Raw genomic sequence first — 57,671 nt, 5'->3', positions numbered from 1 at the left:
AGAGGAGGGCCACGAACGTACGTCAGCGAGGACCAACTGCTTCGCACGGACGACCCGTCTCATGCTCCGGCACCGCCCACTCGGACGGCACTACTCCGAACGAGTCCTTCACCTCGCGACCTGCATCGACCCGCACACGGGATGCCAACAGTGCGCGGGAAATAGCTCCATGTTATTGACACCGGCGACGTAGAAGTTCGACCGCTTCTGGAGCCGGAAGCCGTCGGATGCTGATATCTCCGGCCTCACATAGTGCCGGGAAGCGTTTGACCGCCCCCTTCAAGCGGCGGACGGGCCTATGAGCCGACACCTAGGCGCACGGCAGAAGCCGTTCGACGCACTCGACACGTCCAGGGACCTGCGGGTGAGGTAGATGGTCGCGCTGTTCTGGTTGCTCCTTCTAGGAGCCTGGGTGGTAACGGGCCAGCCAGGGGCGATATTGATCCTGGTGGTTCTCCTAATATGCCTTGTTCTGGCCAACACTCACGTCCCAGTTGATTCGCAGGGCAGGCCAATCAGGAAGCCAAGGCCGGCCAAGGCGGTCCGACCTCCAAAACCCCGCGCAGCCAAAACTCGGCGGGCCTTGGTCCCTCCCAAACCGCCCCCGCCAGCTCCCATCGTCCGCGATCCATGGGACGAAATGCGGCGTGTGCAGCAACTGCAGTGAAAGTGGCGGGAAGAAGAACACCAGCCGTGGGACGATGAGTTCAACAGGCTCGCCAAGGAGCTTGAACCCGGCCCCTAAGGTGGAAGCTCGCTTGGGCTGGCGGGAGGCGGTAGATGGTCATGGACGATTTAGCTGGACGATGTCCGCAACGAGGGTTCGGGAGGCCATGGACTCAAAATACTCCTGATCCAATCGAGGGTCCGGACGCTAAAATAGACCATGTTGGTCTTCCCAGCCATCGGACTCTTGCTCTGGATTGCCTTCCTTCTTGTCGTGCTGGTCCTGGCCAGCATTCTCTGGGCCCTGTCCAGACTGGCGTTCTGGATTTTGGGCCTGAAGCCCCGGCCCAGTCAGAAGAAAGTTACCAGCGCCAGACGGGACCCACCCCGGGTCCAACGCCCCGTCCCGGACCCGGCTCCGACCCGGGCAGCACCCCCGGTTCGAGACCGGGCACCGCGGCCCGCACCATCCCCGGCCTCGTCCGATATCTGGCCCAAATGGACTCCGGCCCACAGGCGCTACGTCGATGAGGAGTTGGCCCTCTGGCAGGAGCAGTTCGACGCCCTGAGCTCCCGCAAGTAGAAATCGACAGTTCTTGTCACGCAGTTAACCACGCATTCACGCCGCCCTTACAAACTGTCCAACCGGCCTCAATACGGTCGAAGCCATGGACAACATTTCACGCAGATCCCTCCTTTCCGCCGGCCTCGGGGCCGGGCTCGTGGCCGCCTGGCCGGGTGCCGCCGTCGCCGTTTCCACAGCGGACGACGCCGGTCTCCGCACCGATCCGTTCCTGCTGGGCATCGCCTCCGGCGAGCCGTGGCCGGACGGCTTTGTGATCTGGACCCGGCTGGCGCTGGACCCGATCGCTGAGGACGGCCTGGGCGGCATGCCCTCCCGCAACGTCGCGGTGGCATGGGAAGTGGCTGAAGACGCCGGCATGCGCACCGTAGTAGCCCGCGGCGTCGAGCAGGCCCGGATCGAAACCGCGCACTCGGTGCACGTCGAACTCAAGGGCCTCCGCCCGGGTCGCGAATACTTCTACCGGTTCCGCACCGGCCGGCACGTCAGCGTGGTGGGCCGCACCCTCACCAGCCCGGCGCCGCACGAGACGCCGGCGGCGCTGGCCATGGCGTTCGCCAGCTGCTCGCAGTACGAGCACGGCTACTTCACCGCCTACTCGCGGCTGGCCCAGGACCACCCGGATCTGGTGCTGCATCTGGGTGACTACATCTACGAGTACAAGAAGGACAGCTACGTGATCGGCGGCGGCAACCCGCGCGACCACCAGGGCCCCGAGACTTCCAGCCTGGCCGGGTACCGGCAGCGGCACGCGCAGTACAAGTCCGACGCCGATCTGCAGGCCGCGCATGCGGTCGCGCCGTGGCTGGTGGTGTGGGATGACCACGAGGTGGACAACAACTGGGCGGACGAGATCCCGGAGAACACGGACGCCAGCCAGCTGAACGACACCACCGAGCGTTTCCGGCAGCGCCGCACCGCCGCGTTCCAGGCGTACTACGAGAACATGCCGCTGCGGGCCTCGTCCGTGCCGGCCGGGTTCGACATGAAGATCTACCGCACCATCCAGTGGGGCCAGCTGGCCAACTTCCACATGATGGACACCCGGCAGTACCGCGACGACCAGCTCGCCGGCGACGGGTGGAAGAAGAACGTCACCGAACGCCTGGCCGAGGACCGCACCATCACCGGCGCCGAGCAGGAGAAGTGGCTGCTGGACGGCTTCAAGAACTCCACCCAGCGCTGGGACATCCTGGGCCAGCAGGTATTCTTCGCCGAAAAGGACCGGAACCAGGCGCCCGAGATCGACGACGTCTCCATGGACGGGTGGGACGGCTACGCCGCCTCCCGCCGCCGCATCACCGAGGGCTGGGTGGACGCGAACGTCCGCAACGCCGTGGTCCTCACCGGCGACGTGCACCGCAACTGGGCCAACGACCTCAAGGTCGACTACAGGGACCCGGCCTCCCCCGTGGTCGGCTCCGAACTGGTGTGCACGTCCATCAGCTCCACCGGCAACGGCACCGGCTCAACGGTGGATCCCGTCATGGCCTGGAACCCGCACCTGAAGTTCTACAACGACAACCGCGGCTACGTGAACACCCACATCACGAAAGATGCGATGACTGCTGACTTCCGCGTGTTGGACTACGTCACGACGCCGGGATCCCCCGTCAGCACGAAGGCATCCTTCGCGATCCAAGACGGAGTCCCGGGGCTGGTGGCGCGGGCGTAGGGCCCGCTGTTGGAAGGCTAGGGCTGGACAACATTCACGAGTTCTGACCGTTTTCCGGTTTGCAGGTCCTCGGTCAGGACCAGCCCACCGACCTCGGGGCAGTGATACTTGTGCTCCCGGGAATTCTTTTCAAGCGGCGTCCAGTCATAAACCTTGACGCAGCCGGTGTAGGTGCGGGATTTCGTGGCCACGGTCTCGCCGGTAGCCACGGTGTCCCGCATGTCTTCTGCATGGCCAACGTAGAATTCCTGCCTATAGGAATCGCCGGTCCGCTGCTCGGCCTTCATCCAGATGCCGGCTTTGGCGCCATCTTTTCCGTGCAGAAAGCTGCCGGAGTGGTCCAGCAACATCCCGTACCAATAGTTGTTCACGTCCTCGCCGAAGTACCACACGTCACCGTTCTTGTGTTGTGCCAGGTAATCCCTGGTTTCCTCTACGAGCTGCCCGTTCTTGTATTCCTTGTCCAGGTAGATGGCCGTCTCAACGCCCTCTATGGTCTTGGTCTCCTGCAGGATTTCGATTTCAATCCTCTCGGTGACGCGTCCTTGCTCGGTCGTTTCGTAAGTCATTTTTTTGCCGACGGGGAGGGCGAAATATTGATTAGTAATTTTGGTGGTGAAATCGGCCGGGTTGATCTGCGGATCGTACTCCGCGGCCCTGCTCCTTTTTGTGTTGTCGAAGACAAAAAGTGCCGCCCCGCCAACAACAAGCAACAGGACGACGAGAGCAAAGAATATTTTGGATCGTTGATTCATGACCTATCCCACTCCTTCTGAGTAGAAATTCCTGTAGGGGGTCAGAGCACCTTTGCTTGCCCATGGCCATAGGAGAAAGGTAGTGCAGTCCGTCGTGAACCTGAACCCCCACAGCACGCTCGTCCGGCTTAGGAAGAGGGGTCACCGTGGGGCGGTAGGATGTGCCGCATGACTCAGGACGAGGTACGCGGCAGGATCGGGGCCTTCGTAACCGATTTCCACACGAGGTGGCAGCGGTCAGGCAAGTCGCCGGGCATGTTCGCTTTCGACCATGGGGTGGTCACCGAGTACCTCGGGTACCGACACATCTGAAGGTTATCGATGAAGTCAGCGCCGACTCGTTTCATATCCTTCCGGAGCGTGGCCGCAACCGCGGCAGCCCTTCTGGCGGCCTCTGTCGCGGGTTGCACCAGCGCTCCGGAGCCGCCTGGTGTTCGGATCGCTGCTGTCGGTGACATGAACGGCGTCAAGAACTATGCGCCTGATAGCCCGTCCGGTCGGAACGGTGCGGCGATCACGCGGCTTGTGCAGAACAACGACATTGACGCGTTCCTAGGGCTCGGGGACTTCCAGTACGACACGGCGTACTGCGATGACTACGTGAACTACTGGACGCCGTTGTGGGGTGGCACGATGCCCAAGTTGTACTGGGTGTCCGCCCCCAGCCACGACTGGGAACCCGGCCACAACGAAGACCTCGACAACTTCATGAATGGCCAATGCCCGGGGTCTCGGGATAAGGCTGCGGTCAACCAGGAGCGTGGGTTCATCGGGAACGGGGAACCGTACTCGAAGGACTTCGGGAACTGGCACTTCGCGTTCCTGTCGTCCGCGCTCTGGCGGTACAACCCCACGCAGGCTCGGGCGTTGACCACGTGGCTGGACAATGACCTCGCTGCTGCTAAGGCGGCGGGTAAGCACCTGGCGGTCGTTCATCACGAACCGTACTTCACGTCGAACACGAACGAACATGAGCGGGCCGCTGACCACAAGCCATGGATTGACGTGATGTGGAAGCACCGGGTCCGTCTGACCCTGTCAGGGTCACAACACAACTACGAACGGTCATGTCCGGTGAACAACGCTGACCAGTGCGTCGATGACGGGATGTCAGCGTTCCAGGTTTCCACGGGAGGTATCGGTCTCCGTCCTTTCACTAGCCGTCCGCCGTACATTGTGAAGCGGTTCAGCGACACCCACGGGTTCCTTCGGATGACACTCCGAGACGACGGGTCTTTCGACTGGAACTTCGTTCCAACGTCGGGGTCGGACACAGACGCAGGTACGCGTTCCGCACCGCAGTAAAAGCCGGGTAGTCCGGGCTGAAAGACGGGTAGCGCATGCGAGAAATACGAGTACACGGCAGCCCCTCACCACGCTGGTTGGCCTCCTGACCCGGGCATACACTGACCAGACGCCTGCCGCGACGCCTGACAAAAATCGAAGGGAGAAGAGTCGTGAAGAAACCTTCGCCTCGGGCCTGATGCCCGTCGCCGGTGACAGCGGCGGCAACCGAAGAATCCATTATCCGCCGGGAAAGCACTGCACCGGCGCGGCTTGGTCTCACCGTTGCCACACAACAAACTACCGGCGTCCCCATCGGCTCTTGATTGGAAGAGACCATGAGAAAGACCCTGCCCGCGTTCATCACGGCATTCGCCCTGTGGATCGTCGTTCAACTCCGCGGAGTAACGCTGCTGGACGATGCATTTGCCCACATGGGCGGGCGTGGTAGGGGTCGCAGGACTTCCTGGCATGGCGTAAAGCAGGGAGGTGGTCGCTCGCTTGGTCTTCGCCTACGCGGGTCGCGGAATCTGCGGCTCCCTGCACTGCTGACAGCGCTGCTGCTTGCGCTGGGTGGTGTTCTGGTGGTGCCGGTTGCGGCGTCGGCTGGTGAGGGTGATGTTGGGGTTGAGGGTCCGTCGCATTCGGGGACGGGAACGCCGACGGGTACGAAGCGGGCGACGAGTTCGTTGTGGTTCAACGACGGGCTCTGGTGGGGGAACCTGTGGGACACTGCCAGCTCGGATTTTCATATCTTCCGGTTCAATGCCGCGACGAGTTCGTGGGTCGATACGGGCGTGGCGACGGAAAAGCGGGCGAGCACCCATCATGACGTGTTGTGGGACGGGACGACGTTGTATGTGGCGAGCTATCGGTTCGTCGCCGACACCCTGCCGGCTGAGCCGAACTACCCGACGACGATGCGGCGTTACAGCTACAACTTGAGTACTAAGACGTACTCGCTGCTGTCGTCTACGAACATCAACAACTACAAGATTGAGACCCTGACCATCGATAAGGACTCGACGGGTCGGGTGTGGGCCACGTGGCAGCAGGGGAACAAGATTTATCTGAACGTCACTGGCACGGACGGCACAACATGGGGCACGCCGTTCCCGCATCCTGCGTCGTTGAGCAATGTGTCTGTGGACGACACGTCGGCTGTGATCGCATTCGGACCCGGCAAGATGGGTCTGATGTGGAGCCGGGAGGTCGGTGACGCCACGGACGGCATGTACTGGAGCTACCACGTCGATGGAGCGTCGAACACCGACTGGAGCGAACCTGTGGCGGCGGTGTCGGGGCAGGGCAGCAGCGATGACCATATGAACTTGAAGTGGCTGGACTCCTCGGGTGACCGGGTTTTCGCCGCCGTCAAGACGTCGTTCACGTCCGCGCCTCAGCCGCTGATCCAGCTGTTGGCATTGAATGCCACGACCTGGTCGGCGCACCCGATCGCGACTGTGTCGGAGTGCCCGAACCGGGTGATCGTCTTGATTGATGAGAGCACGCAGAGGCTGCGTACCTTCGCTTCCTATCCGAAGCCGAATGGCACGACGAACGCCGGTGTCTGCAGTAACTCCGGGGGCGCGATCTACGAGAAGTCCTCGCCGCTGGACAACATCAGCTTCACCACCGCGAAGACGGCTCGCATCGTGGACGCCGACCAGTATGTCCACAACGTGACGTCAACGAAGCAGAACCTCAACAGCGCGGCGCGGGGCACGGCCAACAGCGGTCTGCTGGTGCTCGCCGATGTGAACGCCACCGACCGGTACTGGCACTTTTACGACCGGGCGCCCGTTGCCTCCTTCACGGCCACCCCCACTTCCGGCACCGCGCCCCTGGACGTGGCCTTCACCGATACCTCCACCGACTCGCCGACGTCGTGGTCCTGGGCCTTCGGCGACGGCGACACGTCCACCGCGCAGAACCCCGCCCACACCTACACCGCCGCCGGAACCTACACCGCCGACTCGCCGACGTCGTGGTCCTGGGCCTTCGGCGACGGCGACACGTCCACCGCGCAGAACCCCGCCCACACCTACACCGCCGCCGGAACCTACACCGCSACCCTGACCGCCACCAACGACACCGGCTCAAGTTCAACCAGCTCGACCATCACGGTCAGCCCGGCACCGCCCCCCGTTGCCTCCTTCACGGCCACCCCCACTTCCGGCACCGCGCCCCTGGACGTGGCCTTCACCGATACCTCCACCGACTCGCCGACGTCGTGGTCCTGGGCCGCATACCTCCACCGACTCGCCGACGTCGTGGTCCTGGGCCTTCGGCGACGGCGACACGTCCACCGCGCAGAACCCCGCCCACACCTACACCGCCGCCGGAACCTACACCGCCACCCTGACCGCCACCAACGACACCGGCTCAAGTTCAACCACCTCGACCATCACGGTCAGCCCGGCACCGCCCCCCGTTGCGCCCACGTTGGACGCACCCTCCGTCGTCAACATTGCCAACGTCGATGCCGTGCCCGTCTCCGGCACCGCCAGGGCCAGGCCCGCGGACACCGTGAGTGTCACAGCGTCCGACGGCGCGGGCAATGCCGTGAGCGGAACGGCCACGGCCAGCTCGACCGGAGCCTGGTCCCTTCCGACACTCAACCTGACGAGCCTCAACGACGGCACCGTGACCCTGCCACCGTGAGTGTCACAGCGTCCGACGGCGCGGGCAATGCCGTGAGCGGAACGGCCACGGCCAGCTCGACCGGAGCCTGGTCCCTTCCGACACTCAACCTGACGAGCCTCAACGACGGCACCGTGACCCTGACCGCCACCGCCACCGATAYGGCGGGCAACGTCAGCCCRGCGACGACGGCAACGGTCCCCAAGGACACYGTGCCCCCCGCCGCGCCCACGCTGGACGCACCCTCCGTCGTCAACGTGGCCAACGTCGATGCCGTGCCCGTCTCCGGCATCGCCGGGGACGCGGGCACCGTGAGTGTCACAGCGTCCGACGGCGCGGGCAATGCCGTGAGCGGAACGGCCACGGCCAGCTCGACCGGAGCCTGGTCCCTTCCGACACTCAACCCTGGACGCACCCTCCGTCGTCAACGTGGCCAACGTCGATGCCGTGCCCGTCTCCGGCATCGCCGGGGACGCGGGCACCGTGAGTGTCACAGCGTCCGACAGCGCGGGCAATGCCGTGAGCGGAACGGCCACGGCCAGCTCGACGGGAGCCTGGTCCCTTCCGACACTCAACCTCTCGAGCCTCAACGACGGCACCGTGACCCTGGCCGCAACCGCAACCGCAACCGATACGGCGGGCAACGTCAGCCCAGCGACGACGGCAACGGTCCCCAAGGACACCGYGCCCCCCGCCGCGCCCACGCTGACGGCCCCCGCCACAGTCACCGCCGCGACCGTCACGTCCGTGACGGTCAGCGGCAGCGCCGAGGCCGGCACGACCGTCACACTCAACGTCACGGACGCCAATGCCGTTCACACCGTCACAGCGACCGCGACCGCGGACGGAACCGGGTATTGGTCCATAACGCCACTGAACCTGACGAGCCTGAGCGACGGCCAGCTCACATACACCGCCACCGCGACCGACACGGCCGGTAACACCGGCCCCGCGACGACAGCAACGGCCCCCAAGGACACCGCACCCCCCGCCGCGCCGACACTGACGGCCCCGGCCACCGTCACCGCCGCGACCGCCACGACCGTGACCATCAGCGGCAGCGCCGAGGCAGACGCCACCGTCACGCTCAACATCACTGACGCCGACACCGTTCACACCCTCACCGCAACCGCCACCGCGGACGGAACCGGGAACTGGTCCATAACGCCACTGAACCTGACGAGCCTCAACGACGGCCAGCTCACATACACCGCAACCGCGACCGACACGGCCGGCAACACCGGCGCGTCCGCAGCGCAGACCGGAATGAAGAAGACCACCGCAACGGCACCGCAGTTCACGAGCATGCCGTCCCAGATCACGGGCGACACGGTGACCGCCGTGCCATTCGCGGGGACCTCCGATCCGGGGGCAGCCGTGGCGCTCACGGCCACCGATTCGGGGAATTACAGCCTGTCGGCCACGGCAACGGCGAACGGCGCTGGAAACTGGTCCGCGACGATGAACTTGAGCCAACTCAACTCGGGCCTGGTCACGTTCTCGGCCCAGGCCACGGACTCCTACGGCAACATCAGCACGGTGATGACGGCGACGAGCCGCATCGGCCCGAGGGTCGTGTCCGTCACGCTACAGAACGGCGGAATCGCCGGCAAAGCGGACACCAACGACAAGGTCGTGGTCGTGTTCAACGAGCCGATGAGCCCGAGCTCGTTCTGCAGCACCTGGACCAGCCCCACAGGGCCGTGGACCCATATAAGCAGCAGCGTCAGCGTACTCATCAGCCGCAACACCTCCGCACCCAACGACACCCTGACCCTCTCGACGGGTTGCACGACCAACAACTTCGGCACCGTCAACCTCGGCGCCCGCTACACCACCAGCACCGGCGGAAACCTCACCTTCAAGGGCAGCAGCACCGTCCAACGGTCCTCCGTCTCGCTGAGCGCGGACGGCAAGACCCTCACGATCACCCTCGGAGCCCTCAAGAGCGGCACCCGGGCCACGGGCGTCATCGCCGGCACCCCCACGTACCAGGGGACCGCGAACGGCCAACCCGGCATCGCAACCGACATGAACGGAGTCCCGCTCGGAACCAATCCCTCCGACTCCGGGACGGCGTCGCGCTTCTGATCCTCGAATCGCGCGGTTCGATGGTGCGGATGCAGAGGCGGCCAGCCTGCCCGCCCCTGCGCACCTGCAGATCACCCTGCGTGCGACGGCGGCGGGGTTACTTCCGGTTCGCCGGGAGCTTCGGAAGCACACAGAAAGTGAAGCGGGGCATAACTTCCTGCAGAAACGAGACCTCAGCCGTTCCGTGTCTGACCGTTACAAATCAAACAGAAGGTGAGGTCATACTGTCAGCCGCCGTCGGTGATTCAGCCTCCTGATTGCATATGCAGCAGCCATGCCACCAAGGACCAGTCCGATCGTGATTACCCAGAATGAGTTGTTCGCTGCGGCGGTCACGGTATCCGCCGCAGCGTCGTCGAATGTATCCGCTGCAGGGGCAATGGTGGCACCGCCATTGGGTAATGGGGCAGGGTTGGAGTTCGCTGCCACTGTTGCCGGTGTTTCCGAAGATGTGGTTTCTGGTCGTGGAGTGGCTTCGTCCACCACCGGCTCAGGTGAGATCACTCCAGGTTCAGCAATTGCCACTGCCTGCGCCGCATTCGCAGCGGCAGGGATATTTAGGGGCGATGCGGCTGCAGCCTGCCGCGAGGGAGCATCAGCAGGTTCGGGAGCCGGTTGCGCGGGAGCGGGTTGTGCGGGCCCTGGAGCTGGGGCAGTTGCAGCAGGTGCCGGGGCGGCATTGGTCGTAGCAAGGGGAGCGGGAGCTTCATCAGCGGTTACGGGGGGAGCTTCAGCGGTAGACGGGGTAGAAGCTGCTGATCCCTGCAACCCGCAATGCGTGCCTACCCCCGCCCATGCATCACCAGGCTGGAGATTGGAGCAGGAGGGAGCAGGTGGATTAGGCGCGGGGATAAATAGCAACCTGTTAGGGGTTGCGCCCTTATTGGCACTGATGACACCCGTCACCGCGTTGTTGGTCATCGACTGGTGAACCTGTGCCGGGGATAACAAAGGGTCACGGGAAAGCAGGATTGCAGCCGCACCGGAAACGTGTGGAGCGGCCATTGAGGTACCGTCCAGAGTGTTGTAGCCGGTAGCAGCGTTGTTCCAAGCAGACCTGATGGATATTCCCGGCGCTTGAATATCAACGCAAGAGCCGTAGTTGGACCATGACGCCTGAGCGTCGTTAATATCCGTAGCTGCAACGGTGATGGCAGACCGAACTCGAGCAGGAGAAGCAGCACAGGCATCAGCGCCGGCGTTGCCTGCTGATGCGACTACCGTCATCCCGTCGTTAACAGCACTTTGAACGGCTTCGTCAAATGAAGAATTAGTGAAACCGCCAATGCTGAGGTTCAGTACTGCTGGCTGACCGGCAACGTGGTGCTGAACTGACCAGTCAATCCCTGCCATGATTGTTGACGCCCAGCCGCTTCCATCACACTCAAGCGCCCGGATGGGGATGATGCTGGCTTTCTTGGCAACGCCGTATGTTGTTCCGGCGGCGGTTCCAGCGACGTGCGTCCCATGACCATTACAGTCATTGATTCCATTGCCATCATGAACTCCCCACCAGGTTGCAGGAATCCTCCCGAAAAATTCTGTATGGGAAACATGCAGCCCAGTGTCAACAACGTAGATGTTCACGCCAGCACCTTCATTGCCGATGCTGTACTGCCCATCTCGCCCTGATCGCTGATCTACCCGGTCAAGCCCCCAAATAGACGTGGCACCAGAGATTGAAACGGGAGTGTCAAGTTCAACTGAGGCCACGTCTTCTGATCTTTTCAGGGACTCCATTTCCTTCGGTGTCGCTACAACTACCGAAGCTTTCATTGCATGGGAAAGAGTCGCCTTAACTTCAATCCCCTGTTGCCGCAGGGACATGGACTCCGCTTCTGCATTCACATCATTGCCATATTTCACGATGTACCTTTGCTCTCCTGCGGGTGGAGCATAGGGCGAAGGAGAAGGAACAGTGGCAGTTGGCGGATCAGTTGCAAAATCAGCATGAGCAACAGCAGGGGCCAGAGATAGAACCATTGAGGCAAGGAATACGGATGTCGCGGCTTTAAGGAAATACGGCGGTGTGGACATCTGCACTGTTCTTTCGTACGAAGGATGCCTCTTACCGCGGGAGCAGCCATAAGTGATTACCGAGCATTAATAGAAGCTGCACTACCGTGTGCCATACAAATGATAACGGCGAGGCTCCAGATATTAGACCTCAGCGGACTGATTGTCGAACATTATGGTCTGGCACGAACATCTTGCCTAAGAGCACCTCGCCGAGGACCGCACCATCACCCGCGAGGCGGTGACCGCGGAGTTCCGGGTCCTGAACTACGTCACGAGTTCCTTGGCTGGTCGCAAAGCAAGACCCGTCGAAACCCTCGAAACCCCCATCCAAGTCCGCTCGGCTGGGGGTTTCGCCGTTGTTTGAGCGGTACGCTCCTTGAAGCTGAAGAAGGATGGGGGAAGCGTCATGGTGGAACTGAAACGCATTTATTGGAGCCGGCAGGCGCTGCGGTTGGCATACTCAGCCGTGCTGGTGTGGTTGAGCATCTCGGTGATCCTGGCGCTCCTGCCAAAGTCGAAAGTGGTGTCAGCGTCAGGGGCTGGTATCTCCGCCGCAACCGAAGTCCTGCGCGGGATGGTGGACAGCGTTCTGGCCGCGGTCGCCCTGCCCGGCGCATTTCTGGTGGGCCTGGTCATCGTTGCTGCCGTCGTCCACAGCCAAGACGTCCGACGCCGGGACCCGGTAAGACGTTTCACGCGCCAGCAGCGCCGCGAAGGCATGACACGAGCTGCCAATCTGTGTGAAATGGAGGCAGGATTCCGGCGCCGTTGCTCCCGTCCCGCCGAGCACGGCGACCATTTCTACCCCTGGTCCAAGGGCGGATCCAGCAGCCTGCAGAACTTCGTCGCCGCCTGCGCCAGGTGCAACCGGTCAAAGGGCGCCAGGATTCCTTCCCCGGGCCAACAGGAACGGATAGAACGACGACGGCGGGACTACGTTGCGCCCGACGGTCCCGTTAGTGTCGGCGAGCGGCAGCCGCTTCGCTGACCGCCCCGCCGTTATTGCCGTTGCTTAGGCCCAGCTCAGCGCCCTAGGCCCAGAAAGACGGCAAGGGACTGTTCGACCGCAGTCATCGTCTTGGCGTCTATTTGCCCTAATCGCTGCCCAAGATTGGCGCGCCGAACGGTGGTCAGCTTGTCCACCATGATCTGGCTTTCGCGCTCCAAACCAGTGACCTGGTCCGGCTCAACAGTCAGCCTCAGCAGTGGCGCGTCTGTCAATTGGGTCGTCAGCGGCAGAAGAGTGACCGACTCCGACGCCTCAAACAGGTCATCCTGAATTATCAGCGCTGGTCTGGGCTTTTGCGCATATGTTCCGCCTGAGACTGTCCACAACTCGCCTCGATTCACTCCGGCCAGTCTTCCGAAATCTCTTCGATGAAATCCTGGTCGTCCCCGGCCCTGTCTGCGGCGGCAACAGCCAGCGACTGCCGCCGCGCCTCACGCTTGAACTCGTCTGTACGGGTGTCCGGCACCCACATCTGAATCTGCCGAAGGCCGCGCTCACGCATGGCAATCCTGTGCCGCGCAACTCGATCCCTAACACTCATAATCAATTGTTACATGTAACGGAGGGCATCGCACCGCGTAGTTGCTTGGCGTACACAGCGACCGTCCTCGCCGCGCGTACCGGCCCGGTCCGCTGAAACGCTATCCGCACGAGACCTTCATGGGGTAACCCCATTCAGGGTAGACAGCGCAGAGAACGGGCCTAACGACAGCGGGGCGGTCCCGGATTCCATAAGGGCTAGTAATGTGCCCATCAGCAGACTTTGTGGTTACTCTGATGACCATTAAATCCCGGGGAACACCTTCCCGGAGGTGACAAGGTATTCGTCGCAGCCAAGTAACACTCATAGGAAGTTCGCGAAGCCCCCGGCTGATCGGCTGGGGGCTTCGCTGTGCCGCGCTCCGGAACTATGGCGGTGCAGTTCCTCCGGGTTACCTCAAGCACCCTACGGATGCACCAGCACCTTCACCGCCGTCTCCTTGTGGTTGATCAGGGTGTCGAAGCCCTGCTCCACGAGATCCTCCAGCGCAATCCGGCCGGTGATGAACGGCTTGAGGTCCACCTTGCCCTCCTGCACCAGCTTGATCACGGCGGCGTGGTCCCGGACGTAGGCGATGGTCCCGCGCAGGTCGATCTCCTTCAGCACCAGCTTCTGCATGTCCACCGTGGCCGGCGCACCCCAGATGGACACGTTGACCACCACGCCCGCTGGCCGGACGGCGTCGAGCATGGTGTCCAGCACCGCGTTCACGCCTGCGCATTCGAAAGCGACGTCCGCCCCGGTACCGCCGGTAAGTTCCAGCACCCGCGCCGGCACGTCCTCCTTGCTGGGGTCCAGCACATGGTCCGCCACGCCGCTGGAAACCGCCTTCTCCTTGCGGGCCAGCGTCAACTCGCTGACGATCGTGGTCACCCCCATGCCTTTGAGGACCGCGGCGGTGAGCAGCCCGATCGGACCCGACCCGCCCACCAGCGCCACATCGCCCGCCTTCACACCGCTGCGCGCCACCGCATGGTGCGCCACGGACAGCGGCTCGATCAGGGCCGCCTCATCCAGCGGGATATCCCCGATGGGATGCACCCACCGGGCGTCCACCACGATCTTCTCGCTCAGGCCTCCCCCGCCGCCGGAGAGCCCGATGAACCCCATCTTGCGGCACAGGTGGTAATTGCCCGCCTGGCAGGAATCGCATTCGTCGCAGACAAAATAAGGTTCGACGACGACGTTGTCCCCCTTCGCGAGGCCCGTCACCCCTTCGCCGACTTCAGACACAGTCCCGGAGAACTCGTGCCCCAACGTCACCGGAGCCTCCTCCCCCGAGAGCGGGTGGGCGTGCCCCGGTGCGGGGACGAAGATGGGGCCTTCGAGGTACTCGTGCAGGTCGGTTCCGCAGATGCCGCACCAGGCGACGTCGATCTTGACGGTCCCGGCGCGGAGCTCCGGCTCCGGCACATCCTCGATCCGGATATCTTTCCTGCCGTGAAAACGTGCAGCTTTCATGATGGTCCTCCCGATTGAAGCGGATAAGAATTCAGCGCGTGTGGTGCGTCGGCTGCAGTTCGTACACCGGCGTTTCCAGCCCTTCCATGCGGGCCTTGAGCTGCAGTGCCAGGTACGAGGAGTAGTGGCGGCTCTGGTGCAGGTTGCCGCCGTGGATCCAGAGGTTGGGCACGTTGGTGGGCTTCCACATGTTGCGCAGCTCCCCTTCCCAGGGGCCCGGATCCTTCGGCGTATTCGAGCCGTACCCCCAGCACTTCCCCACGCGGTCCGCGATTTCGGGAGAGACCAGGTCCGCCAGCCAGCCGTTCATGGAACCGTAGCCGGTGGCGTACACAATCAGGTCCGCTTCCAGCTCGGTCCCGTCGTTCAAGACCACGGCGTTGCCGGTGATCTTGGAAACCTCCCCCGAGCGAAGTTGCACCCGGCCGTCGATGATGAGCTGTGAGGCGCCGACGTCGATGTAGTAGCCGGAGCCGCGCCTCAGGTACTTCACAAACAGCCCGGACCCGTCCACCCCGAAGTCCAGGTCGAACCCGGCGGCCTCCAGCTGGGAGTAGAACTCGGCATCCCGGGCAGCCATCTCCTGGTACACCGGCACCTGCGCCTCGGGCAGGACCCGTAGCGGCAGCGACGCGAACAGCAGGTCGGCCTTCTCCGTGGTCACCCCGGCCGCCAAAGCCTTCTCCGAGTACAGATCACCCAGCGCCAGGTCCATCAGCGACTCGCTCCGGGCAATGTGGGTGGAGGACCGCTGCACCATGGTGACCTCGGCGCCGTGCTCCCACAGGTCCGCGCAGATATCGTGCGCCGAGTTGTTGGAGCCGATCACCACGGCCTTCTTCCCGGTCCAGTCCCCGCCGCCCGGGTGCTGCGACGAATGGCGCTGCTCCCCCAGGAAGGACCCCGCGCCGTCGAACGCGGGAATGTTCGGGTAGCCCGAGACGCCCAGGGCGAACACCAGCTGCTTGGGGCGCAGGGTCACAGGCACCCCATCACGGACGACGTTGACCACCCATTCCTGGGTGCCGTCGTCGTACTCTGCACCCACGCACTCGGTGCCGCCCCAGTAGTTCAGCTCCATGATCCGGGTGTAGTGCTCCAGCCAGTCGCCGATCTTGTCCTTGGCGGCGAAGACGGGCCAGTCGTCGGGGAACTTCAGGTAGGGCATGTGGTCGTACCAGACGGGGTCGTGCAGGTGCAGGGACTTGTAGCGGTTCCGCCAGGAGTCGCCCGGCTTCTCGTTCTTCTCGATGACGAGGGTGGGGACGCCCAGGCGCCGCAGCCGGGCCGCGAGGCCGATGCCGCCCTGCCCGCCGCCGATGATGACCGTGTAGGGCTGCTCCTCGTAGCCGAGCCGCGCCTCGCGCTCCTCCTTCTGTTCCAGCCAGGAGCGCCGGCCCCTGATGATTTCGTGCGCCACGCTCTTCTCGCGGCGCGTCCCCTTCTTCTCCTCGAAGCCCTTCAGCTCCTGCATGGTGGTGAGCAGCGTCCAGCATTTGCCGTTCCGCAGCCGGAGGTGGCCGTAGCCGCGGGCGGCCGCGGTTTCGAACGTGATCCAGGCTTCCGTGGTGCCGGCGTCGCCCGTGGCATCCTCGGAGAGCGTCCAACCAGAAGACTGCACGTGGTCCAGCGTGGCCTCGAGCATCTGCCGGATGTCCGCCTTGCCTTCGAGCGTTTTCAGGTTCCAGGTGAACGCCACGAAGTCGCGCCAGTAACAGTCGTCCTCGAAAAGCTCCAGCGCGGCGTCCAGGTCGCGCCGCTGCAGGGCGGTATCCAGTTCCGTCAGCCAGGCCTGCGCGGCTGCGGTGCGTGTTTCGGTCATGTCCACTCCTTTGTGTCTTATGGTCCGTGTGTCTGTTGGTCCCGGCGGCCCCGTCCCGCCGGAATCCCCTGCGATATGCTGGGACGGGCGTGAGCTGCATCACCATTGCAACGCAGTGGGGGTTTCAACCGCGTTACACGGGCACTGCCGGCAAAGACGCCGCCGGTGAGGAGGACACTGTTTTGGACTACGGCCTGAGGTTTTCGGACCCGGCGAAGTACTCGCGCGCCCTGCGCCGCGCCCACGAACTGGTCATCTCCGGTGTCCCGCGCCCGGAGATCCCCAACAACCTGGCGGATTCGTGGCGCCGCTCCATGGCCCTGGGCATCAGCCCGGACCAGCACAGCCCGCGGCACCTGCACGACGCCGCCGACGTCCTGGAGCTGCGGCGGGAGCACCGCCTGCAGCAGGTCATGCCGGCGCTGAATGACCTCCTGGCCGACGATTCCAGTTCCGGCCGGCACCTGCTGGTGCTCACCGACGCCCGCGGCGAGATCCTGTGGCGGGTGGGCAGCCCGGACGTGCTGCGGCGCGCGGACCGGCTCGAGTTCTCCGAAGGGGCCGACTGGTCCGAGGCCGGAATCGGAACCAACGCAATCAGCGAGGCGCTGGTCACCGGCCGGCCCGTGCAGCTGTTCTCCGCCGAGCACCTGGTCCGCACCCACCACGAGTGGGCCTGCACGGCGGCGCCCATCATGGACCCGGCCACGGGCAGGCTGCTGGGCGTGCTCGACGTCTCGGGACCGCTGGACACCCTCAGCGCTGACACTCTGCGGATGGTGCGGTGCGCGGTCCGGGTGGCGGAGTCCCTTTTGGGAACGCCCGACGGCGTTGCCTCCTTGGGTGCCTCGCCTTCTGTTCGGGCGTCCCGGCAGCCTGTCCGCCGGCCGGTTGCTGCAGTGGAATCGCTGGAGCTCCTTGGGGACAAGCCTGCCGTGGTGTTCCGGGACGGCAGCCGGGTGCCGCTGACGCTGCGGCGGGCGGAAATCCTGGCGCTGCTGGATTCACGCGCCCAGGGCTGGAGCGCCGAGGAATTGGCCTACGAGCTGTACGGCGATGCCGGCACGCCTCAGGCCATCCGCACGGAGATGTTCCGGGTCCGTTCCATGCTGGGCGATGCCGTGGAGTCGAACCCTTACCGGTTCGTTGCCGGCCTGGCCGGGCGTTCGGATTCGGGGCGGGTGCTGCGGCTGCTGCGCGAGGGGCAGGTGGCCCAGGCGTTGGAGGCGTACCGGGCTCCCCTGCTCAGCCGCTCGGGCTCTTTGGCGGTTCAACTGCTCCGGGACCAGCTGGACCTGGCGGTCGGATCGGCCGTGCGGGCCAGCGGTGATGCCGGTCTGATCGGTCGCTGGCTGTCCACGGATATGGGCTCCGCGGATTTCGAGGCTGTCGAGGTGCTGGGACGGCTGGTGGGTCGCGGAGATGCACGTTACCTGTCGTTCCTGGCGTCGGCCGGGGATTAGCCCTGGGTGGTTGAGCTTGTCGAAACCCCGGTACGACGACGTTGGGGGTGAGGTGGCAGAGGTCAGCCGGGAGCAACTTCTACGGGACGCCAGCCGCCGATTCCGCTGCTGCCAGTGCCTGCGAAAACCTGTCCACGGCCAGCTTGTAGTCGGCCGGGCTGCCTGCCGTTCTCTGCTGGTCGGCGGCGCCCAAGGCCTTGATCATGGCCGCCGTCGGCGGGGAAAAGACATCGGACATCGCAGGGTAATCGAACTGCAACCGCGGGTCCATTTCGTAGGTCAGCCATCGCCGCTTCAGCAGATCGTGACGGCCTGCGGTCCTCCCGTATTCCGTGACATCCGCCTGGGAAAGGTGCGCCAACGACCCGGCATCAGCCCCTACAGCCCGGGACACTGTCCTGGCTGCCTCAGACTGGCGCGCAAGAGCATCTTCGGTTCCCAGTTCCAGAGGGGTAACGCTCTTTTGGATGAACTGGACATTGTACTGGTAGGCCAAGATCTCCGCCGGCGTCATGTAATCCAGATCGCCCGGGGATTTCCTGGCTACTTCTCTGGCGTCATATCGGCTCGCTACGCTGCTGCGAGGGACCGGGAAGAAGTACTTTCCGCCGACCAATCCGGCGACGGATGCGACCCAGAACAGCCAGTCAGGAGAATCCACCGACACTGCCCCGACAGCTGCACCCGCCGTGCACCATATATGGCCGCGAGAAAGTATGATCTTGGTGCGTCCCAGCCGGTACACACGGCGCGGACGATCCAGTTGTTTCTCGTGGAAAGCTTTGAGCCTGGCAGCCCATTCACCGGCGTTGCTCACCAGTCACGCTCCTCATGACGACGGCGACATCGCCGTGAACGCGAACGCCGGAGACGTGCTGCTGCGCGGCCTTGCCGCGCTCAACCGAACACCGGTGTAGGACTTGACCGGTACGGTCCCCCCTCCCAAAGATACCCTTTCGGCCGATGGCACGGAGTTCCGTCGGCTCGTCGGAGACGCTCAGAAGAAATGCGCAACCCCACACCATCCAGCCAGGCCAGACCTGCTCCCGAATCTCAAGCACGCCGACATCCCTGAACGGGTATCGCGCAGTCTCGCATCACATGGATTTCGACACACTTCAATTATTCGACACGCTTTAGTTACGTGACGCCCATCTGTCACTCGATCGTGCCGTAAGTTCGTTCCATGGAGCAGAATAAAGTCGCACGAGAGCAGCAGATTGCCGTATTTGGCGAGAGCGGAAGTGGCAAGACGGTACTCTTGTCCTCCTTCTACGGATTAGGGGTCGAGCAGCTACTCTCCGGCACCGAGCAGTTTGACGTTCTCGCAGTTGATAACGCCCAAGGCCGACGTTTGCACCAGAACTACCTCGGCATGAAAAATTCAGCCCTGCTACCACTTCAGACTCGGTTTTTAGCCACGTCCTACGCGTTTTCGATCAAACGCAAGCCCGGGATGGCTGGGAAAACCAGGAAGAAAGACGAACTGCGTCTGGTGTGGCACGACTACCCCGGTGATTGGTTTGAACAGGAGCCGAGCGGCCCGGAAGAAGCAGAACACCGGATCGACACGTTCCGAGCTCTGCTGGGTTCCGATGTCGCCCTCGTGTTGGTGGATGGCCAGAAGCTTCTCGATAACGCGGGTGAGGAGGAACGATATCTCAAGCTACTTCTGAGCAACCTCAGTACTCAGCTACTCAAGCTGCGAGACAACCTTCTGCACGATGGCAAACCCTTGGTGACGTTCCCGCGGATCTGGCTGATGGCGCTCTCGAAGGCCGATCTGCTGCCGGACATGGACGTGATCGATTTCCGCGACCTGCTCATAGAGAAGGTCGGAGCAGAGCTGAACAAATTACAAGGGGTGATCGCAACGTTTGTGGAGGTTCCTGAGGCATTGTCAGTCGGGGACGATTTCGTGCTGCTTTCCTCGGCCCACTTCCAGCCAGAGAAGATCGAGCTGACGAAGCGTGTGGGGCTGGATTTGATCCTGCCGGTCGCCGCCATGCTTCCGTTCTCTCGCTATGTGGGCTGGGCTCTCGCGATGCGCCAAGGCGGAGAGGTAGCCAAGCATTTGCTGGATGTCGCTAAGCCTGTGGCCGATTTTATCAACAGGGGCAGGCTTTCCGATCTCATCGCCCGGCTGCCTGGCCCGATCAGCAAGGTAGTGGCCTTAGTTGGGCCTGGCCTCATTCAAGCCGTGCTCGATCTCGCCGGGGCCAGATTGGTGGAAATGCATGCTGAGGCGAAAGCAAACCACGACTTCCTCACCGAAACGTTGACCGGATTCCAACTGCAGCTGGACCGTGGTGACGGCGAGAAGGTCCTGCTGCGGAGCCGCGCGTGACCTCCGACAGTAGTTCCGCGGACAATGAGATTGCCTTCCTTTGGGCTACTCGTGGGAAAAACTGGGGCTTCCGTTTCCTGCGCACTGCAGGTCGGTCGAACCCGCTTGAGATCTATAGGGCCGCGTTCTTCGGCGTCGAAGACACCCCGGAAGCCTTCCAAGCAAGCGAAGACACGATCGCGTTTCGGTTTCTCGATCCGGAGAAACGTCGGGATGCAGCAGGCAGAGTGATACCGCACGAGTTCTTGTTGTTCCCCCCGCTGCCTAGCAAAGTCAGCTCAGTAGAAGAGGGGTTCCATCTGGTCTGGCCGCTCGTGAAGGATGACTTCGCCCGTGACTGGGAACAACCCCAACCGCGCACCGACGGTTCTTGATCGTCAACGACACTGGACATCGTCATTTGGTAGCTCGGCCTTCGCCGCGATCGAAAGTACGAGTGGACTGTGTTTGCGTGGCCTCAAAGCACTTGGCGCATTCGCCGCCTCAGCCAGCCAGGACCACCAGCTCCCCGCGCAGTTCAAGCCGTTCCGTGTCCACCCCATATTGAAGTCCTTCGTTCAACCGGGCAGTGATGCCGGCCGTCAGCCGTTTGCCGCCGAAGACGCGGATGGTGTCCCGGTGAAGTTCGTCCACCGAGATACCGCCAGAGAGCCAGACGATTTCCATCATGGCGTTGCGGAGTTCCACAACGCTGATGTGCTCGGGCTTACGGACCACCTCTGGGCCGTTGGACCGGAATTCTTCCCAGGCCTCGTTATCGATTGTTGCGTCCCAGACAAACCCGTCAGCGTCCCGTTGATGCGCGCTGCGATCGAGTAGCTGCAGCACCGAGTTCATCCGCTGCGCGTTCACCTTGTTGAGGTTGAAGGCAGCGCAAGTGAGCTTCGCCAAGCGCTCAACATGGACCGGCCCCTCAGCCTCGACGATCGCCAGCATGGCCTCCCGGACGGCAGCGACAGACCGCCGCGACTGCAGGTTGTCCAGGACGTCTATAGTGCCGAAGTGCCTGACAACCCACGGTTTGTAGTCCGCACGGGCAACGTTGACGACGACGTCCACCGGCCCCTGGAGCCCCTCCGACGCTTTCAGGAACAATCCCCCGCCCAAACCAACGGCGTCCTCTTCAGGTCGCACAGCATCCTTAGCAGGCGCCACAGAGGTCACACCAAGCTCAGCATCGAAACCCAAAGAAGACTTCTCGGCCGCTCCAATGAAAGCAGCCACAAGTCCGTCCAACACCGCCTCCTTGTCGGTGATCCACGCCGGCAACCAAACCCGCTCAACGGCCGGCCAGCGCATCATCCGTGTGAGGACGTCGCCGGGAAGTCCGTCCCGGTCTCCGGCGGTTCGCCGCGCTGCCCAGGCAGGGCTGTCCAACAAAACCGCCATGAGCTGGTGGCCAGGCGCATCCTGCGTGGCAACGCTGATGTCGACTTTGAAGTCCGACAATCCCACGTCGGTGGCCACCACAAAACCCCGGTCCCGCAGTGCGTCCGCGATCTCTTCCCGGTGCAGGTCCACCGCCGGGCTTCGGCGTCCGTCATAGGGCAAAGCGCCCGTCCCCTGCTCGGCCAGATCTAGATAGGAACGCAGGTGCTTGATACCCACGGAACTCGTCTCCTCGGCCCTCAGCTCGGAGGGGCTGAAACTGGAGAACACAATGACCTGCCGGCGTGCACGTGTCACGGCCACGTTGAGCCGTCGCTCTCCCCCGGCACGGTTCAGCGGTCCAAAGTTCAGCGGCAGGTAGCCCTTGTCGTTCTTGCTGAAGCCGGTTGAGAAAAGGATGACGTCGCGCTCGTCGCCCTGGACGTTTTCCAGGTTCTTAACAAACAGTCCTTCGGGATCTTCATCGAGGGCTTTGATGATCCGTACATCGTCTGTGTCGCGGAGCAGCCCCTCAATCAGCGCCCGCTGCTGCAGGTTGAAGGTCACAACTCCAACCGACGGCGAGTCGCTGGCACCGTTGAAGTGCTTGCGCACCTCCTCTACGACGGCGGCCGCCTCGACAGGGTTGGTGCGAAGCACCTTGGAGGGACCCGAACGATGGAACTGGCCGTTGACCCGCACAAAGTTCACACCGTGGCCATGAATCCCCGGGTTGGGTGCACCATGCGAAGGCCCGGGAAACGAAGAGAGCTTGCTCTCGTAGTACTGCTGGTTGCTGAACGCAATCAAGGACTCGTCCTGGCTGCGGTAGTGCCAGGAAAGCCACTGCCGGGGTACCCGAGCCTCGACGCACTCCGAGAGAATCGACTCCATGTCCTCGACTGCGGTGATCTCACTCTCCACATCGTCCAGGGAATCGCTGGACGATTCTGCAAAGGACGTGGGTGGCATCTGCTTGCTGTCACCCACGACCACCACTGACGCGCCGCGCCCCATGGCACCGACGGCATCTGCCACACGGATCTGGGAGGCCTCGTCAAACACCACGATGTCGAAGAGATCCGACCGCGCAGGGAAGAACCGCGCCACGGAATCAGGGCTGACGAGTGTGCAAGGCATGATCTGCGTGATTAGGTCGGCATAGCCTTCCATCAGCTTGCGGACGGTGAGGCCACCGCGTTGTCTGGTCAGCTGTCGCTGCAGCTCCCCCATGCGCCCCGATGTGGAAGACGAGGAGACCCTCCGGGAGTTTACGACGCCGGCGGCCAGGTTGCGCTTTAGAAGCTCACGGACCAGCGTGGCCCGCGTCGTGAAGCGGTCGATGGTGCGTTCGTGAGAGCTGGCGTCGAAGTCTTGCAGACCGGTTGCCAGTTTCCGTTCGTCCAGGGAGCTCTCGGCGAGTCCGCGTTCGAAGGCTGTGGCGGCGTCATCGGCTTCCATCGAACCATCCAAGATCGACGTCCGGACATCGGCGAGGCCCACGGTTTTCAGAGGCTCCACGTGTCGCAGCAGCTCAAGCCAACGGTCCAGGCTGCGAGATCCTGTGGCGTCGAGGGCACGTGCTCCACGAGTGGTCGCCCAGACTTCCAGGAATGGATCGGCTCCTCTCCACCGCTCCAGCTCAGCGGCGTTCACGGCAGGAATTTCGGTGAGTGCATCCCACGAAGCGGCCAGCTCGTACAGCCACGCGATCACGTTTTCATGGACCGGTCGGCCGGTTTCGAGGAACGCCCGCAGTCGGGTCTGAAACGGGACCTCGTTGCCGGCGCTTGGCTGGACAGCCTGCGCCGCCCACCGCAACCAGCCGAGCCTGCGGTTGAGAGCCTCCTTGGCAGGCTCAGTCAGAGGGTTCCAGCCCTCCGGTACAGCCACACCGGGGATGCCCTGTGCCTCGGTTTGGAGACCACGGATCTGATGCTGCGTGTTTGCGAGATTCTGCAGCAGCGGTACCAGCTCCTTGGGCCTGATCCCGGCACCCGGGTGCATGACGGCGTCGAGCTCTGCGGCCACCGCGAGCAGCCTTTTCTTGCGCCCGAAGAAGCCGCTGGCCGCGGCCTGCTCGGCGCGTCCGAGAATCTCTGGCAGAGGCAAATCCATGGCTTCTGGCCGGACTTTGTCCAAACCGGGATGATTCACAGCGGCGAACGCTGCCACCAAGTTTTCAAGGTGCTGCGCTCCGGCTGACCACTGACCGGACCGAACGTCGTCCAAGGTCCCAACCGGGACACTGCGGTCTTCAAGGAGGGCAGCAAGGACGCGAAGCTCCGAGGAGGACGTCGCCGACGCCGCAACTGAAAGCAACTCATCAACTGAACGGACGGCGTCGAGCGCTGCATCAATGCGGCGCCCCGCGCGTGTAATTCGAGCGGCGTCAACCGGATCCGGCTCAGCCGCGACGAAGCGCCACGGATGGTTCTTGGCTGGACGGGCCCGGTCGGTGAATTCGGGCAGCTCACGGAGCAGCGCACGCACCGGCTCGAGGACGGTGCCATTGGCCGTGGACGTGAACTGCGTAGTCAGCGGGAGCGTAGGGTCGCTGGGATCGAAAGTCAGGGCCTTGGTGCGGGCGCTGTACAGCGACAGTTGGGCGCCGTTTTCCTCATGGAGGTGGCTGGCGTAGCGGACGAGTCCTCTGCGTGCAGCGGCCAGGTCCGTGGAAGCAGTGTCCAGCCGCTGCTGATCCGAGCTGAGACTCAGCTCCAGCGCATGCTTGATCTGGGCGCGGACCATGGCCGGTTTGCTTCCCTTGTCATGCAAGTCAAGGGAGAAGGGACCCATGCCCACCTCTTCAAGACGCTTCTGGACGACGTCCAGGGCGGCCCGTTTCTCAGCAACGAAGAGGACCCGTTTGCCTTCGACGATTGCACGCGTTAGCAGGTTGGTGATGGTCTGGGACTTGCCTGTCCCTGGCGGTCCTTCCAGCACGAACGTCTGGCCGGCGACGGCGGAGGCAACGGCCTGCAGCTGGGATGAGTCTGCGGGGATTGGGCATGTCGCCGCCAGGGCGTCGAGGTCAGGCTCCTCAGCTGCTTTCACGGGATCCTGGAAGAGCTCGGTCGGGCTGCGGATCAGGTGGTCCACGAGGCTGTTCTTCCCGAACTGCTCCCAGCTCTCGTCCAGGTCTTTCCAGAGCCGGAACTTTGCGAACTGCAGCATGGACAGGTCAGCGGTGTTCTCCACCCGGAAAGCGAGGCCCTTGGCGGAGACGGCTTCCCTGACTGCGTGGAAAGCGGCGTCGAGGTCAATACCGGAGCCGTCTTCTGCCGGTTCGGCCAGCCCGGGAATCTTGAGCCCGTGCGCTTGGGACAGCTTCTCCAGCAGGCAGTAATTCGGCGTTGACTGACCCGTCTCGTCGAGGGTGACCCGATAAAGGCCCTGCCTGCCGGCGGAAGTCAGATTAACGGGTACCAGCACCAGCGGCGAGCGAAGCGTGCGGCCATCGAGTTCCCAGAGAAGGCTTCCCAAGGCCAGGTAGAGGTTGTTGGCGCCCGTCTCCTCCAGCTGGGTTTTGGCTTTGTACGCCAGGCCGCGCATCTTGGCGTTGTAGGCGTCCCCGGTCACCTCGGCAAACACGGCCTTCCTCGAGCTCAACAAGGCGATCAGTTCGTCCTGAGGAAGGTCTCTGCCAAACCGGATCCCCCGTTCCTGGTGAATGGCGCTCAGCTGGTTTGACGGAAGAAGGCTGATGGGAGTGCCGTTGTTTACGAGATCTTCAAACCGGCCCATCCACGAGCTGGGAACTGCGAGCGGGAATCGGGCTGTGTCCGTGAAGTTGATCAGCCGGTTGCGGAGGCTGAGATCCAGGAGTGCGTTCTTCCACTGGGTAACCCGGGGCGGAATGCTCGACGTCGAACGGCCGGGCGCCGCTCCCCGGCCGTGTTTTTCGGGTGCTACTGGCGCCGCTTTGGATTCCGGGACGTAGTTGGTGACTACGAGTGCCCGGTCTCGTTGGTTGTCCGCGCGGGCAGGGGGTAAATTCCGTCCAATCGCGCCCGCCGGACGTCGGTAACGGCTTGGATCTTGTCCTGGCCCGTTTCGATGTAGTCGGCTTCAGGGCTGCTCCGCAGCAGTGCCGGCGTGATGGGGTGGCTGCCGGTAAGAATTGTCGTCTCGACCAAGCCAATGAAGCCGCGCTGGACAAGGCTAACGAGTTCGAGGGCGTCCTCAGAAGCGGCGGTTGGCAACGTCATTTCTTCGCGCCAGTATCCGAGGAAGGCGTGCCCGTCCACGATCCACAGGAGCGGCGCGATTCCGCAGAACTCCAGCGCTGCTGCCATCACCACGGTGGTGTCGAGACAGGTGCCTAAGCGGCCCTCAAGAACCTGGGCTGGTGTGCGCACCTGCTGGCCCTGCAAGCCCCAACTGGCGGGTGGCATGCTGTAGCGGATGTTGCGTTGGCTGGCTGCCTGGGCCAGAGCGAAGACGATTTCGTCCACGCGCTCTGCGCCTTCTGTGTAACCGTCCAGGCTGCTCCGGCCAGTAGCTTTGCCTAGAGCGTCGGCAGCTTCGGAGACAAGCTGGGCAACAGCAGGGTGATGTGGCTGGACGAATGCAGCCAGGAATTCGTACGAAACGAGTCCCTTACCTGCGATCCAAAGCTGAGCCGGGAGGAGCTGCAGGCTCGCTTCCGCCTTGCCGATTTCGGCGGCTTCCGCGCCGGCGGCAGCGGACTCGATCGTTACCAGTACGCGCCCTGGCTGTTTGTCGTTGAGCTCATACATTGTGGTGGCAGATACGTGCACGTCGACGTCGTCCAGGACCATCGCTTGGCCTGCGGCAAGGTCGACGTACTGCTGGAAGTCTTCTGAAATCTTGCCCGCGCTGGAGTGGACCTCGATGCGGACGACGGCGCCGCGGATCTCAACACCTGGGTTGTTGATCTTGATCTGCCGCACGAACTTGAAGCCGTTGTGCACCATGGCGTAGCTCAGAGACTCCGCCGCCGTGATCTCGACGCTGACAGCATGCTGCAGGAGCTTGTGGTTTTCTGCGTCGGGTTCGCCGATGGGCTGACCAACTTCGCTTCCGACGTTCGCCTCTGGGGCTTCTGGGACTAAGACCACCTCTCCGCGCGTCTTAAATTCGTCGAGGAGAGATCTAAGCTCTTGGGCGGCGCCGGTTAGTTCCAAGTGCTTGGCTAGCCGCCCAGCGGTATCCAGCGCGCGATACGTGTCTGCATCATCGAAGTCTTCGTTATGGGCCCAGAGATTACGGGTCTGGCGGAGCTCGGATGTGTAGCTGCGCGCGTCGTGGGCGAGGTTGAATGGATAACCGAGCGATCCCAAAGCCTCTGTCATCGTCCGGAGCTGGACGCTCAAATCCTGGGCTGAGTAATTATTCGCAGTTCTACCCGCGTTGGCATCCTTGTGCTCCAGAATCTTTGGCCAGGCCACGCCCGGCGCCAGTGGTACCAAGACGGACTCAATATATGAGCCCAGACTGGCCGCCAAGGTGTCCAGAGCACGGCCGACGTACTCACGGTTGGAATGCCCCATTGTGTTCCCCCATCTTCGGCGACTGCCGACCATCAACTCAGCTCAGAGTAGTGTGCCCTGACACATCCCCCAACCCCGGAAAATGGAGGGCACTTAGCTTGAAGGATAAAGCAAGGCACCGACAATCCAGCCTGACGCTTTGAGCGAGGACCTCGACAGCTGCCGGCACAGGGAATGCGAATCCTAATCGCCGGACCAGTCGGTAAGAAGAATGTCCCGGGCGGCGCCCGGGATATCGCCAGAACGGGCCTGCTACTTCCCCAGCAGCTTCGGCAGGTAGCCCTCACCTACTATCGGAATTCCATAGCCGCGTGCCTTCTTCGCCTTGCCGGATAGGCTGTCCGGATCTGCCGCAACCAATAGCTTGACGGCTTTAGTGATCGCCGGGTGAGGGACAAACCCCACAGCGCGCAGGTCTGCTTCGATTTCGTCACGATCCCGAGACATCTCACCCGTCAGGACGACTTTGTCACCCGCGGCCAATTTGAGGGATTGCACTGCCGCACCCGTTTGTTCGTCCTGCCCGACGACGGGCGCAGCGAGTCCCTGAGTTACGGACTCCTGGCTGATGTCGAGGAGATCGCCAACAATCCGAATGTCAGCTGCCTCCTCGTCAGTAATGACCCCGTCATCCCACGCCGCCGCCAGCATGGCAATCATGTACGTGACGTGCAGCTGTTCAGCAATGCTTCGGTTTATGCCCAGCGAATCCGCAAGGTTCACAAGCCCATCCGCCTCCGACGCCGAAATCTGCCGGTCCAAGGGTGCCCGGTCAAGTGTTGCAAGATAAGCGCTGTGTTCATCAGGGCCCGCAACATCCGGCAGGCGGTTCACCAGCTGCTCCAAGAAGTGCGCTTTGGGCTCACTTCCGGAACGGCGAAACGCCTGCGGCAAACGTTTTGGGTTCACAGCGGGCCACGAAGCGAAGTAAGCCCTATCCAAGGCCGAGCACCATTCAGGGTTCTCCCCATCCATACGGATGTAGTTGCTCAGGACATGTGCAGCCGCCTCAGCGTCATCACCGGCCGAGTGCGCGTTTCTCAAATCCAGCCCGAAGCTGTCGCAGCAATCCTTCAAGGAACGGCCTGCACCAGGCAGATACTGGCGGGCAAGCTTCATCGTGCACATGCAGTCGTGGACTTCGAACGGCAATTCCAATCCCGCACGGCCCATTTCGTGTGAGACGAAGCGGTAGTCGAAGTGCACGTTGTGCGCGACCAGTACACGGCCGGCCAACAGCTCCATTACGTCATGGGCGATGTCCCCGAAGACGGGTGCATGAAGGATGTCGGCAGCCCGAATGCCATGGATATGCTGTGGTCCCAAGTCGCGCTGCGGATTCACCAGAGTTTCCCAGCGATTACTGACGGTGCCGTCTGGTTCTACGTGCACCACAGCGATCTCGGCAATGCGATGGCTCCCCGGGAAGAGTCCTGTCGTTTCCACATCGACGACGGCGAATCCTGCGTTCATGGTCTTGTCCCCAACTACGACAACTGCGTTTTCCGGGCGAAGGTCTTGCTCTCCCTTGTGGGCCACTAATGCACCTGGCTCTGACAACAAAGGGTTTCGACATAGCAGCTGCCGGCTTGTGGTCCCTCGACCAACGCCACATGCGACGTCTATATTGACGGCCACGCGGCCCCCCGCCAGCGCATCATCCAGGGCTGGGTGGACGCCACCGGCCTCAAGATCGGCTACAAGGACCGCCGACGTTGTTTGACTTCGATGCGGTCAGCAGTTTCTCACGGCCGCCTCCGCAGCTGTTGTTCGAACGCATCGAATCGGTACTCAAAGTTCAGGGATGACCCGGTGATCACAGCCCCCGTTCAAGAAGCTGCCGCACAATCTCTGTTCCGATCGCAATGCGGTCAACCGTGTCGATTCCGTCCATCTGCTTGATCTCGATGATGCCGCCCTCGGACATACCGAGCTCACCCCGCAGGGAACCGTATAACTCCTCGAAATCGTCCGGCACAGGTCCTGAAACTTCGAACCCTGTGGAAACTGGGCGAATCCTAACGCCGCTGCGCGTGAGCCGTAGCCATCGCGGAAGAGTTTCGTGTCCAGTGAACCAAGGGTCATCGATATCCCGTGGGTTGCCGAGATTGCGCCAAATTGCAAGGACGTAAGGATCCCGGTACTTGCTATTGAGCGTGCTCGTACCACCGCGGAGCATGCAGAGCGAGTAGCCGAGCGCTCCCCCCTGTGAGTAGTAAGTTCCCGAGGCGCCCTCACGCATGGCCGGATATTTCACCATGTAGTACCGCCAGTCGAGGAATAGCTCCGATTCGCGCTGGGCGAGCCATTCGGATTGCACTGCCACTAGCGTCGACTTTAAATCATCGCCAACTTCGATGGCGTCCAGGAGCTTGGCAAGAGCGGAACGTGTTCCGGAAAGTGCCTCACGGTCTGCTCCGGTAAGCAGCTCGCGCCAAGCATTTTCGAAACGTTTAGACCCTGTTCCGAATTGAAACTTTCTGTGATTCGTCGTCCGTTGATACTCACCGACGGCGAGGAGCGCACCGGTGGCATCGAGCCAGGACTCAGGCTCTGACGCCAGACGAAGGAAGGCATCGGCCCGAGCATCGAACTTCGTTGGCTCCAGCTCGAACGCACCGATCGACCCACGCAACAGGTGATTATCTTCCAAGCGATGAAGCGATTCAGTCAGCTCCGGGTTTGCGTCCAGGAACACCTGTTTCAGCAGTTCGTCCTCGACCTGCTGCTTGTTGAAGCTGTCAATTTCGCCGAGAGCGCCGTCGCGCACAAGTCGTTCAACGTCCCGTAGCAACCTAGGCATCCGGTCAACGCGTAGCTCATTCGCGGAAGCTTCTATGAGATTACGCAGGGAGCGGATGCGGGCCTGAATAGCGTCTGTCCCGTACATGAGATGGCGGAGTACCGCAAAAAGCAGGAGGCTCTGCCCGAACGTGAAGACCCTTGTTCTTCCGCTTGTATCTCCGAAGGTGCGACAGCAGGCGTCGAACAAGTTGATCCGTTGGTCCCGGAAGAAGAGCGCCACGCGATCGGCCTCAAACCCGACTTGCCGCTCGGTGGTACCCCTGAAGAGCCCGTTAAATTCCCCGTCAACATTGCGTCCGACCCACACGTCGAACGCCTTAAACAGGAAGTCCAATGACTCTGCGCGCCTGGGATTGACGCCGCCGAACACCCGCTCAGTGCGGTGGCTAGGACGTTCAGGATGCTCAGGGACCTCGACGTCAGGATCGAGCCACTCGCACAACTCGGTGATGTAGCCGATGTAACGCATGAATTCGTCGTCGACTAAGTCGTCGTCGCCCCGGAATCCCCAGAGCAGGTCTGACCACGCACCGTCAACATTTTCCGCAAACTCCTTGGCGCGTTCGGTGGCCTCGATAGATTTCTCAAAATGCGCCTTGAAGTTCTCGAACTCAGTAAGAGGCTTCCCGCGGGAGTTCATCTTGATGTATAGGTCCGCAGCCGAGCCCATGTCAGACGGCGCGAGCAGGAGGAAGGACACCGCCGGCTCGATCGGGTCTACGAGCCGATCCCAGGCCATCTTGGCGTCCGCCGTCCGAAATCGAAGGTGAATTGCGTCGAGCATGACTAGCATGGACTGGATTGTTGGATCGTGGCGCCAGACGAAGAGGTACCAAGGCTGATCAATGACCCATGATGACGGCTGTTCAACGGTATCTGGCAGCGTGGTCAGCACAAGCCGTTCGCAGAATAGACGGGCACTCGGCCGAGTGGCATACGTGAACTTCGCCCACGCCTGAGTAGAAGGAAGCTCCCCCGCTCCCGATGCGAGATACCAGTGCAACAGAAACAACGTAGTGAGCCGCTGCTGACCGTCGAGGGGCTCCAGCACACCTGACTTCACTTCGCCGTAAACGAAGTCAAGGTCGACGGGCGCCGGTTTCTCCCCAGCGACGGCCGAGTGCAGGACATCAATGAAGTTCTTGCGGATCTCGTCGACTGCCTGACTTTCGCGTCCCTGGGCGTAGTCCCGCTGAATCAGCGGGATCTCGATCGCTTGAATCTCATCCGTTTCGTTGGGCAAGAAGAGGCCGGTGAACGTCGTGGACCGGCTTTGGGTGCTCATGCTTCGCTCACTTCTTCCGTTAGATACGCGCCGATCTCAACACGGAATGCGTCGAGATAGGCGCGACGGTCCGATGCTCCCCAAAAGTGGACCTGCTGTGCACTCTCGTCTGTGTAGTACTTCAGGAACACATTTCGTGTACACACGGGGACATACGAACCCGCGCGGTCTCGTCGGAGTATTTCGAGCCGCTTCACTTCGAAGACCGCATTACTCAGAGCGCTATTGTCCCGGCTATCGAGAAGAGCAAGGTTGTCAATGACGTGCACATCACCCTCCGCTCCCTCATCACCAAAAGAAAAAATGGTGTTGATGTCGCGCTCCAGATGCCGGAACGTTTCCCGGCTGATCGTCGGGATTGCGTCGTCGATCCGACGGATCATGTCGCGACGACGGTTCTCGTCGAGCGGCAAGCCGACTAAAGCGTCACGATGTAATCGGAGCCAACTCGACCATTGCTCGCCCGTATTGAGTGCTTCGGCATTCTGCGCGTGGATGTGCTCCAACGACCACGTGCCGGCCGCGTGCGCACGGAATGAGTATCGCTCCGAGGAATGCTGCATTTTGCGAATTGTTTCGACGTTCATCAATAGCAGTGCCTGTGACGCCTTTTCCCGTCCCGCCGCGCTCTCGTAGGACAGCCCAGATAGTGCTGTATCCGTCAGAGCCAATTTCGCCTTGATCCTGTCGTCAAGCGTGGCTTCGAAACTGCTCCTGGACTTGCCGTCCGCGGTAACAACGAGCTCATCAAAAGGAATACCTACCGCGACTAAATACCCCACCTTATGGAACAAGTCTCGGTCCTCGAACCAACCGAGGATCAGAGAGTGGCGGTCAATGACTCTGTTCCAGAAAGTCTTGTAGTTGGCATCGATCTCTGCTCGCAGCGCTCCAAACGTGTGGAAGGCCGGACGCTCGCGTCCCCTCGGCCCACCCGCAAGGCTGTCGAGCAGCAGGCTTATGTGAGTCGCCTGGCTGTTCGCATGACCCGTAAGAAATGCCCAAACCTCGGGCGTGCGGAGATCGCGCTCGAATGTGTCCCACTGCGCGGCGATCTCCTGCGATCGATCGGGCTGGCCCGCCAACCCCTTCGCCCGGGTCAGCAGGAGCGCCTTGACGAGTTCAGCGTCAGTCAGCGGGATGCGTCCGATATTCAACCTGGTGAACAAATCAGTTGAATCTGTCGCTTCGGGCGCCTCGTACCAGATAACCTTCACGCGACGCGACAGATCGGTGTAGAAGTCGATTGCCGCCTGGATCTCGCCAGACCCCAGGGCCTCGAACCACGATCTGATCGTAGAAGCAGCCTTATGGATGTGGAAGAAGTCAATGTTGAGAGCACTTCCCACCTCGTCTGGGTCCCTCAGATAGTTTTGGCTGCCGCCTCGGGTCTCGTACTCGAGCTCGAACCGCGCATTCGCTGACGGTAAAGATCGGCGGATGTCCTGCAGAATCAGGAACAAGGTGGTAAGTCGTTGCTGGCCGTCTACGAGTTCCCAACGACCGTCGGACATGCGTTTCACGACGATCGGCTGCAGATAATACGACGACTGCTCACGGCTTTCAGCAATATCGTCGAGGAGACGAGTGACTTCGTCAACGCCCCACCGATATCCGCGCTGATAGGCGGGGATGAAGAACCTGCCTTCAATATCGCCGACGTACCGCTCTTCGAGTAAACCTGATGTCCCCATGTGCGCAACTGTACCCAGAGCCTCAGACATTGAATGCAGGTTCCAACAGCGTGTCACTATGGCTCGGTTTTTGGAGCCCGGCAGCGCCGCACCGCCGCGTTCCAGGCCTACTCGAGAACATGCCGCTTCGGGCCTCGTCCGTGCCGGCCGGGTACGACAGTAAGATCTACCGCACCATCCAGTGGGGCCAGCCGGCCAAACTTCCACATGATGGACACCCGGCAGTACCGGAACGACCTGGGTGGAGTTCCTGAAGCCGTCCAGCAGCCACTTCTCCTGCTCGGCGCCGGTGATGGTGCGGTCCTCGGCGAGGCGTTCGGTGACGTTCTTGCGCTGGGACATCCCGGGCCAGCAGATCTTCTTCGCCGAGAAGGACAGGGAACGCCGCCCCGGAGATCGTTGACGTCTCCATGGACGGTGGGACGGCTACGCCTCCTCCCGCCGCCGCATCACCCAAGGCTGGGTGGACGCCAACGTCCGCAACGCTGTCGTCCTCACCGGCGACGTGCACCGCAACTGGGCCAACGACATCAAAGTCGACTACAAGGACCCCACCTCCCCCGTGGTCGGCTCCGAACTGGTCTGCACCTCCATCACCTCCACCGGAGACGGCACGGGCTCCACTACGGACCCGACCATGGCCTGGAACCCGCACCTCACGACGCCCGGATGAGAGCTGCCCATGTTCGGTGGTTGAGCCTGTCGAAACCGCGCTTCTTGAACTGTCGAAACCGGCAAGATGGCGTCAGATCTGGTGTTGGCCGCACCAAAGAAAGAGGGACGCCGGGCTACCGAGCCGCTCAGTGTCCCTCTAATCCTTGGCGGGAATCGAACCCGCGACCAACGCTAAGTCGAAGAGCCGCACTATCCCCTGAGCTACAAGACCATCTCATTCAAATGAAGGAATGAGATATCAGGACATCAGCGCTCAAGTCCGTGTCGCGACCAGCACGTTTTGGGGGCCTGGAATAACGTCAGTTGCATGGTAGACCTCGTGGGAGAAGGAATCCCCAATTGGATCGTGGCGGTTACCTCGGTCCTGACTCTGGCCGCAGCCGTCACTGCAGGCTATTTTGCAGGCCAGGCCGCTAAGTGGACCAAACAGCAGGCCGAGGCTTCGGACGAGCAGGTAAGGATCGGCAAGGCATCCCTCGACGTGGCCCACGAGGAAGCTCGTCTCGCACAAGTGGTTGCGGCAAGACAACGTAAGGAAGCGGACGATTCCTACCGAAACTTTGCAGAATCACGACTAGATCGGCTCGCCCCGACGATCCTTGCGACAGCAAACATGAGGCGCTCCGCGGGACTCAGGCTATATAAGACTGACGACTTCTCTACGTGGACGTTCCAACGGTACGTCGAGGAGACCTATACGGAGGAAGCGCAACGCAAGCTTCAGTTCCGGCTTAGGCTCGTCATTCACTTTCAAAATGTTTCCGATCAAATTGCTCGCATCAGCATCGTTAATGCTGCACTAGGCGAACTTGAGGCTCAGCCGCCTGGAAGAGACATAATCGTCCCGCCGCACAAGAAAGCGTCGCACGCATGGGAGCGGGTCTGGACGCCTGAAATGCTAACAACTGAGGAGGAAATTCACGACCCAAACACGTGGCTTTTCAATTTCAAGTTTTGGGTGCAGGACCTTGGCATGAACGTCCGCGACAGTTACGTTTTTAACGGAGACCTGCGGTACTTCGAGCGAGACGGTTCCCGGCTGATCGTACGCGCCGCACCCGAACACTACTGGACCGAGGACGTGGCCGTTCCTTTGCCGGAAAGGGTCTATCAACGGCTTCACGAAGTACAGTTCCCAGATGTAGGTCCAGTGAGCATTCCTTTCCCCATCGATACAACGCAAAGAGGTTAGCAAAAGCCGACGTTGGAGCTATCACCCACTGCTGCTCTCTAGACGCGCCAGAACATCGTTTGTTCACAACCATGTGTTTTGCGCGCCTTCAGCTTCAAGGAGCGTACCGCTCAAACAACGTCGAAACCCCCATCCGAGCGGACTCGGATGGGTCATCTTCGACGGCTTTCTCCAGCTCCTTCCGCCCATAGCCGGTCAGCGCCCGGTAGCGCAGATCGAAGCGGAACTCTCGGCGCTGCTGGCCGATGAAAACCATGACGGTCAGCACCGCCTTGCCCTCGGCACGGCGCAGCCCCCCGGCCCAGCTGCTGCAGGAAGATCGTGGCGCTCTGCGTCGGCCGAAGCAGCAGGATGGTGTCCACCTGCGGCAGGTCCAGGCCTTCGTTGAAAAGGTCGACGGCAAAAATGCGGTTGATCTCCCGTTGACCGAGGCGTTCCAGCGCAGTTGCTCGGTCGGCATCGTTGGTGCCTCCATCGACGGCGACGGAAACGATCCCGGCACGGTTGAACACCTCGGCCATGTAATGGGCGTGCTGGACTGAGACGCAGAAGCCGATGGCCCGCACCAGGTCTGGGTTTGTGACCTTGTCGCGGAGTTCGCGGATCACGTTCGCAGCGCGGGCGTCGCTGCAGGTGTAGAGATTGCTGAGTTGGGTGGTGTCGTAGTTGCCACGCTTCCATTCCAGCTGGCTCAGGTCGACGTCGTCCGAGACGCCGAATAGTGGAACGGCACCAGAAGGTCTGCATCTAGGGCGTCCAAGACAGTCGGAGTACCATTTGCGCCGGACTGCTCCGACCGACGGCTGAAACAAAGGTCTGAGTCGCGGCGCACTCCGATCAAGGCCCACGCATCCAACTCTGACGGGGACGATAGGTAGATTGTCGGTTCAGCCTGGTATCCTGGAGTGTCGGATATCAAGGGGTGCATGTGTTTCCAATTATCGATCTCTTCGCCGGGCCGGGAGGCCTGAATGAAGGATTCTCAAGTGTTAGAGACGAACGAGGGGCCTACGTCTTTAAAACCTTGGCGTCGTTTGAGATGGATAGCCTTGCCTGTCAGACACTCAGGTTGCGAGCGACATACCGAGAGCTCGTTCGGTCTGGAGGAGATCTGCGACCCTACTTCGATTACATCGAGGGCAAGCAGACATGGCAATCCGTGCTCACTGGCGACTTCAAAGAAGCCTACTTAGCGGCCAAGACCCACGTCTACCAGGTCGAACTCGGAGAGGACAATCGCCCCGAGGTGGACAACTTTATCGAGCGCCAGCTCGGACCAGAGAATGAACGAGGACACTGGGCACTCATTGGCGGCCCCCCGTGTCAAGCGTATTCCCTCGCTGGGCGGTCCCGGAGGACCGGCGATGAGTCGTTCGCGTCCGACCACAAGCATTTCCTTTACCGTGAGTACCTTCACATCCTGGGCAAGTTCAAGCCCACGATCTTTGTCATGGAGAATGTCAAAGGGCTCCTCTCGTCAAGAAACGGCGACAGCAGCATGTTCCAAACGATTCTCGAAGACCTTAAGCGCCTACCCGGCGGTGCTAGCTACGAGATCCGTTCATTAGTGGTTGATGCCGAACCCCGAGAATTGGACCCGTCAGACTTCATCATTCGTTCCGAAGAGTACGGTGTGCCTCAGAAACGGCACCGCGTGATTTTGCTCGGAGTTCGAAGCGACGTTGCGGGGCGCCTTCCACGTAGTTCTCTCAAGAGGGCCGATGGACCAGTTACGGTTCGAGCCGCACTGCAGACCATGCCTAGCGTGCGTGCGAAGACTTCAAAGAGAAGGCCTAAAATCGATCAGGACTGGGTAGCGGTCCAGAACAAAGCACTTGACTCGGTCCGCCGGATGGATTCAGTGTCCAAGCATGAGCCCCTGAAAGCCGGCACGTTGGCTATGGACGAGTATGAAGCGTGGATTCATGAAGCGTCACTCTCCGCGCCGATACAGCATGATCCACGTCCTCACATGGTTTCCGACCTTGCTCGGTACCGGGTGATGGCGGAACTCGCCGAAAGATTGGGCAAAAGCCCCAAGTACACAGACCTGCCAGTTTCGTTGCATCCTGAGCACAGCAACGTTGGCCGGGAACGCACCCCTTTCACAGATCGCTTCCGAGTGCAGGTCTGGGATACGCCCGCGACGACGGTGGTCTCACACATTTCCAAAGACGGGCACTACTACATTCACCCAGATCCACAGCAGAACCGCAGCTTCACCGTGCGAGAAGCCGCGCGCCTCCAATCCTTCCCCGATAATTACTTCTTCGAAGGGGCCAGGACACAGCAATTTCACCAGGTGGGAAATGCCGTGCCGCCTTTGCTTTCTAAGCAGATTGGTGACGTTGTTGCTGACATGTTAGGGGCCCTTTAGCGCCTTTTTCGTCGGCAACGGATGGCAGTGTGTCTTTGATGGTCAGGACATAGGCCATTCAGTCGCAAATAGTCTGTGCTTATAATCACGGGCGCTGAGAGTTTCTATGGAAACCTCCACTGGGGAAATGCCCAAAGCTGAAGCTGATTCTAAGAATAATGATGTGACGAATACGTCCACCTGCTGGGATGACATAACGAACACAGATTGGACTGCCATCTTGCGCAGGAGCCTTTTCGTGGCATCTCGGAAAAGTTCCATGCGCCGGCCCGTGTTCGTTTCTGAGGCGAAAGCTAATAGGTGTGCCCCCATCGCTCGCGAAAGAAGCGGATAGCCGCCAATCCGCGGCTTCTCCAACAGGTTGACAACCTCATCCTCACCCAGCCGGCCAGCCAACTCGGGCCCGAGAAGATGAACTCTCCACCAAAGTCGTCCGATGGTCGTCCGGGTCATGTCGAACAGGCGATCCTCGGAGATGTTCCACTTCTTGTTCTGTACGTTGAATCGTCCATATCGCCAGAGGACGACATCAGGAACAACGGCCGTATTGATGAAGTTCCAAACATCTATCGCAGAGGCGTCAGCGGGCATTATGGCCATCTGAGCGTGAACTTCAGGCCCAACGCTTCGGTCGAACTCAACTAATACCTTGCTGCTTACCGCCGAGGGGAAACCAAAACCTTCAGCAATGCCCAGTATCTTTGTTCTGAGACTCGTCAGCTCCTCTGCGCCGGCGCGCTGGCGAGCCAGGGGATAATACGGCGCTTGAATATTGGTTAAGTCAATGGACAAACCAATCTCCGACAAACTCTGTGAACGCAACAACTCCCATGACAGGGAAGAGTCGTACAGTGCCATGCGTGGGTAGCACAACAAGGCTTTCTCCGCGGTCACTTTACTCCACCAACCTTGGCTTGCAGTTCCGCTTCCAAACGACCCGGATCCTCCTCGTAACGTTGCCGGAGCTGATCCAGTGAATTTCCCAACAGAGTGACCAAGCTGCTCAGAACACACCCCAGCGATTCCTCCGGATATGGAACTTGGAGGCTCAACTCATCGTTACTTAAAGCCTGGCGAAGGAGTTGACGCATGAAATCAATTTCGAGAAAACGCAGCCACATTTCCGATTCCGGAGAATCGGGGACCTCCAACATCCGCACAATGAATGGGTTGTCAACATTCAGCCACAACCAAATGGCGGAAGAGGCACTGGCCGTCAGGTCATGGGTAGACAGCCGGAGCCACCACAGAGAGCTTTCGGAACCTACGATGCCATGGTCGGCAAAGCTCACCGGCAGCATTGGCAACCGTGGCGCTATTCCCTCCAGCAGAATCTTCCGTTCCACCCGGAAGACCGTGTTCCCGATTTTTTTGGGCGCAAAGGGACTCTCCACGGTCCGACCGGGCTCGAGGAGCGACATCTGAAAATCAAGAGTTAAGCCTCCGGAAATCTGACTTCCCGGAACGGTCAAATAGATTTGTTGCCGGCCGCTGCGCACGCTGCGGACGTCCGATCTCATAATGAGAGGCGTTCCCGTGGATCTAGCGACAATCACTGCGCCTAAGCCTGCGCTGGCTGGAAGCCGTAGTCGGCGCAGTGTCGACTGAAGATCCAACTCAAATGTGCATTTAACCATTATGTCGTCGTAGTACGTCCAATCTTCGGCCGCGGTATCCTCCTCAGAAAGAGGAGAATCTCCCACAGAAATTTCCCAAGCGAGAGTGGATACTTCCTCTAACGGCAGTGTGAGATAACCGAAGCTAATGGCCTGCAAATTCGAGCTCCTCTACGGAGGCACTGACGCGGATGGCCGTGTCAGCAGGCTGGGTGAACACCGCGGTGATTTCGTCGTCGTAAGGCGCAAGCACGGTCAAGACCTCGCCGGATGACAACAACGACCCCGAGTGGGAAATCCAACCGGCGAAGCGAGGAAGCTCGGCACCAAGTGGACCCTCCGATTCGTTCCCTCCGGACTCGGTCACAACGCGGGCAGCAACGCGGACAGCGAGAGAGCTTCCCGGTGTGCCGCCGGTCAATGAGAAGGAATATTTAGCAACCACCTCACCGTCCAAAAGGTCCAGAGAAGCCGAGGTAAGGAGCCGTACTGCGGCTCTTCTTGATCTCCTTGACCCAGGGGCGCTTGGACCCGCAGGTGGCTGAAGCTCAGCACCCGTGCCAGAGAACCCCGCCAAGAGGCCACCTAGCGCAGCAGCTACACGAGAAGCTCCTTTGGAGTGGACCCCGTCTCCTGCCGCCGCACCCTTAGCTGAGAGACTTCTGAAGGTGTCCCGAATATTATCTAGCGCAATCCTTACGGGATTCGGTGCATTCTTTTCGACCGTCGCTTGACGGTATACCCAATCGTCGTGAGTTACGGGTTCAGATTCTGCAAATTTTTCATTCATCTCTGGCGAGGAAATGAACACGCCAAAGACTGGTACTCCATTGGGTGGAGCTGCGACGGATAGGTATTTGACGACCATTCTTGGGTCACGCAGGAGTGCAACGGAGTTCTCCAGCTCGGCGCCCGTCGCAACAGGCGTGTGGCTCATGCGATGCGTCAGCAGACCCAGATAGCGTTTGGGCCGCCTGCTAGAGATGCGAGTGAAGGTGGTTTGCCAATTGCTCGTATGGTCGGCGTCTAATATTCTCTGACGGCCTTCCATGTAGGCCGATGCAAACTCGCGAAAGACCGGATGGTCCAACGGTTGAGGTCCCGGGATGTCGGCGCCGTCCGCGCTGAACTTGAATCGAATATCTGGTCCTTTGCCGAGATCTAGGGCATGCGGCCAGGCCCATTTCAATGCGGCGTCAGCGATTGCCGAAACTCGTTCACGACCGTTCTTGACGCCAGCAAAATCGGGTGCAATAACCATGATGCTGGTGCCGGTACTTTCACTGGACGGTATGCGCATGCCCAGGCTCTTTGCTAAGTCCCGGGCAGCTTGTCCTACCAAAGGATCAACAATCCCGTCAACGCCAGGCACCCCCCACCAGTTCCGTCCGGTATAGCGGCTAGCTCCGTCGTCGTAGTCGCCGTCACCACCAGACACGCCAATCAGCCGAGGCTCTACCGCTCCCTTGCAGTTGGCCTGAGAGTACACGAGACACAGGCCTACTTGGCTCGCCCGGTAAAGGACACCCTTGCCAAGCCCGTAGGTGCCGCCCTCCAACCCCTTCGATGTCGACCGGCCAAGGTTTCGAACGAAATCAACGAAGTCTCGAGACTCGCCGGATTTCCCTGAAACATCCGCCCTAACTGGCCCGCCTAAACCTCGAGTGTCTCCATCCGCTATGACGAGGACTCGAATGCGCTTGTGAAATATGTGTTTATGCAGGCCGGTCGATCTGCAATTCGGGGGAAGCTGGCTGAAGACGTCATTCGTCAATATCCGAGTCTGGTCCTCGGTCATCTCGTACTCATCTACGGAATACGAAATGTGTCCGGCCCTGTCTACACGGGCGTCCCAACTGTTTTGCAGAGACTCGCGGAGCACGAGATCCCAAAGCCCAAGTGATGTACGCCCGATGGCATTATCAGCCGAGCGCGCATCGAGGCCACCATCAGCACCATACTGCTGCCTGTACAGCGACAGCATCAGTCCTGCCCGCCGCTCGCCATGGAGACCCCTGACAAATCGAGGTTGGCGGTCTCCATGTGGCCCAAGTCAACGGAGTAAGCAATGTTGCCAAGCCGCTCAATTGTGCCTGCCGGAACAAGAGTGTCGGCAGTAATCCTCGGGAAGTTGGCGTCAACTAGATACGAGTTCTCGGACAGCGTTGAAAATCTCAACCTCTCGTACGCAGATGAATCGGCATCCGAGTAATTTGCACCGCTTAGCACTGTCAGAAGATCAAGCCTGGAGACACCTAGCGCAATCACTTCCTTGACCTTATCCGGAACGGAGATGCCGTTGGGAGTGCGCTCCAGTTGGAAGGCTCTGAGGTAAAGGCCACCCTGATCCGGCGCCGCCAACTGACGTCCGCCGTGGATCGTAACAACCATGTTGTTGTGATTGGTCGTGGCTTTGACCTCCACGGCGCAGTCGGAAAATACAAAATCGTGCCGGTTCCCGTTTGGCCCTTGCCATGCTGACAAGGCATAGGGTCCATGCGACTTGACAAGCTCATGAAGGACTGAGAGCTCCGCCATAATGCCAGCCAACTGTTCGGCCCCCAGGAGGGACCCTCGCTCGGACTCGAAGAGGTTCCTCCAACGGTCCAAAGTAGCCGAGACTGCCTTTGCTGCCCCTTGTGGGGCTTGGGCAATTGCATCCAAAACGTCGTCTGCCAATAGCCCGAACTGGTGGTGCAGCTTTGGCTCGATGCAGCGGAGAATCACAAAGGGCCGTTGCACACCATCCACAGCAAGTTCGGTTGTTTGCATTGACAACGATTTACTGGCCCAGTTCAGGGGGCCGTTCTTTGATGCGCCAATCGGGACGAGTACTGTGGGCTGTCCGGCCGCGTCTATGGCACAAAGAACTTCGCCGTCTGCCGCCGATACGCCAGATTTCCGTGAATGAAAGCTCCCTGTAGCTGAGACATCCTTGGCTAGGAAATCAAAGACTGAAGCCGATGATTCCCTCATGCTTTTACCAGCTCTTCTTGGACAGCCTTCTCTTCGTCCAGCTCATCGGCTGCCTCCAGCTCCTCTTCAAGGGCTTCAAGATAATCGGCATCTACCTTCGCGGCCACGTAATCGACCACTGATCGAGGATTGCGCGAGTCGGGGAACATAAAGCAGAGCCCAATCACGTCCGCCGCCGCGAACAGCGGAACCCGGCGGCTCTCTGCGGGCTCTAGAGCGGATTTGTCCAGTCTCGGATCAGAATCCTTGGCAATGGGGTAGATGCACAACAGACCTTTTCGGTCGGACTTCTGCCGCAGTTGCCGGAACTGCAATAACTGCCGGTCCGTGATCTTATCTGTCGACACTAGGTTCAGGGATTTCCGAATGAAGTCCAGTCCGACATCAAGATCGGCAACACGGTCGGAAGTCGACGCAATTGCCTTCAAATTGGCCGTCCCGTCGTCGCTCGGAATGTACATCTTCTTGCGGCGCAGGAGCCGCACTTTTCCAACGAGCCCTAGATCCAGCTCTTCCTCCCCGTTCAGAGGCTCCATGAGTACAACGTCCCAACGCTTCAAATCACCTTCGGAACGTTCCCTTTCGATATAGCGGCGTATCGCGTCCTTGTCGATGGATTTTGCCGCGTCATGAACCTTATATGCATCGAGGAAGTCCAGAATGTCGTCGGCCGAAACGTCTTGGAACCCGCGGCGAGACGCTTCGAGTTCATTTTCATCATGGCCTTGGTGTATCAGACGCCCAAACAGATTCTTGGTTGCCGTGATGTTGCCATTCAACCAGTCTGAGTCTCCTTCGTTGAACATGATCGTCTGCACACGACGTCCGGAATAACTGACCTGCGCCTTGACTGCAGAGCGCATTTTCGCGGCCGACGTCACTGACATTTGGGGATGGGTACGGATCTTGACGGGTAGTTCGGCCGGAGTCTTACCCTCCGCTTCGTAGACCTTGATCTCCTCGCGTATCTCAGCTTCAACGATGGACAACATGAGAAACCAGCTCTTCAGCTCGGAACTCATCCAGATGCGGATCAAATCTTCGTAGCCCATTCGGTATCCAAACCAGCGCCCCATTTGAAGCAAGGTGTCGTAGGCCGACGAAGCACGGACAAAGTAGCTCGCTGTCAGACCTTCAAGCGTCAATCCACGGGACAGCGTGTTGCCACCGATCACGATTGCTGTCTGCGGATGCTTTTTGTCGTACTCCAACCGGTCATTCGATTTGTAGTTATCCACGATGACTTTTGCGGCACGGGCCGTCTCAATCAAGTGGGGCATCAGGTCGTCAAAGGGAAGCGGCTCATTGCCAAATGTATCCGCCTTCACCCGAACCGACTCGGAGTCCCAAAGATCTCGGAATACGGCGAAAGCCGTAGGAGCCTCATTAACCAGCTCCGCCCTGAGCGCATCCAGATGATCTACGACTGCTTCTGCAGTCTTTTCATGCGCCCCAGCCAACATCGAGGTATGGATAAGCATCGAAGAATGGGTTACTTGGCCGGCGCGTAGGCGGCGAGCCGCCGTTGCCAGGAGGAACCACCGGATCGCGGCGTCCATTGCCTCAGGTACGTCGGGGGACCATTGTTCGAAAAGTGTCTTGTTCCGTGGGGGACGAACGACATCCACCTCCAATTCGGAGATCAACCGGACCACGTCCAAGCCATCATCCACAGGATCTTCGAGGCTCTCAGCCTCAAGCTGACCAAATATCCGTTCCGCACCGAAATAGTTATCCGGGCGAGGGAGGTCCACTATGAAGTCCCGCGGGTACAGGTCCTGCTCCACACTTGGATCGATAAGAAGATTTGCGAACGGTGTAGCCGTATATGCGATGTAAGCAGCCTTGGGGTTGCCCAGGAGGTCACGGATTAGACCGTTGATGGTCGACTGACGCTTAGTACCAACATCTATGGACGCTTGATCTGCCTCATCGTCAATGATCAAAATGGGACAACTTTGACGCGTCGTCGCGGACGCAGTTTTGATCCAATTGCGAAGTCGACGAAGCCTGGAGGGGTTCTTTTTTACGACAGCAATTGAACGCATTGACGGATTGCTCAGTATCGCATTCGCCGAAGTCGTCACGCTGAAGTCAAGATCGACGGTAGTCAAGGGGTTCCAGATTGAGACGCAGGGATCGATCAAGTAATCATTGATCCGGTCCTGTGTCTGCGTTCGAAGGTTTTCGGTCGTCCCGGTGAGAACGATAATGAGCCGGTATCCAACGTCTGCCGCTTTCGCCACCACGGACATGAAGTTCGTCGTTTTGCCGCTTTGGACGTAGCCAAGCACGAGACCCCTCGTATTGATGGTCTCTTTGCCCGGAGGACTCCCGAGGCCGATCACCATGGAAGACGCTGCATCCACGCCTTCTACCGCTTTTGCAGGAAGTTCCTGCAACAGCCTGGCTTTCAGCGTCGGCCAAACAACATCGTCGTGTCGGGGACCGGAGTACCAGAAGCCAACCTTGCGATGTTTGTCGGCCAAAAAGTCGGGATCCGGGATCTCCTTTATGAGATTCAACCGCTTCTCGTACAACACTCGCGCCGCGTGGACAAGTCCCGCCGGCACGTACGTCAAGGCTGCCTGAGCCCCCTGAAGTGTCTTGCCGCCTGCAACCAAGGTCGCAAGTGTGTCAGCCATCGCTTCGACATCGCTGTCGGAGTACTCCGGTGCCCCCATGAAATCTCCCATTTTGTATGTGATTATCAACCCTTGTCAGATGTTAGCGGCAGCAGTCGAAGGAATCACAATGCCGAAAAGCTAAGGTTTCAGGCCCCGGCAACCCGCCAGTTTGCGCTGAGCCAGCTAGCACGTCGCGTTCTGACCGCCCATCCTATGGCAGCAGGCGGCCAAAGAGGTCAAACATCAGTGGATACAGCCGACCATTGAGCTGGCGATGCTGGCGATATTTGGAATACAGATCAATTCTGCGGTCCCCCAAATCAAGCCAGCCGAAGTTATCCAGCTGCGCTACTTGCTGACCGTCACGCTGCAGGATCCAGCGAGTATCCTCCCAAGGCTGCAGACGATCGCGCGATATTGATGACTCAGGGTCAAGGGGTCCAGCGCTGAGTTCGCTCGTTGACCACTCCAAGCGCCCACCCACTGTGAGCTCCAACATCGAAGCCATCACGCGATAGTTCAGAACCCTGGGAGTGGTTGCCGGCGACTTCTCAGGACGATAAATGTTTTGAGATTCTTCCATCGCGATCGCTATAGCTCTTGCGCTTGACATGGCAAACGCCCTGTCCCAAGAAATCTGAAAATCCCCACCGGAGCCGGCAGTGAAGCCCAGACCACGGCGTCTTGCTTGGTACTCCGGACCGCTGGCGTTAGTCAGCATTGAGGCGTCAGCATGTGCAGCCGAGCCGTCATATCCCGTGAGGCCGATGTATAGCCCTTGGTCTCGTCGACTCAGCTCGCTCGCCACCCTCCATGCCAAGGCGTTGATCTGCCGGTATCGAATAGTTCCGTGTTCTGCATACATCAACTTGCCCCCTGTTGAGCCGTCCATGCCTGTGTCCGTCGTCGTTTACGTCATTCTTCATGGTGAGCCCTGCAGTTCAACCCAACGCCTCGCGGGACGTCGCAACTAATTCCTCCGCACCCACAACCGCGAAGGCCTCCCCCGCGTCCCATCAGACATCTGCCCCGTCCCGGCCAGCTTGGGCTCCATGAATCGCCGGAACGTATCCCGCATCAGCGGAGCACCCGCAACCACTTCGTGCAGCTCCCGCAGGTCTTTCAGCGTGAACGGCTCATCCAGCAGCGCACCAGGGTCCGGTGCGTCCAAGTAGGCGGCCTGTAGCCACGCCACCGCCTTGGCCACGATGTCCGCATGCCCGTAGGGCAGTCCGGCGATCAGCTCCGGTTCCCCGGTCACGGAAGCCAGCCTGACGCCGTCGGACTTCAACGCCTCCTCCAGAGCCGCCAAAGGCACCACGTCCACGTGCGCCACTGACAAAACCCAGCCGCGGTCATCGCGCCCCGGCTCGTCAAACACCTGCAGCTGCCGCGGCACGCGCCCCGAAATACCTGCCTTCTCCCGCAGGCAGCGCAGCACCGCATCCGCCAGAGTCTCTCGCTCGCGCAGGAACGTTCCCGGCAGGGCCCACTTCCCGCGCTGATGGTCCTCCGCGCGGCGCACCAGCAGCACGCACACGCTACCGTCCGCGACGGTCAGCACCGCCGTATCCACCGCCACCGACGGCCGCGGGTAGTCGAGCAGGGACGCGGCAGGGCTGTTCTTGGAATCCTTCACACCACTATTTATCGCAGTGTTGCGCTAAAGACGCAAGCGATGCATACTGAAGTTAATTAGCGCAGAAATGCATTAAATAAACCGGAGGTCATCATGAAAGTCCCACAGCTCCACGTCGGCGCCGGCAGAAGGCTCGGCCCCTGAGCATCTTCCCCGTCTGGACGTCAGGCTCCGGCAGCCTCGGCATCAGCACGGGCACCCACGCCGACGTCGCCGTCACCGAGCTCGCAAGCGGCGCCCAGGTGGCCCGCCTCACCGTCACCAACAACGGACCGCACCCCGCGCTGTTGCTGGAAGGCGAGCTGCTCGAAGGCGGGCAGCAGCACCGGACGTGTGCCCGCGACGTCGTCCTTGGCCCCGGCGAAACCCGCTACATCGACACCTTCTGCGTCGAAGCCGGCCGCTGGGAAGCCGGCCAAACCACCCACCGCCGGGAAGCCCGACGCGCGCCGCTCAATGTCTGGTCCGAGCTGGCCAACGGCATTGGCGGCGCGCGCGGCGGCAACCGGCAGGGCCGCATCTGGGAGCGGGTCAGCCGCTTCGACAACGCCCGTGGCGCTTCTGCCACCAGTTCGCTCCTCCAGCACATGGACTGGTTCAAGGACGACAAGGAGGGCCGGAACCGCTTCGACGCCGCGGACACACCGAATCCGCTGGAAGGCCAGCGCGGCGTGGTGATCGGCCTCGGCCAGCAGCCTCTGCTCCTGGAGGTCTTCGGCACCTGCACGCTCTTCCTCCGCCACTACCGCCAGCTGGTCGAGGCGGCGCTGCTGGACCTGGAACTGCTGTCGCCGCACGTGCTGGCATCCGGGCCGATGCCGGGCCAGCGCGCCCGCGACTTCGCCGCCCACGTCCAGGCGATGGACTTCGGAACCTTCGACGGCGGCGCGGCGGCCGTGGTGGTCCGTGACCACGGCGCGCTCCGGAGCCGCAACGTCTCATGCGCCGCCGGAGCAGTGACCGCCGCCGGCATCGCCGTCGCGCTCCCCCGGCGCCGCCCCCAGCTGGCCCACCTGACCGGCTGGAATACCCAACACCGCCTGATGGAGATGGCATGAAACTGAACCCCCTGCAGAATGACCGCGCGGCTGGCGTCCTCGTCGCCCTGGCCGCCGGCGACGCCCTCGGAGCCGGCTACGAGTTCGGCGCGCCGCTGCCGGACGGCGCCGAAGTCACTATGAAGGGCGGCGGTCCGTTCGGGTTCGCGCCGGCCGAGTGGACCGACGACACGTCCATGGCCATCCCCATCGCCCAGGCGCTGCTGGAGTCCGCGTCCGACGCCGGTTCCTCCTCCCCCGCGGCGCTAACCATGGTGGTCCGGGTCTGGACCTCCTGGGCTGCGGAGGCGAAGGATGTGGGCGCGCAGACAAGCTCCGTGATCGCGGCAGCCCGCCGGCTGGCTTCCGCTGCCGGACGGAGAAAAGTGCACGCGGCCGACTTCACTGCCGCAGCCTCGGACTTCCATGCCCGCACCGGCCGCAGCGCCGGCAACGGCTCGCTGATGCGGACGGCCCCGCTGGCCCTCGCCTACCTAGACCGGGACCCTTCGGAGTTGCTGGCCGCTGCCAGTGTGATGAGCGCGCTGACCCACGCCGATCCTGACGCGCAGGAGGCCTGCGGGCTGTGGTGCGTGGCGATCCGCAAGGCCGTTCTCACCGGGGCGCTCGATGTCCGGGCGGGCCTGCCGCTGCTGTCTGCCGAGCGGGCTTCTGTGTGGCGGGAGCGGATAGTAACGGCGGAGCGGTCCCGTCCAAGCGACTTCGCCCGCAACGGCTGGGTGGTGGAGGCCTTCCAGGGTGCATGGAGCGCCATCCACTTTGCGGGCTTGTCGGCGTCGGGGCCAGCGCATTTGCGGGCGGCTCTGGAAGAGGCAGTGCGGGGCGGGCGCGATACCGATACGGTTGCCGCGATCGCCGGTGGGCTGCTCGGTGCGGCGTACGGCTACACCGCCGTGCCCTTCGAATGGCGGCAGCGGCTCCACGGCTGGCCGGGCATGCGTGCCCGCGACCTCATGGTCCTCGGCATGGAGCTGGGCCGTGGCGAAGGCCGCCGGCCGGCCTCCTGGCCGCGGGCCGACCGCCACGACTACAGCATGTGGGGCCGCACGGACGTGCTGGTCCGGCACCCGCACGACGGCGGCGTGTGGCTTGGCGGGGTCGGCTCGCTTGAGCGCGTGGCTGAGCTGGGGATCGACGCGGTGGTTTCGCTCTGCCGGCTGGGCGCGCTGGACGTGCCGGGCCTGGCTCCGGAGGACCACGCCACGTTCTGGGTGGTCGACTCCGCTGTTGAAGGCGACAACGCGCACACCGCATTTGTCCTCCGGGGGGCGGCGGCCGCCGTCGAACGCTACCGGTCGGAGGGCAAGAGCGTGCTGCTGCACTGTGTCCGGGCGGAATCCCGGACGCCGACCGTCGCTGCCCTGTATGGCGCAACGGTGGCGGGCATCTCGCCGCTTGCGGCGCTGTCTGATCTGCAGGTCGTACTGCCCGGAGCACGGCCCAACGAGCTGTTCATGCAGGTGCTGAGAGAGACTGCGGCTAGCAACGATCCGGTGGTTGGCGGAGCCACGCACGCGGCTGCCGAATAATGTCCGAGCCTGCTGATAGGAATATGACCATGACTACAACTCCTGAACTCAGTCGGGAACAGCGCGACGCTGCCATGGTTGAGCGCTACTCCGACGGCGAGACGCTCGACGCCATTGGTCAGAGCTTCGGCATCACCCGCGAGCGGGTCCGGCAGATCATCGCGAAGGTCGGCGGCACGAACGCTGAAGAATCCCGCAAGAACCGGATTGCTTCACGGGAAGCGGCCACCAAGGCGGCGCATGAAGCCTTCCTCGCTGAGTACGGTGACCTCGCCCGCCAGATGGCCAAGTGCGGCGTGACCCGGCCCGATGCCGTGCTGAAGTTGCAGGCACTTTACCCGGCGATCGACGTCGATCTGGCTGAAGAGGCACTTAGGGGGTCGAACATTGTCTTCTCCAAGGCGCAGATGGATGACATCTTCTCCAAGGAGGCCCTGGCTGCGGGCATCTGGTTCCTGCTGGGCTCGGACCGGAACCTTTCGCCTGACCGAGAGTGGGCAGCAGTCAACCTGGACCTGTCCCTCATGAGCGAGCTGCGGGCAGCCCTGGAATCGGCAGAAGCCTCACCCGATGACGTGGCTACCATCCTGGGAGTTATTGGTGCCGCCCAGAAAGTCCTCTCGGAGAACCCGTCCGCCAGCATCACCGGCGCGCGCTACCAGGAGCTCCGTGACGAGCTTGTCGTGGCGCTCGGTCTGGTGTCCAGGCAGGGAGCGTTCCCTTGGCCGCCCACCCGGCAAACCGTGATGAAGCGCTTTGGTGGCTGGAACGAGGCACTGGAAGCAATGGGAATCGGGACCACCACGCAGGGCCGTCCGAAGGGACTGCTGAAGTTCACCCGCGAGGACTACGACGACGCGGTACGTGACTTTTGTTTCCATGCGTCGGCAGCGGAAACGAATGCGACGTTTGCCGCCTACGACGAATGGGTGAAGCAGGAGATCGCTGCTGGCCACGAGCGGCCATCCGGGGCGTCAGTGCGAAACATCTACGGCACTTGGGCGGATGCCCTCCGCTCCGTGCAGGAATAGGTGCTGGGAAATGGGGGATAGTTTGCTGGAGCAGCATGAGGGCGCTCGCACGCAAGAAGCAGCCTCGGTCGACATTCGCGACCTCTATCGCCGGGGTGACCCGCTCCGTTTCATCGCTGCCGCGAAAGACTGCAGCACTGAAGAAGTCTCCGTTCTGGCCCTGACCCAGGCTGACATAAAAGACGAGTTGGAACGTTCGCGTGCGGTTCGGCGGCGCTGTCTCGCTACCAATGAGACCCTCCTCGCAAATGAGGACATGATCGAGCGGCTTCATGCCTCGGAAATCGATCGCGACGAGATACCAAAAGTTTTGACGGCGCTGGGTATCTCAATCGATGTCCAAATCGCCGCGGAGCTTCTGCACATTCCTGGTATTCCCGGTGGTCAACCAGTCGAGGAAGTTCTCCCGCGGAGGCTCAGTGACAAGTTGAGCCTGCTGTACGTAACGGGCGTCCACCATCAAATAGAGCCGGATTACCAGTTGGCTCTAGGAAAGATGTCGCTCGCCGCGGTATCTGAGCTTCGAGGCTTGCTGAATTCGCGCCTGCCGTACCGGCGTATGGCAGAGATCTTGGCCGTTATCGAAACGACAGCTCTTGCCATCCGTGCCCGTGCCATCACCACGATCTCTCACGCGGACTATAAGAACGCTGTAGAGACAACATCCCTGCGGCTTGGTTCGATTGCCAACGATTCTTCGGATCCTTGGCCCGTCCCCGCAGCGAAGCTACGGACACGCTACGGCTATGGATCTTGGGAGAGCGTACTGAAGTCAGCCGGCATGCGGCTTATGTCCTATGACCAGCGTTTCAGTGAGGTTGATTACTTGGAGGCCCTAGATCGCTTCACCGAAGACTGCATAAATCTCGGCATCCCGATGAACATAGAGCTTTATGATCAGTGGATCATGGCCGAAGCAGCCGTTAAAAATGAATGCCCTTCCGCCGTCGAGGTGATCCGCCATTACGGAAGCTGGGATGAAGCGATCGAAGTTGTTCTGCCCCGCGACCTGGAAAGCGACGAGGAACCGGACAGTCATGAGTTCCACTGGGGCTTTCCGTTTGGATTTGAGGATGAAAGTCTGGCCATCAATGAGGCGAAGTCCCAACGCGCGACTGAAGAATGGAAACAGGCAGGCGAACTCATCGGCCAACTCTTGGCAAAGATGCCTTGGAACGGCTTTTTGCGCGTCGAGTACGACGGCGATGAGGAAATCACCACCAGGCCCTACGCTCAGGGGACACCAAGCGCTGACGGTGTGTGGTGCGAAATTGTTTCCGAGCAATACCTACCGACGGCTGAGTGGCCCATCGATAGGCGCTACTTGGAGAAGAGCGGCTGGTCAGCACCGGACGAAGAGGTTCCAAACTGGCGCAAGGAGCGGGTCCCAACGGGTGAGGCAGGACATGCAATCGTGCGTGGCTTAAGGCACGGACGGCGCTGCAAGGACGCAAACAAACTCCGCTGGAGCACCGGCGAGTTTCCATCGGGACCAGGCCCGGATGGCGGCGTCACAATAGAACGGGCGCTGGAAGGCGAAGTCCAGAACCTGCGGAATGCGGCCTAAAACTAAAGGAAAAAATCGCTATCGTCGGGACTGCTTACTACACCCTTGCTGCCTGGAGAGTGATGCCAGGAAGTCCCGGCGCGGCAAAGTACAGCGGAGGCTCATCGGAGCCGGGATCGGAAATGGACGAGGCTAGCTGTAGCTGCGCAGCGCTATTCCACAGCGAGTCAAAATCAGTCGATTGCGTCGGTCGACGGTCTGCAGTGCCCACAATCAGCGAGACGTTTGTTTGCTTGGCAGTCTTGGAAAGGAAACCGATCAGGGTTTCCACGGCCATAGCTGACTCTTCAAAGTCGGGCTGGTCTGCGCTGCCTTTTGTTAAGCCATCAAGATCGTCAACGAAGATTGCAATAGGCCGTGCCAAATTGGCAGGAATCCGAAAGTCCCTAACGTCGTTAGTGCCTAGCCTTCGGCACGCATCGATGCGCGGGAAGACTTGATCGCAAGCGAGCCGCAGGAGTTCCCGCGCCTGCACGACTCCCGTGGACATAGTCTCCCGATGGTGACGCCAGTTGGCACTGGGTGCGGAATCTGGGGCTGACGCGGCGACCCAAGTAAGCACTCCAGATTCCTGCGCAGCCATGGCCATCGCGGCGATCAGTTCCGACCTGTCGGAAAGTGAACCGCCGCGTACCAGTAGGTTTTGTGCCCACGCTGTCGAGAAGTTGGCCCCTGCAATACCGATTGGCAGCTCCAAAAACGCATCCCCCGCGGACCTGCCATCGGGGCCTACAAGAGGGCTGAAAAACGTCGACGCAGACCCGGCGGGCCCCTCATAGATGGCAGTGGTCGCAGGCAGGACAGCATCCTGAAGGTCGCCGAGCAGATACTGAGCGGAATTGGTCTGGCCACAGCTGAGCTGTATCCGGTAGGCACCGTTCAAACCCCCCACCAGAAGCTTGGAGACGTCCAAGTCGCGACCGGCCAGCACCAAGGAAGCACCTCCTTGAGGCGGGAAAGCGATCAGATGATTAAGCTTCTCGGCGAGTAGGGATGAGTATGAATGGGCATCAGCATGGAGTGACTCAGCGCCGTTGACGATGACAGTTGTACCGCGCGGATCCTCATGCATTCCCCCAAAGATCTCTCCGACCTTCATGCAGGCTTCCCCCATGGATCTGGAAAGTGTCCTCATCCCTTCCAACATCCATCCATAGTCACCTCCGACGAGGTCGATGACGTGTGTCGCACTCGTACGGCAAAACTGACTGACGATCTCATCGAGATACGTATTCCCCCTCGTAACTGGCCCATCACCGCGGATCAGCAGAACACCTCCGCCTGCAGGCAAACGTCCAGCCGCATCACCGAGGTGGAGACGACGGCCGTCAGGCAGCGTCCCGAGCATTATTGGGCGGTCATCCATGGGTAAGTCTCCGATCGCGGGTGAGGACTGGAAGAAAGTGTATTGCCAGGAACCGACACTGCCTCACAACAATTGTCGGACCTCGTATTCATAATGCTCTCAGGGCCTCGCACGATGCTTGGATTATCTTCTGGAGGGACGTCATGGCTGACGGATACGAAATCTTTGATGGTGGGCACAACAAGCGCGTTTCGCGACACCAACTGCTGAATGCGAAGCAAATCGACCAAGTCATGGTTGCGCTGCGTTCACTGCACTTGACTGGGTCTGAGGAAGCACGAAGGGTCCTCTTGAAAGGGATCGGGTCGCCGCATCTCCCTGGTCACGGAACTATACGACGTCGAACTGCCCCGGGTTCTGTCCTACGTTGCGAAAGAAAAGCGGCGCCGCCTCCTGTCAAGGGCCTGACCTCATCCGGACAGACCTGCTGGTGGTGGCTGGTGAAGTTGCATCGCTTGTATACGCCGACACGTTCGGTCAGCAGCTTCAGGCTGAGACCGGCCACAGCAAAACCAGTACGCGGAGAGTTGCTCACGGCAAGAGTCTTCCTGCGGGGGCGCTTCAGCCTCGAACTATGTGAGCAAACGCGCCATGCACGGCCTGCCCCAGCCAGACCTTCATAATGACAAAGTGATCAAGTTCATCAAGATCCTCCACGACACACTTTTTGCCGCCGGCTACCTTGCCATCGCCGCGCTTGCTTCGGTCATCAGCTACTTTGGCAATCAAGCTCTGGGGCTTGGAATTCTGATAGCCGCAACCGCGCTGTTGGTTATGCTCCTCGTACTGTCGGCGGTGGTGAATCGCCGGCATAAGCGGGCGTTCGAGACAGCTCAAGCCTCCCAGGCTTCCGGCCGCACCAAAACTTACAGCGCGCATGCCTCCGAAACCTACGAGCGCGATGCCCACACCGTATGGTCACTGATCCGACCGGCTGAGAGCGCAGTTCTCCTGTCCAACGCGGTGAAGGCCTTCACAGTCCCCGGCACCCCTTCCGGGGTGGGAGAACAACAGTGCTTCATAAGCCGCGACGGCTCCGTCTCCATTATCGAAGTCATTGGCGAGGAAAGCCCTTGGTGGGCATCTACGCGTCCCATTGCCCAAAGCGAGGTGAACAGCCGCTCGACCTACCGGCTGGAACCGACGTCCTCTGGATGTACACTCACCGTTGGAACCGTCTTTGAGGTCCCGGCGAACACCGAGTTCGCCGGGAATCCAGATGAGTGGTGGGACGCCCAAATGCGGCCTTACTTGTCACGGATCAAGGAAGTACTCTCATCGGGGTCAAACCCGCAGCGTCCATAACGAAGGGAGGCGGCGGTCACGGCCGGAAGCCGCAACCAAGATCCTCAACGTCACGCGGTTTTGCCACGTCCCCGTGGAAGCCGCAGACTTGAGCTGGACCATCCGGACGTCTCCCGGACAGTTCTGTCCGCCCAACTTAGTCATATTGAATCGGCCCCTTCGGGGGTGGACCAAACTCTGCGGCCAACGGCCGCAGTTCTTACGCTGCATTAGGAAGTTGGAACGTGCCATGGAAATGCTGAGTGGTGTCAGCGTCGATACATTCAAGAATCTCGTATGGCTCGCTGCCTTTATTGTCGGCGGTTTGTTTGTCATCGGCAGCCCAGTGTCTTCTCCACTGAAAATAACCGCGAGGGCCGTTAGTGCCCTGCTTGCGGCAACGGTGTCATTCGCTGCCGCCAATCTGGCAGTGGTGTTCTATATCCTTGCGCACCTCACGGATCAGCGCTGGTCTGTCGGAAAAGATCCAAAACTGGACAGTCCCCAGCTGTCTGCCGGGCCGTTCTTCCAGCCAATCACCGATACTTTGAATGACATCCTCGGCAGCCTGACGGGAAGCCTGAACAATGCCATCGCATTGAAGAATGCATTCCTGACCATGCCGGACTTTATCATTGCGGCTGGCTGGGCTTTCCTGTTGCTGTTGCCGCTGGTGATCGTAGTTCGAATCATTGCTTGGTTCATCGAAAAAGAGCAGGTTCGGCAGATTGACCGGAATACGCGTGATCTGGCTGATATCCGCGCCCAGTTTGGACTTGCCGCCTTCAAGGACACCGCCAAGTCGCGCTCCTGACATCGGGAAGTTTGACCTCTTCGTGTCGCCATGGTGAATCAGTCCCGCCCAGCTAACGTTGGATCAGCGCAAAACCGGGGAACCGCTTCATCAATATGGGGACGGCAATGAGGTGCATTCCGGAAGAACCGGTGTTCGGCGAGGGACACCACGCGGAAAAGGCCGTCCTGGACCGCCCTGAAAAACAGCCTCCCCGATGAGTGCGTCCTGGCCCATTCCGTCCATGCCCGCGACGGCCGCAAGGACCAGACACAAAGCCAGTCCCCCGCCGAGCTCGTCCGCCATGCCATCGACAGCGAAGGCGGCGGTGCCGCTCCTCTCGGCCCCGGCCTTCCTGGAACGCATCGTCCGCCCGCCGCTTTGGGTGCTGAGTCCGCGCTCATGCGCTCGCTGGAGGATCTTGCTGCTTTTGCAGGCCCGGAATCACGCTGGCAACCAGGTACTGGAACGCCTGGCGCGCGGCAGGCGCTGCCATGATCTGCAGAAGGTCCGCTGGCACAGCGGAGATTTCCCCGGTGGCCCGGGGCCTGATGGCGGCGTCATCCTGGACTGAGACCGGCGGAGCGGTCCGGAACCTGCGGCGCGCGAGCTAAACATCGGCCCAGCCGGGAACACCTCCCGCAATAATGTCAGTGGCCGCCTATAGCCTTCCCAGTATCAGTTAGTCCGCTGCAAGGAGGCCCACATGCCGTTCCCCACTCCGCCGCCACGCCGAGTCCTTTCGGCCGCCGAAACTGTAGCCAAACGCTCCGGGCTCACCGTCCTTGTCGTGCCGCGGCGGGGCCTCGTCCTGTGGTCTGTGGCACGAACAGCCGACTCAACAGTGCTCGGAGTTCGCTCCGGCTGGATCCCCGTGGCCTCGGCGGGACCGCGCTGCGGCAAGGCCTACGCGGAGGCTGTTCGCGCAGTCACCGAAATGGATCCCGGGCGGAACGAACCCGTCTTTTCTGTAGTGGATACTGCAAGCGAACTGTTGCTGGAACTTGGGCTTCATGTTGATCCTTCCTATCCCCCCGGCGGCGGGAGTGGTGGCTACGGAAAAGGCAGTGACCGATGAACTGAAGGCGTTGTTTTGCCGTTTGGAGATCGCCACGGACGCCTCGGTGGGACACCGCACCTCCTGGGCTGGGCACGGCTGGGTATTGGATTTCGGAAAGGGACTGCCGCTCCGTCCCGGCCTGAAGGCCGTCAGCGGCGGAAGCATCCTGGAAAGCGAACTGCGTGCCATCCGGCTGGCCCTGGTTGCTGCAAAGAACGTGCACACGGGCGTCCTGGATGGAAGCTGTGCGGTCACCGTTTCCTCCGATAGCCTCACCGCCGTCACGATGCTCAACGAGGCCGGCTCCCATCGCGGACACTCAACGGTGGCCTGCCGCGACGAAGTGCAGCGGATCCTGACCCTGGCCGCATTTGCAGACGTCGAGTTCCGCTGGGTCAAAGGCCACGCGGATCATCAGCTGAACGTTCTCGCTGACCGGCTGGCCGTCATGGCCCGCAGGCACAAAGAAGCCGACCTTCCGGCAGAGGACACTTTCCGCATGGCCGTCGGCATCGTCGAGCAGGGGCACATGGACTTGGCCGCCTGACGCGAACGGCTGCACCCAAGCCGGGTGCCGCCGTCGTCCGCCGTTCCTGTTACTTCACGATTCCGGATCAGCCCGTGAGCTCGGCGCGGCGGAAGCGCAGTTCCCGCAGGGCCGCGTTCAGGGGCGATCCAGTGAAGGGCAGGGTTTCCAGATCGATGGCGGCGGCTGCCCTCAGTGCTACCTTGTTCGCAGCTGTGGCCGCCCGTTCCGGCAGCCCGATGCTGGCAGCGAAATCCTGCCAATGCCTGGCCTTGAGGTTCTTCACCCTGCCGGCGACGGTCAGAGCCATGGTGTCGTCACCGTACAGAAGCGTGCAGGGGATGTCGTAGACCGGGGCCACCGCCCAGCCGGGTTGGCCTTCCAATACCGATGCGTTCTTGGCGTGCAGGTCCCCGTTGCCGGTCAGCCAAGCGAAGACGAACTGCAGGTAGAGGTTCCTGACGGCGATAACTTTGGCTTTGCACAGCCCGGCCAGCGCCAGCACCACTTCCTCCGAGCTCACAGCGTACTTTGATGCCGGCGGGAGGTTGAGGACCTGCGCGGCGTCCTCCAGTGCCAGGCGCCGCAGCCCGTCGCCCTGAGTGCGGTCGAACCGTTCAACAAGCAGGCCGGGCAGGCCGTTCCGGTCCAGGACAACACGGTGCCTGGCAACCGGGATTTTCAGGGCTCGTGCCCCGGTGAGATGGGCTGCTTCGTTGAGAACCAGATGCGGGTGCCGGGGCGGATCCAGTTTCAGCAGGTACCGGCGATTAGCCAGAGCGAGCGGCGTGGTCAACATCGACGCGCTGGCTTTGGATTGAACGCCCGGGAGCCCGTGTGGATCCACGGCCTCAGCCAAGGCGGCAAAGTCCAGGTCCTTCGGGTGCGACGTGTCCGCCAGCGGCGGAGGCTCCACAGGCATTTCCCCGGCCGGCACCGCCTGAACGTCGCCGGGAACGTCGGCGCCGACAGCCAGAAGCAGGCTAAGCTCATCGCCCAGACTCGTCTTGACGGCGTCCTTGAGCACAGTGAGGCGGTGACCTTCGGGCAGGAGGCCTGAGAAGAAGGATGGCAGTGCACCGCTCGGGGCTTCCACCGGCTCCGCGGTGAGGGGCAGGGTGGTGGCGACAGCGCGGCCGTCTGAGGCGAGGTAGCCGGGCCTGTAGGAAAAGACGACACTGCCGCGGCCGGTCCGGTTCAGGTGCCCGGCCAAAACGCCCGTCTTGTACACGTCCGCGCTACGGACAAATTTCAGGCGCCCCAGGTCCTCAATCATCAGTAGCCCTAAGGTGCAGCCCTACCGCGTTGGCAGCCGCAGCCACCGTAAC

At 61.3% G+C, this 57,671-nt stretch carries 41 protein-coding genes and 6 pseudogenes (1 of these 47 only partly in view); 23 read left to right on the top strand and 24 right to left on the bottom strand.

Translation table 11 applies throughout. From position 1 onward, the window contains the following. Positions 1–886 precede the first annotated feature (886 nt). Entirely contained in the window at positions 887–1,249 is a 363-nt protein-coding gene (locus ASG77_RS15540; RefSeq protein ID WP_056347080.1) for a hypothetical protein, read from the top strand. An 85-nt stretch (positions 1,250–1,334) separates the two neighbouring features. Then, the gene (locus ASG77_RS15535) at positions 1,335–2,924 is read left to right on the top strand and encodes an alkaline phosphatase D family protein (RefSeq protein ID WP_056347079.1); all 1,590 of its coding nucleotides are present in this window, start codon (positions 1,335–1,337) and stop codon (positions 2,922–2,924) included. Positions 2,925–2,941: 17 nt separating this feature from the next. On the opposite strand, the gene ASG77_RS15530 is transcribed toward ASG77_RS15535, so the two are convergent. Further along, positions 2,942–3,679 (bottom strand): hypothetical protein, encoded by a 738-nt coding sequence (locus tag ASG77_RS15530; RefSeq protein WP_056347078.1) that lies wholly within the window; start codon positions 3,677–3,679, stop codon positions 2,942–2,944. A 168-nt stretch (positions 3,680–3,847) separates the two neighbouring features. On the opposite strand from ASG77_RS15530, the gene ASG77_RS22015 reads away from it, so the two are divergent. From ASG77_RS22015 to ASG77_RS15510, 6 genes and pseudogenes are all read left to right on the top strand, one after another. Next, the gene (locus ASG77_RS22015) at positions 3,848–3,991 is read left to right on the top strand and encodes a hypothetical protein (RefSeq protein ID WP_156380345.1); all 144 of its coding nucleotides are present in this window, start codon (positions 3,848–3,850) and stop codon (positions 3,989–3,991) included. Positions 3,992–4,039: 48 nt separating this feature from the next. Then, complete coding sequence (locus tag ASG77_RS15525; protein WP_235564569.1) at positions 4,040–4,984, top strand: hypothetical protein; 945 nt, start codon at positions 4,040–4,042, stop codon at positions 4,982–4,984. A 317-nt stretch (positions 4,985–5,301) separates the two neighbouring features. Then, positions 5,302–7,080: pseudogene (locus ASG77_RS23085) on the top strand (PKD domain-containing protein); the annotation flags it as partial. Positions 7,081–7,111: 31 nt separating this feature from the next. Beyond that, entirely contained in the window at positions 7,112–7,627 is a 516-nt protein-coding gene (locus ASG77_RS23080; protein WP_200950786.1) for a PKD domain-containing protein, read from the top strand. Beyond that, positions 7,564–7,803 (top strand): annotated as a pseudogene (locus ASG77_RS23075) (Ig-like domain-containing protein); the annotation flags it as partial. The gene ASG77_RS23080 and the pseudogene ASG77_RS23075, both read left to right, overlap by 64 nt. 232 nt (positions 7,804–8,035) lie before the next feature. Next, a complete protein-coding gene (locus tag ASG77_RS15510; protein WP_056347068.1) occupies positions 8,036–9,697 on the top strand; it encodes an Ig-like domain-containing protein in 1,662 nt (553 codons plus the stop codon). 219 nt (positions 9,698–9,916) lie between these two features. Here the strand turns inward: ASG77_RS15510 and ASG77_RS21445 are convergent, their stop codons facing one another. Then, a complete protein-coding gene (locus tag ASG77_RS21445) occupies positions 9,917–11,734 on the bottom strand; it encodes a S8 family peptidase (RefSeq protein ID WP_082576081.1) in 1,818 nt (605 codons plus the stop codon). A gap of 388 nt (positions 11,735–12,122) precedes the next feature. Here ASG77_RS21445 and ASG77_RS15500 point away from each other — a divergent pair, with 388 nt between their 5' ends. Further along, positions 12,123–12,704 carry an HNH endonuclease gene (locus ASG77_RS15500; RefSeq protein ID WP_056347063.1) on the top strand — a complete coding sequence of 194 codons (582 nt, stop codon included), beginning with the start codon at positions 12,123–12,125 and terminating at the stop codon, positions 12,702–12,704. Between the two features lie 35 nt (positions 12,705–12,739). Here ASG77_RS15500 and ASG77_RS15495 read toward each other — a convergent pair whose 3' ends face one another. The 4 genes from ASG77_RS15495 to ASG77_RS15480 form a co-directional block, all read right to left on the bottom strand. Further along, the gene (locus ASG77_RS15495) at positions 12,740–13,066 is read right to left on the bottom strand and encodes a type II toxin-antitoxin system PemK/MazF family toxin (protein ID WP_056347060.1); all 327 of its coding nucleotides are present in this window, start codon (positions 13,064–13,066) and stop codon (positions 12,740–12,742) included. Continuing rightward, on the bottom strand, positions 13,063–13,266 hold the full coding sequence (locus ASG77_RS15490) for an antitoxin MazE family protein (protein WP_056347058.1): 204 nt from the start codon (positions 13,264–13,266) through the stop codon (positions 13,063–13,065). Before ASG77_RS15490 ends, ASG77_RS15495 begins: the two co-directional genes overlap by 4 nt. Positions 13,267–13,671: 405 nt before the next feature. Continuing rightward, positions 13,672–14,727, bottom strand: a complete 1,056-nt coding sequence (locus ASG77_RS15485; protein WP_056347055.1) for a 2,3-butanediol dehydrogenase — start codon at positions 14,725–14,727, stop codon at positions 13,672–13,674. A 31-nt stretch (positions 14,728–14,758) separates the two neighbouring features. Then, complete coding sequence (locus ASG77_RS15480) at positions 14,759–16,549, bottom strand: NAD(P)/FAD-dependent oxidoreductase (protein WP_056347053.1); 1,791 nt, start codon at positions 16,547–16,549, stop codon at positions 14,759–14,761. A gap of 182 nt (positions 16,550–16,731) precedes the next feature. On the opposite strand from ASG77_RS15480, the gene ASG77_RS15475 reads away from it, so the two are divergent. Then, positions 16,732–18,012, top strand: a complete 1,281-nt coding sequence (locus ASG77_RS15475) for a GAF domain-containing protein (protein WP_056347366.1) — start codon at positions 16,732–16,734, stop codon at positions 18,010–18,012. Positions 18,013–18,091: 79 nt separating this feature from the next. Here the strand turns inward: ASG77_RS15475 and ASG77_RS15470 are convergent, their stop codons facing one another. Continuing rightward, complete coding sequence (locus ASG77_RS15470; RefSeq protein WP_056347051.1) at positions 18,092–18,829, bottom strand: hypothetical protein; 738 nt, start codon at positions 18,827–18,829, stop codon at positions 18,092–18,094. 369 nt (positions 18,830–19,198) lie between these two features. Between ASG77_RS15470 and ASG77_RS15460 the strand changes: the two genes are divergently transcribed. Both ASG77_RS15460 and ASG77_RS15455 read left to right on the top strand, forming a co-directional pair. Further along, positions 19,199–20,359 carry a hypothetical protein gene (locus tag ASG77_RS15460; RefSeq protein ID WP_056347046.1) on the top strand — a complete coding sequence of 387 codons (1,161 nt, stop codon included), beginning with the start codon at positions 19,199–19,201 and terminating at the stop codon, positions 20,357–20,359. Continuing rightward, on the top strand, positions 20,356–20,733 hold the full coding sequence (locus ASG77_RS15455; protein WP_056347044.1) for a hypothetical protein: 378 nt from the start codon (positions 20,356–20,358) through the stop codon (positions 20,731–20,733). Before ASG77_RS15460 ends, ASG77_RS15455 begins: the two co-directional genes overlap by 4 nt. Positions 20,734–20,842: 109 nt before the next feature. On the opposite strand, the gene ASG77_RS15450 is transcribed toward ASG77_RS15455, so the two are convergent. The 5 genes from ASG77_RS15450 to ASG77_RS15430 form a co-directional block, all read right to left on the bottom strand. Continuing rightward, positions 20,843–25,552 carry a DUF4011 domain-containing protein gene (locus ASG77_RS15450; protein ID WP_268760669.1) on the bottom strand — a complete coding sequence of 1,570 codons (4,710 nt, stop codon included), beginning with the start codon at positions 25,550–25,552 and terminating at the stop codon, positions 20,843–20,845. 125 nt (positions 25,553–25,677) lie between these two features. Next, positions 25,678–27,243 (bottom strand): Swt1 family HEPN domain-containing protein, encoded by a 1,566-nt coding sequence (locus tag ASG77_RS15445; RefSeq protein WP_056347040.1) that lies wholly within the window; start codon positions 27,241–27,243, stop codon positions 25,678–25,680. Between the two features lie 252 nt (positions 27,244–27,495). Continuing rightward, on the bottom strand, positions 27,496–28,716 hold the full coding sequence (locus tag ASG77_RS15440; RefSeq protein WP_056347364.1) for an exonuclease domain-containing protein: 1,221 nt from the start codon (positions 28,714–28,716) through the stop codon (positions 27,496–27,498). A 343-nt stretch (positions 28,717–29,059) separates the two neighbouring features. Beyond that, positions 29,060–31,333: a DUF262 domain-containing protein gene (locus tag ASG77_RS15435; RefSeq protein ID WP_056347038.1), complete on the bottom strand. Its 2,274-nt coding sequence runs from the start codon at positions 31,331–31,333 to the stop codon at positions 29,060–29,062. Next, positions 31,330–33,027 carry a DUF262 domain-containing protein gene (locus tag ASG77_RS15430; protein WP_056347362.1) on the bottom strand — a complete coding sequence of 566 codons (1,698 nt, stop codon included), beginning with the start codon at positions 33,025–33,027 and terminating at the stop codon, positions 31,330–31,332. Before ASG77_RS15430 ends, ASG77_RS15435 begins: the two co-directional genes overlap by 4 nt. A 78-nt stretch (positions 33,028–33,105) precedes the next feature. On the opposite strand from ASG77_RS15430, the pseudogene ASG77_RS23070 reads away from it, so the two are divergent. From ASG77_RS23070 to ASG77_RS15415, 3 genes and pseudogenes are all read left to right on the top strand, one after another. Continuing rightward, positions 33,106–33,273 (top strand): annotated as a pseudogene (locus ASG77_RS23070) (alkaline phosphatase D family protein); the annotation flags it as partial. Between the two features lie 85 nt (positions 33,274–33,358). Then, positions 33,359–33,685, top strand: a pseudogene (locus tag ASG77_RS23065) (alkaline phosphatase D family protein); the annotation flags it as partial. 324 nt (positions 33,686–34,009) lie between these two features. Beyond that, positions 34,010–34,894 carry a hypothetical protein gene (locus ASG77_RS15415; protein WP_056347033.1) on the top strand — a complete coding sequence of 295 codons (885 nt, stop codon included), beginning with the start codon at positions 34,010–34,012 and terminating at the stop codon, positions 34,892–34,894. A 94-nt stretch (positions 34,895–34,988) separates the two neighbouring features. Here the strand turns inward: ASG77_RS15415 and ASG77_RS22615 are convergent, their stop codons facing one another. Next, the gene (locus ASG77_RS22615; protein WP_235564603.1) at positions 34,989–35,150 is read right to left on the bottom strand and encodes a hypothetical protein; all 162 of its coding nucleotides are present in this window, start codon (positions 35,148–35,150) and stop codon (positions 34,989–34,991) included. A 100-nt stretch (positions 35,151–35,250) separates the two neighbouring features. Next, positions 35,251–35,415, bottom strand: a pseudogene (locus ASG77_RS22610) (helicase-related protein); the annotation flags it as partial. 407 nt (positions 35,416–35,822) lie between these two features. Here ASG77_RS22610 and ASG77_RS15405 point away from each other — a divergent pair. Further along, positions 35,823–37,271: a DNA cytosine methyltransferase gene (locus tag ASG77_RS15405; protein ID WP_235564560.1), complete on the top strand. Its 1,449-nt coding sequence runs from the start codon at positions 35,823–35,825 to the stop codon at positions 37,269–37,271. A gap of 42 nt (positions 37,272–37,313) precedes the next feature. On the opposite strand, the gene ASG77_RS15400 is transcribed toward ASG77_RS15405, so the two are convergent. From ASG77_RS15400 to ASG77_RS15370, 7 genes are all read right to left on the bottom strand, one after another. After that, positions 37,314–38,165, bottom strand: coding sequence for a hypothetical protein (locus tag ASG77_RS15400; RefSeq protein ID WP_056347029.1), 852 nt, complete (start codon positions 38,163–38,165; stop codon positions 37,314–37,316). Then, entirely contained in the window at positions 38,162–39,046 is an 885-nt protein-coding gene (locus ASG77_RS15395) for a hypothetical protein (RefSeq protein ID WP_056347026.1), read from the bottom strand. The genes ASG77_RS15400 and ASG77_RS15395 overlap by 4 nt, the downstream gene beginning before the upstream one ends. After that, complete coding sequence (locus ASG77_RS22000) at positions 39,033–40,871, bottom strand: hypothetical protein (protein WP_156380343.1); 1,839 nt, start codon at positions 40,869–40,871, stop codon at positions 39,033–39,035. Before ASG77_RS22000 ends, ASG77_RS15395 begins: the two co-directional genes overlap by 14 nt. After that, positions 40,871–41,863 carry a PD-(D/E)XK motif protein gene (locus ASG77_RS15385; protein ID WP_082576078.1) on the bottom strand — a complete coding sequence of 331 codons (993 nt, stop codon included), beginning with the start codon at positions 41,861–41,863 and terminating at the stop codon, positions 40,871–40,873. The genes ASG77_RS22000 and ASG77_RS15385 overlap by 1 nt, the downstream gene beginning before the upstream one ends. Beyond that, the gene (locus tag ASG77_RS15380; protein ID WP_056347019.1) at positions 41,860–44,559 is read right to left on the bottom strand and encodes a Z1 domain-containing protein; all 2,700 of its coding nucleotides are present in this window, start codon (positions 44,557–44,559) and stop codon (positions 41,860–41,862) included. The genes ASG77_RS15385 and ASG77_RS15380 overlap by 4 nt, the downstream gene beginning before the upstream one ends. 142 nt (positions 44,560–44,701) lie before the next feature. After that, positions 44,702–45,382, bottom strand: a complete 681-nt coding sequence (locus tag ASG77_RS15375) for a TY-Chap2 family putative peptide chaperone (protein WP_056347017.1) — start codon at positions 45,380–45,382, stop codon at positions 44,702–44,704. A 78-nt stretch (positions 45,383–45,460) separates the two neighbouring features. Next, positions 45,461–46,129 (bottom strand): NUDIX domain-containing protein, encoded by a 669-nt coding sequence (locus ASG77_RS15370; RefSeq protein ID WP_056347016.1) that lies wholly within the window; start codon positions 46,127–46,129, stop codon positions 45,461–45,463. Positions 46,130–46,266: 137 nt separating this feature from the next. On the opposite strand from ASG77_RS15370, the pseudogene ASG77_RS15365 reads away from it, so the two are divergent. The 4 genes and pseudogenes from ASG77_RS15365 to ASG77_RS15350 form a co-directional block, all read left to right on the top strand. After that, a pseudogene (locus tag ASG77_RS15365) lies at positions 46,267–47,187 on the top strand (ARPP-1 family domain-containing protein); the annotation flags it as partial. Beyond that, positions 47,184–48,716, top strand: coding sequence for an ADP-ribosylglycohydrolase family protein (locus tag ASG77_RS15360; protein ID WP_056347011.1), 1,533 nt, complete (start codon positions 47,184–47,186; stop codon positions 48,714–48,716). The pseudogene ASG77_RS15365 and the gene ASG77_RS15360, both read left to right, overlap by 4 nt. 29 nt (positions 48,717–48,745) lie before the next feature. Then, positions 48,746–49,747: a sigma factor-like helix-turn-helix DNA-binding protein gene (locus ASG77_RS15355; RefSeq protein WP_162254944.1), complete on the top strand. Its 1,002-nt coding sequence runs from the start codon at positions 48,746–48,748 to the stop codon at positions 49,745–49,747. 10 nt (positions 49,748–49,757) lie between these two features. Continuing rightward, positions 49,758–51,314 (top strand): TY-Chap domain-containing protein, encoded by a 1,557-nt coding sequence (locus ASG77_RS15350; protein WP_056347006.1) that lies wholly within the window; start codon positions 49,758–49,760, stop codon positions 51,312–51,314. A 37-nt stretch (positions 51,315–51,351) separates the two neighbouring features. Here ASG77_RS15350 and ASG77_RS15345 read toward each other — a convergent pair whose 3' ends face one another. Further along, on the bottom strand, positions 51,352–52,449 hold the full coding sequence (locus ASG77_RS15345) for a hypothetical protein (protein ID WP_156380342.1): 1,098 nt from the start codon (positions 52,447–52,449) through the stop codon (positions 51,352–51,354). Positions 52,450–53,310: 861 nt separating this feature from the next. Between ASG77_RS15345 and ASG77_RS15340 the strand changes: the two genes are divergently transcribed. The 3 genes from ASG77_RS15340 (at position 53,311) to ASG77_RS15320 (ending at position 56,364) form a co-directional block, all read left to right on the top strand. Next, the gene (locus ASG77_RS15340; RefSeq protein ID WP_056347002.1) at positions 53,311–53,985 is read left to right on the top strand and encodes a hypothetical protein; all 675 of its coding nucleotides are present in this window, start codon (positions 53,311–53,313) and stop codon (positions 53,983–53,985) included. A 229-nt stretch (positions 53,986–54,214) separates the two neighbouring features. Further along, positions 54,215–54,778 (top strand): hypothetical protein, encoded by a 564-nt coding sequence (locus ASG77_RS15335; protein WP_056347000.1) that lies wholly within the window; start codon positions 54,215–54,217, stop codon positions 54,776–54,778. A 992-nt stretch (positions 54,779–55,770) separates the two neighbouring features. Continuing rightward, positions 55,771–56,364 carry a ribonuclease HI gene (locus ASG77_RS15320; RefSeq protein ID WP_082576076.1) on the top strand — a complete coding sequence of 198 codons (594 nt, stop codon included), beginning with the start codon at positions 55,771–55,773 and terminating at the stop codon, positions 56,362–56,364. Positions 56,365–56,431: 67 nt separating this feature from the next. Here ASG77_RS15320 and ASG77_RS15315 read toward each other — a convergent pair whose 3' ends face one another. Both ASG77_RS15315 and ASG77_RS15310 read right to left on the bottom strand, forming a co-directional pair. After that, positions 56,432–57,619 (bottom strand): type II toxin-antitoxin system HipA family toxin, encoded by a 1,188-nt coding sequence (locus ASG77_RS15315; RefSeq protein ID WP_056346993.1) that lies wholly within the window; start codon positions 57,617–57,619, stop codon positions 56,432–56,434. Further along, positions 57,612–57,671: the final stretch of a helix-turn-helix transcriptional regulator gene (locus tag ASG77_RS15310; RefSeq protein ID WP_056346991.1), read on the bottom strand. It continues 144 nt past the right edge of the window; 60 of the gene's 204 nt are visible here — the last part of the coding sequence; its start codon lies off the right edge, out of view — the gene reads right to left on this strand; the stop codon is at positions 57,612–57,614. Before ASG77_RS15310 ends, ASG77_RS15315 begins: the two co-directional genes overlap by 8 nt.

Source organism: Arthrobacter sp. Soil762 (assembly GCF_001428335.1).
Taxonomy (GTDB): domain Bacteria; phylum Actinomycetota; class Actinomycetes; order Actinomycetales; family Micrococcaceae; genus Arthrobacter.
Note: the sequence above shows the minus strand (reverse complement) of the source record. Positions and strands in the feature narration are given on the sequence as shown.

Bases quoted from the DNA above. Each gene is read 5' to 3' on its own strand.
- ASG77_RS15540 (WP_056347080.1), top strand. From the start codon at position 887: ATGTTGGTCTTCCCAGCCATCGGACTCTTGCTCTGGATTGCCTTCCTT.
- ASG77_RS15535 (WP_056347079.1), top strand. From the start codon at position 1,335: ATGGACAACATTTCACGCAGATCCCTCCTTTCCGCCGGCCTCGGGGCC.
- ASG77_RS15530 (WP_056347078.1), bottom strand. From the start codon at position 3,679: ATGAATCAACGATCCAAAATATTCTTTGCTCTCGTCGTCCTGTTGCTT.
- ASG77_RS22015 (WP_156380345.1), top strand. From the start codon at position 3,848: ATGACTCAGGACGAGGTACGCGGCAGGATCGGGGCCTTCGTAACCGAT.
- ASG77_RS21445 (WP_082576081.1), bottom strand. From the start codon at position 11,734: ATGTCCACACCGCCGTATTTCCTTAAAGCCGCGACATCCGTATTCCTT.
- ASG77_RS15500 (WP_056347063.1), top strand. From the start codon at position 12,123: ATGGTGGAACTGAAACGCATTTATTGGAGCCGGCAGGCGCTGCGGTTG.
- ASG77_RS15490 (WP_056347058.1), bottom strand. From the start codon at position 13,266: ATGAGTGTTAGGGATCGAGTTGCGCGGCACAGGATTGCCATGCGTGAG.
- ASG77_RS15485 (WP_056347055.1), bottom strand. From the start codon at position 14,727: ATGAAAGCTGCACGTTTTCACGGCAGGAAAGATATCCGGATCGAGGAT.
- ASG77_RS15480 (WP_056347053.1), bottom strand. From the start codon at position 16,549: ATGACCGAAACACGCACCGCAGCCGCGCAGGCCTGGCTGACGGAACTG.
- ASG77_RS15460 (WP_056347046.1), top strand. From the start codon at position 19,199: ATGGAGCAGAATAAAGTCGCACGAGAGCAGCAGATTGCCGTATTTGGC.
- ASG77_RS15445 (WP_056347040.1), bottom strand. From the start codon at position 27,243: ATGGGGCATTCCAACCGTGAGTACGTCGGCCGTGCTCTGGACACCTTG.
- ASG77_RS15440 (WP_056347364.1), bottom strand. From the start codon at position 28,716: ATGAACGCAGGATTCGCCGTCGTCGATGTGGAAACGACAGGACTCTTC.
- ASG77_RS15435 (WP_056347038.1), bottom strand. From the start codon at position 31,333: ATGAGCACCCAAAGCCGGTCCACGACGTTCACCGGCCTCTTCTTGCCC.
- ASG77_RS15430 (WP_056347362.1), bottom strand. From the start codon at position 33,027: ATGGGGACATCAGGTTTACTCGAAGAGCGGTACGTCGGCGATATTGAA.
- ASG77_RS15415 (WP_056347033.1), top strand. From the start codon at position 34,010: ATGGTAGACCTCGTGGGAGAAGGAATCCCCAATTGGATCGTGGCGGTT.
- ASG77_RS22615 (WP_235564603.1), bottom strand. From the start codon at position 35,150: ATGGTTTTCATCGGCCAGCAGCGCCGAGAGTTCCGCTTCGATCTGCGC.
- ASG77_RS22000 (WP_156380343.1), bottom strand. From the start codon at position 40,871: ATGCTGTCGCTGTACAGGCAGCAGTATGGTGCTGATGGTGGCCTCGAT.
- ASG77_RS15385 (WP_082576078.1), bottom strand. From the start codon at position 41,863: ATGAGGGAATCATCGGCTTCAGTCTTTGATTTCCTAGCCAAGGATGTC.
- ASG77_RS15380 (WP_056347019.1), bottom strand. From the start codon at position 44,559: ATGGGAGATTTCATGGGGGCACCGGAGTACTCCGACAGCGATGTCGAA.
- ASG77_RS15375 (WP_056347017.1), bottom strand. From the start codon at position 45,382: ATGGACGGCTCAACAGGGGGCAAGTTGATGTATGCAGAACACGGAACT.
- ASG77_RS15360 (WP_056347011.1), top strand. From the start codon at position 47,184: ATGAAACTGAACCCCCTGCAGAATGACCGCGCGGCTGGCGTCCTCGTC.
- ASG77_RS15355 (WP_162254944.1), top strand. From the start codon at position 48,746: ATGACTACAACTCCTGAACTCAGTCGGGAACAGCGCGACGCTGCCATG.
- ASG77_RS15350 (WP_056347006.1), top strand. From the start codon at position 49,758: ATGGGGGATAGTTTGCTGGAGCAGCATGAGGGCGCTCGCACGCAAGAA.
- ASG77_RS15345 (WP_156380342.1), bottom strand. From the start codon at position 52,449: ATGAGGACACTTTCCAGATCCATGGGGGAAGCCTGCATGAAGGTCGGA.
- ASG77_RS15335 (WP_056347000.1), top strand. From the start codon at position 54,215: ATGGAAATGCTGAGTGGTGTCAGCGTCGATACATTCAAGAATCTCGTA.
- ASG77_RS15320 (WP_082576076.1), top strand. From the start codon at position 55,771: ATGTTGATCCTTCCTATCCCCCCGGCGGCGGGAGTGGTGGCTACGGAA.
- ASG77_RS15315 (WP_056346993.1), bottom strand. From the start codon at position 57,619: ATGATTGAGGACCTGGGGCGCCTGAAATTTGTCCGTAGCGCGGACGTG.